The sequence below is a fragment of the Sphingopyxis sp. L1A2A genome, assembly GCF_005502465.1.
In the GTDB taxonomy this organism is placed as follows: Bacteria; Pseudomonadota; Alphaproteobacteria; order Sphingomonadales; family Sphingomonadaceae; genus Sphingopyxis.
On record NZ_SCOT01000024.1, the window covers coordinates 1 to 43,115 of the forward strand.

General features: G+C 65.1%; 38 protein-coding genes. 20 read left to right on the forward strand and 18 right to left on the reverse strand.

The window, feature by feature from the left end; all coding sequences use genetic code 11:
• The 10 genes from FFS68_RS12880 to FFS68_RS12925 all read right to left on the reverse strand — a co-directional run.
• Window positions 1-1,291: phosphotransferase family protein (locus FFS68_RS12880; protein WP_137753611.1), on the reverse strand; the 1,291-nt coding region annotated here is incomplete at its 3' end.
• Between the two features lie 96 nt (window positions 1,292-1,387).
• Window positions 1,388-2,035 carry a hypothetical protein gene (locus tag FFS68_RS12885; RefSeq protein ID WP_137753612.1) on the reverse strand — a complete coding sequence of 216 codons (648 nt, stop codon included), beginning with the start codon at window positions 2,033-2,035 and terminating at the stop codon, window positions 1,388-1,390.
• A gap of 62 nt (window positions 2,036-2,097) precedes the next feature.
• A complete protein-coding gene (locus tag FFS68_RS12890) occupies window positions 2,098-3,087 on the reverse strand; it encodes a TonB family protein (protein WP_137753613.1) in 990 nt (329 codons plus the stop codon).
• Window positions 3,053-4,045, reverse strand: a complete 993-nt coding sequence (locus FFS68_RS12895) for a cupin-like domain-containing protein (protein WP_137753614.1) — start codon at window positions 4,043-4,045, stop codon at window positions 3,053-3,055. Before FFS68_RS12895 ends, FFS68_RS12890 begins: the two co-directional genes overlap by 35 nt.
• Before the next feature lie 71 nt (window positions 4,046-4,116).
• Window positions 4,117-6,723, reverse strand: a complete 2,607-nt coding sequence (locus FFS68_RS12900) for a hypothetical protein (RefSeq protein WP_137753615.1) — start codon at window positions 6,721-6,723, stop codon at window positions 4,117-4,119.
• Between the two features lie 340 nt (window positions 6,724-7,063).
• Entirely contained in the window at window positions 7,064-7,543 is a 480-nt protein-coding gene (locus tag FFS68_RS12905) for a hypothetical protein (protein ID WP_137753616.1), read from the reverse strand.
• A 124-nt stretch (window positions 7,544-7,667) separates the two neighbouring features.
• The gene (locus FFS68_RS12910) at window positions 7,668-10,967 is read right to left on the reverse strand and encodes a TonB-dependent receptor (protein WP_137753617.1); all 3,300 of its coding nucleotides are present in this window, start codon (window positions 10,965-10,967) and stop codon (window positions 7,668-7,670) included.
• Between the two features lie 82 nt (window positions 10,968-11,049).
• Window positions 11,050-12,105 (reverse strand): FecR domain-containing protein, encoded by a 1,056-nt coding sequence (locus FFS68_RS12915; protein ID WP_137753618.1) that lies wholly within the window; start codon window positions 12,103-12,105, stop codon window positions 11,050-11,052.
• The gene (locus tag FFS68_RS12920) at window positions 12,102-12,611 is read right to left on the reverse strand and encodes a sigma-70 family RNA polymerase sigma factor (RefSeq protein WP_171003868.1); all 510 of its coding nucleotides are present in this window, start codon (window positions 12,609-12,611) and stop codon (window positions 12,102-12,104) included. The genes FFS68_RS12915 and FFS68_RS12920 overlap by 4 nt, the downstream gene beginning before the upstream one ends.
• Window positions 12,612-12,741: 130 nt before the next feature.
• On the reverse strand, window positions 12,742-12,939 hold the full coding sequence (locus tag FFS68_RS12925) for a DUF1192 domain-containing protein (RefSeq protein ID WP_137753620.1): 198 nt from the start codon (window positions 12,937-12,939) through the stop codon (window positions 12,742-12,744).
• A gap of 106 nt (window positions 12,940-13,045) precedes the next feature.
• On the opposite strand from FFS68_RS12925, the gene FFS68_RS12930 reads away from it, so the two are divergent.
• The 4 genes from FFS68_RS12930 to FFS68_RS12945 all read left to right on the forward strand — a co-directional run bounded on the left by FFS68_RS12930 (window position 13,046) and on the right by FFS68_RS12945 (window position 16,603).
• On the forward strand, window positions 13,046-14,047 hold the full coding sequence (locus FFS68_RS12930) for an NAD(P)H-quinone oxidoreductase (protein ID WP_137753621.1): 1,002 nt from the start codon (window positions 13,046-13,048) through the stop codon (window positions 14,045-14,047).
• 69 nt (window positions 14,048-14,116) lie between these two features.
• Window positions 14,117-14,683 carry a hypothetical protein gene (locus tag FFS68_RS12935; protein WP_137753622.1) on the forward strand — a complete coding sequence of 189 codons (567 nt, stop codon included), beginning with the start codon at window positions 14,117-14,119 and terminating at the stop codon, window positions 14,681-14,683.
• A 114-nt stretch (window positions 14,684-14,797) separates the two neighbouring features.
• Window positions 14,798-15,463, forward strand: a complete 666-nt coding sequence (locus FFS68_RS12940; RefSeq protein ID WP_249340149.1) for a DUF1013 domain-containing protein — start codon at window positions 14,798-14,800, stop codon at window positions 15,461-15,463.
• Between the two features lie 3 nt (window positions 15,464-15,466).
• Window positions 15,467-16,603 (forward strand): MBL fold metallo-hydrolase, encoded by a 1,137-nt coding sequence (locus FFS68_RS12945; protein WP_137753623.1) that lies wholly within the window; start codon window positions 15,467-15,469, stop codon window positions 16,601-16,603.
• A 172-nt stretch (window positions 16,604-16,775) separates the two neighbouring features.
• Here FFS68_RS12945 and FFS68_RS12950 read toward each other — a convergent pair whose 3' ends face one another.
• Window positions 16,776-17,051 carry a hypothetical protein gene (locus FFS68_RS12950; protein WP_137753624.1) on the reverse strand — a complete coding sequence of 92 codons (276 nt, stop codon included), beginning with the start codon at window positions 17,049-17,051 and terminating at the stop codon, window positions 16,776-16,778.
• Window positions 17,052-17,183: 132 nt separating this feature from the next.
• Between FFS68_RS12950 and FFS68_RS12955 the strand changes: the two genes are divergently transcribed.
• Window positions 17,184-18,365, forward strand: a complete 1,182-nt coding sequence (locus FFS68_RS12955; protein ID WP_249340150.1) for a DUF481 domain-containing protein — start codon at window positions 17,184-17,186, stop codon at window positions 18,363-18,365.
• Between the two features lie 3 nt (window positions 18,366-18,368).
• Here FFS68_RS12955 and FFS68_RS12960 read toward each other — a convergent pair whose 3' ends face one another.
• From FFS68_RS12960 to FFS68_RS12985, 6 genes are all read right to left on the reverse strand, one after another.
• Entirely contained in the window at window positions 18,369-19,904 is a 1,536-nt protein-coding gene (locus FFS68_RS12960) for a M20/M25/M40 family metallo-hydrolase (RefSeq protein WP_137753625.1), read from the reverse strand.
• Window positions 19,905-20,014: 110 nt separating this feature from the next.
• Window positions 20,015-21,538 carry a fumarate hydratase gene (locus FFS68_RS12965; RefSeq protein ID WP_137753626.1) on the reverse strand — a complete coding sequence of 508 codons (1,524 nt, stop codon included), beginning with the start codon at window positions 21,536-21,538 and terminating at the stop codon, window positions 20,015-20,017.
• 73 nt (window positions 21,539-21,611) lie between these two features.
• Window positions 21,612-22,451 carry a hypothetical protein gene (locus tag FFS68_RS12970; RefSeq protein WP_212742354.1) on the reverse strand — a complete coding sequence of 280 codons (840 nt, stop codon included), beginning with the start codon at window positions 22,449-22,451 and terminating at the stop codon, window positions 21,612-21,614.
• 31 nt (window positions 22,452-22,482) lie between these two features.
• On the reverse strand, window positions 22,483-22,947 hold the full coding sequence (locus FFS68_RS12975) for a transcriptional repressor (RefSeq protein WP_137753627.1): 465 nt from the start codon (window positions 22,945-22,947) through the stop codon (window positions 22,483-22,485).
• A gap of 135 nt (window positions 22,948-23,082) precedes the next feature.
• Entirely contained in the window at window positions 23,083-23,538 is a 456-nt protein-coding gene (locus FFS68_RS12980; RefSeq protein ID WP_137753628.1) for a MerC domain-containing protein, read from the reverse strand.
• Between the two features lie 127 nt (window positions 23,539-23,665).
• The gene (locus FFS68_RS12985; protein WP_137753629.1) at window positions 23,666-25,330 is read right to left on the reverse strand and encodes an AMP-binding protein; all 1,665 of its coding nucleotides are present in this window, start codon (window positions 25,328-25,330) and stop codon (window positions 23,666-23,668) included.
• A gap of 134 nt (window positions 25,331-25,464) precedes the next feature.
• Here FFS68_RS12985 and FFS68_RS12990 point away from each other — a divergent pair, with 134 nt between their 5' ends.
• The 10 genes from FFS68_RS12990 (at window position 25,465) to FFS68_RS13035 (ending at window position 36,397) form a co-directional block, all read left to right on the forward strand.
• Window positions 25,465-26,001, forward strand: coding sequence for a hypothetical protein (locus FFS68_RS12990; RefSeq protein ID WP_137753630.1), 537 nt, complete (start codon window positions 25,465-25,467; stop codon window positions 25,999-26,001).
• 28 nt (window positions 26,002-26,029) lie between these two features.
• Window positions 26,030-27,856, forward strand: a complete 1,827-nt coding sequence (gene pabB, locus FFS68_RS12995) for an aminodeoxychorismate synthase component I (RefSeq protein WP_171003869.1) — start codon at window positions 26,030-26,032, stop codon at window positions 27,854-27,856.
• Between the two features lie 161 nt (window positions 27,857-28,017).
• On the forward strand, window positions 28,018-29,229 hold the full coding sequence (locus FFS68_RS13000; RefSeq protein ID WP_137753631.1) for a pyridoxal phosphate-dependent aminotransferase: 1,212 nt from the start codon (window positions 28,018-28,020) through the stop codon (window positions 29,227-29,229).
• A 333-nt stretch (window positions 29,230-29,562) separates the two neighbouring features.
• Window positions 29,563-30,252: a peptide-methionine (S)-S-oxide reductase MsrA gene (gene msrA, locus FFS68_RS13005; protein WP_137753632.1), complete on the forward strand. Its 690-nt coding sequence runs from the start codon at window positions 29,563-29,565 to the stop codon at window positions 30,250-30,252.
• Window positions 30,253-30,378: 126 nt separating this feature from the next.
• Window positions 30,379-31,518 (forward strand): serine hydrolase, encoded by a 1,140-nt coding sequence (locus tag FFS68_RS13010; protein WP_137753633.1) that lies wholly within the window; start codon window positions 30,379-30,381, stop codon window positions 31,516-31,518.
• Window positions 31,519-31,524: 6 nt separating this feature from the next.
• Window positions 31,525-31,830, forward strand: coding sequence for a hypothetical protein (locus tag FFS68_RS13015; RefSeq protein WP_137753634.1), 306 nt, complete (start codon window positions 31,525-31,527; stop codon window positions 31,828-31,830).
• 102 nt (window positions 31,831-31,932) lie between these two features.
• Window positions 31,933-33,138, forward strand: coding sequence for an ADP-forming succinate--CoA ligase subunit beta (sucC, locus tag FFS68_RS13020; protein WP_137753635.1), 1,206 nt, complete (start codon window positions 31,933-31,935; stop codon window positions 33,136-33,138).
• Between the two features lie 221 nt (window positions 33,139-33,359).
• Entirely contained in the window at window positions 33,360-34,109 is a 750-nt protein-coding gene (locus FFS68_RS13025) for an electron transfer flavoprotein subunit beta/FixA family protein (RefSeq protein WP_137753636.1), read from the forward strand.
• A complete protein-coding gene (locus FFS68_RS13030; RefSeq protein WP_137753637.1) occupies window positions 34,106-35,035 on the forward strand; it encodes an electron transfer flavoprotein subunit alpha/FixB family protein in 930 nt (309 codons plus the stop codon). Before FFS68_RS13025 ends, FFS68_RS13030 begins: the two co-directional genes overlap by 4 nt.
• A 6-nt stretch (window positions 35,036-35,041) precedes the next feature.
• On the forward strand, window positions 35,042-36,397 hold the full coding sequence (locus tag FFS68_RS13035; protein ID WP_137753638.1) for a DUF389 domain-containing protein: 1,356 nt from the start codon (window positions 35,042-35,044) through the stop codon (window positions 36,395-36,397).
• Window positions 36,398-36,476: 79 nt separating this feature from the next.
• On the opposite strand, the gene FFS68_RS13040 is transcribed toward FFS68_RS13035, so the two are convergent.
• Window positions 36,477-37,949 carry an ATP-binding protein gene (locus FFS68_RS13040; RefSeq protein ID WP_137753639.1) on the reverse strand — a complete coding sequence of 491 codons (1,473 nt, stop codon included), beginning with the start codon at window positions 37,947-37,949 and terminating at the stop codon, window positions 36,477-36,479.
• A gap of 240 nt (window positions 37,950-38,189) precedes the next feature.
• On the opposite strand from FFS68_RS13040, the gene FFS68_RS13045 reads away from it, so the two are divergent.
• From FFS68_RS13045 to map, 5 genes are all read left to right on the forward strand, one after another.
• Window positions 38,190-38,450 carry a hypothetical protein gene (locus tag FFS68_RS13045; protein WP_137753640.1) on the forward strand — a complete coding sequence of 87 codons (261 nt, stop codon included), beginning with the start codon at window positions 38,190-38,192 and terminating at the stop codon, window positions 38,448-38,450.
• A 619-nt stretch (window positions 38,451-39,069) separates the two neighbouring features.
• Window positions 39,070-41,421, forward strand: a complete 2,352-nt coding sequence (gene clpA, locus FFS68_RS13050; RefSeq protein WP_137753641.1) for an ATP-dependent Clp protease ATP-binding subunit ClpA — start codon at window positions 39,070-39,072, stop codon at window positions 41,419-41,421.
• A gap of 43 nt (window positions 41,422-41,464) precedes the next feature.
• Entirely contained in the window at window positions 41,465-41,692 is a 228-nt protein-coding gene (locus FFS68_RS13055) for an AbrB/MazE/SpoVT family DNA-binding domain-containing protein (RefSeq protein ID WP_137753642.1), read from the forward strand.
• The gene (locus FFS68_RS13060) at window positions 41,689-42,084 is read left to right on the forward strand and encodes a type II toxin-antitoxin system death-on-curing family toxin (RefSeq protein WP_137753643.1); all 396 of its coding nucleotides are present in this window, start codon (window positions 41,689-41,691) and stop codon (window positions 42,082-42,084) included. The genes FFS68_RS13055 and FFS68_RS13060 overlap by 4 nt, the downstream gene beginning before the upstream one ends.
• Window positions 42,085-42,134: 50 nt before the next feature.
• Window positions 42,135-42,977, forward strand: coding sequence for a type I methionyl aminopeptidase (gene map, locus FFS68_RS13065; protein WP_137753644.1), 843 nt, complete (start codon window positions 42,135-42,137; stop codon window positions 42,975-42,977).
• Window positions 42,978-43,115 lie beyond the last annotated feature (138 nt).

Genomic DNA, 43,115 nt, shown 5'->3' on the forward strand with positions numbered 1-43,115 from the left:
CGACCGCGCATTTGTCCAGCACCGCGCGGCGCAGTTTCGCGAGCAAGCCGGGTTCGGCGAGGGTGGTCGCGCCGCCGAGCAAGGCATCGGCCAACGCCCGATCTTCGGCGCGCACCCCGGCATCAAGATCGCGCATCACGATCCCCAACGCGTTCATCGCCACCGCGACCTGAAACTTGCCATGCCCCTCGGCGCCGGGTTTGATGTCGTCGGCCAGCCAGTCGCGCACCGCCTGCACGATCTCGCGGTTCGTCGGCTCTCCGGTTGGCGCCGCAGAGGCGGCTGGCGAAGGCGGCAACGCCCTTCCCCGCTCGACCGCGGGCGCCTCCGCCTCCAGCAGCAACAGCAGGTCAAGCTCCTGTTCGGCAGTGCGCCGCCCCACGACCACCCGCTCGACGGTCGGGTCGGCGCCGCTGCGCCACGCCTGCCCCATCTGCAGACAGCCGAGCGCCCACCACAGGGTCCGGTAAACCAGCCAGAAACGGAAGCGATCGGGCTCGACCTGGCCCCCGCTAGCGGCTTCATAGGCGGCGAAATATTCGGCGAGGCTGCCGACCCCGAACGCCGTTCGATCAATCTGGCCGAACCGCCACACCGTCATGCAGCCGAACGCCAGATCCTCATGCGGGTCGCCGCGATGCGCCAGCTCCCAGTCGAGCACGACCGCCAGCCCCCCGCTCTCTTTGGCGACATCGACCATGATATTGCCCATCCGGTAATCGCCATGCACCAGCACGGGGTCGGCAGGCGGCGGCAGATGATCCTCGCACCATTTGATCGCCAGCGCGATCACCGGCCGGTCACCGCCATATTCCAGAAAGCGCGCCTTCAGCTCGGCCAGCGCCGCGGCGGTGTCCATCAGCGGGATCGCCGCCGGGATCGCATGCGCCGGGATGGCATGGATGCGCGCCAGCTCGCGTCCCAGGTCGGTCAGCAGCGATGGCGGCGGGTTGGCGAGTATCTTCGCCGGGTTCACTTCGGCGATCACCCGCCGCATCACATAGCCGGTGCCCATGCCGTCGCCGTCGGCCAGCACCCCGACGACCTCGGGCGCCTTCACGCCTGCCGAATGGGCGGCGATCACCAGCGCCGCCTCGTCGGCATGACCATAGGGCCGCCCCGCCATATAACCGGCTGACGGCGCGCGGCGCAGCACATAGGCGCCGCCCGCCCAATCAAACGCCCAGCTTTCCATATTGGCACCGCCCGACAGGCGCGCCAGACCGGTCAATTCACCGGGGCCGGCAAGGCGGGTCATCAAGCCGGACAGGGCGTGACTCATGCTGCTCATCGACCGATAGTGCTTGCAGTTTACGTAAACGGCAAGCGAACATTTGCGCTTCCCGTCAGCGGGCGTGGGACGCCGCCGAACGTCGCCGCAACGGGTTTAGCGACGCAGGCTCCTGATCCGCCGATCATAGCATTTGGCGGCAAAATGCAGCCCCCACGCCAGCGGGATCGCGGCAAAGACCCAGCGCCAGTCGATGCGATCGATCAACCCTTCGTCGAGGTGCGAGGCATAAGCGAGCAGGATGATCGGGACGACCAGCGCCAGGACGCCGGTCTGGAACCAATTATGCCCGCTGCCCAGCCGCGCCGGGTCGATCGGCAGCGGCGCCCGCGCCGCCACCGCCGCCTCGATGCCGTCGCGGCGCGCGCGCCAGCCCGCGACATAGTCCCAGATTTCGATGCCGATCATGCCGACCTCGACAATGAACACCCCCAGTCCGATCGCGGGGGCATGGAACCGCTGCGCGATCGCGAGCACGTCGAGCAGCCAGCCGCCGCCGAACACGATGGCCAGCAGCGCCCCGATCGCCCACGCGGCCTGCGCCGGGATCGCCGCGATCATCGCATCGACATGCGCCTCGACCTCGCCACGCCAGCGCGCGACCTCGTCGGCCTTCACCCCCCGCGCCCGCCCGTCGCGGCCGCGATAGGCCGGCCCCATGGCGGTATCGACGAACCAGCGGTCGAAACGCCGCAGTTCGGTGTCGCGCATCTGCCGTTGCTGATAATCGCTGATCAAGGCCATGACTGCGCCTTTACCGCAAAGGGTTTACCGACCGGATAATGCGGCGCCGCCGACACGGCCGCTTAAATATGGAATATGACGGTGTTCAGCCAATAGGAGGCGACCGGATTGCCCGCCGCATCGAGCGCGGGTTCAAATTTCGCGTTGCGCAAGATCGCCTTGCACACCGCATCGTCAAACGCCTGGGGGCGGGTCGATTTTTGGATATGGCAAGCGGTCGGCTTGCCCGCCGCATCGACATTCAACCGGAAGTGCACGATCGCCCGCTTGCCCTGCTGGATCATCGCCGGGGGATAGTCGTTGGGCCTTACCCATTTCCCGGGATTGCTGGCCGGGGTCACCTGGCGCGACAGCGTCGCATGTTTTGCCACATCGATGCCCCAATGGCCGAGCAATTCGTCGGTGCATTTGCGAAGCGCCGCCAACGGCGGGCCGAGCGACCCCGTTTCGAGAATGAAGGGTTGGCGGATCGACCGCTTCACCTCGATAAACGTCGCGGCGGCTTCCTGTTCGGGCGTGATCTCCGACCATAGGAAATCCTGCCGCTCGGCCTTGACCGCCGCGTCATAGGCCGCCAATTCCTCCGGCGCGTGGGGCGCGATCCGCACCCCTTCGCGCAGGATCACCGCTGGCATCTTGTTCGCCGAGGTGGCGGGATAGAAATCGACCTCCTGCACGGCTTCTTTGGGCCCGAACCGGACCTGCACCAGACCTTCGTTCAAATTGGTGGCGGCGGGCTTGCCGGTAAAGCTCAGCCGCAACAGATCGCCCGGCTCGTAGCGGTCGGCGACCAAAATCACCCTCTGGTCACCCTCGCCAAAGCTGCGCCCCATGCTGCAACTGTCGTCGGCATAATGGACGTTCCATTTGGAACTCGGCTTCAGACGCAGCGGCTCCTTTGCCCCCGCGTCGCCGGGCAAGACACACGCGGTCAAAAGAACCGCCATCGACCAACAATGCGTCCATGTTTTCATGGACATGATGATGCCGAGCAGCGCCGCGAAACGCAAGCGCGCGTTACAGTGCGCCATAGGATGCATAATCGTCGACATGCGCGTTCGCCCGGCGAAAGCTGGTGAAGCTCATGCTCGCCGACAGGTCGAGCGCTTCGACCTGATGCCACCAGCCGACGGGCAAGAACACCGCCTCGCCGGGACCAAGCACCGTTTCAAGCACCGGCGGCGTGTCGGCGGTGCCGGGTCCGGCGGGCAGCGCCGCATTGCCCCAGCCGGAAAAGCAATGGCGGCTGTTCTTCATGCGGTCGAACGCCCATGGCGGCGCCAGCCGCACCCGCTTGCGGCCGATCACCTGCACCAGCAGATTGTTGGTGAGGTCGTGATGCCAGGGGGTCAGCGTGCCCTTTGGCCCCAGCCAGAAAAAGCCGTCGCGGGTCCGCGCGCCGTCGAGCAGCGCGATCGGCGCCATGTCGTCCCACAGCGGCGCCAGCGCCGCCGCGTTGGTCCCACTGTTATAGGCGGTCAGGTAAATGTCGTTGCTCGCCTCGTCCTTACGCAACCAGTCGATCAGTTCGGCAAAGCGCACAAGGCGGCGGTGGTCGTCCTTGGCGAGCTCATAGTCGGGATCGCGCTCGCGCTCGACCTGCGCCTCGACGACGGCATCGCCGGCGACCGACGCGAAATGATCGAGCGACCAGCGGGTCAGCGCGGGCCAGTGATCGACGATGCGGGTCAGTTTCGCCGGCCGGTTCGCGTCGTAATAATGCCGATAGAAATGGTCGCCCGCGGGCGCATCGAGCGTGCCCAGCACAAAACCGCCGTCGGCCTCGAACGCCAGCCGCTGCTGATTGGCGAACAGCCAGCGCTGCTTGGCCATGCGCGCCGTCTGTCGCCGCAGTTCCGCGGCCATCGGATCCTTGGGCAGCCGCTCAACTTCATATTTCGCCGCCGCAGCCGACACGCCCGCCGCGGTCAGCCGCGCATGCAATGCGGCATCATCATCGCCCGCCGCCAGGCCTTGGGCCAGCAGCGCGCGTTTGTCGGGCTGAGTCATGGACGAACCTCCTCGGCGCGCTCAACGCCATGGCGATGACAAAAGGATGACAGCCGCATGCGCCCACCGTGTCAAAATCGCTTGCGCACGCTGACCCGGGCGGTGCGCCCCAGCGGGTCGATCTCGTCGCGGCTATAGCCCAAGGGGATGCTGCCGTCGTCGAGGGTGACCCGGCGATAGCCCTTGAAGAGATTCTGCACGTCGAACGAGATTTTGAGGTCGTCGGTCAGCGCGCCCTGTTTCGCTGTCCCGAGCAACCGCCCGGGTTCGACAAACAGGGACAGGTTGACCGTCAGCGGCGGTTGGAAACGAAATATCCGGTCGTCGTTGACGACCTGCGCCGGGCTCGCCCAATTGCCATTCACACTGGCGCCGATCCCCTGCTTGCCGACGCTAACTTGCAGCGACAGATTGTGGCGCGATTGGCCGCTGTCGGCGAGCTGGTCGATCGCCGCAACCCCGGGACGGGTCAGCAACGCGCTCGTCAGGCGCCAGCGATGGTTCAGCGACAGCGAAAATTGCAAGGGGTCGGCGCCGGGTTCCCCCCGCGCCGCCGCGCCGCGGCCCGGCAGACGCAGCGCTAGGCCCGAATTCAATCCGGTGTCGGTGTCGCGGGCAATGTTGATCGCGCGCGCATCGACCGCGACCAGCCGCCCCGCCGCGTCGCGCGTCGCCCGCTCGGGAAACGCCGCCTCGATAACCGGGGTCAATTCGGGGAAGGACGCGACCCCGCCCTTGGCAATCGTCTGGCGATAGCCGGCGGTCAGCGACAGCGTCTGGTCGCCGAACGGCCGCACCGTCGCGTTCAGCGCCAGGCTTTGCCGCCTGCTGCGCCCCAGATCGGGGTTGCCGCCGGTAATCCACACCGGTTCGGCGACCTCGCCGCGCGCATAGTCGAATATCCGGTTGACCGTCGTCACGATCGGGCCGTCGAGCTGGTCGAACGAGGGGGCGGTTTCGACAAGGTCGATCGATCCCCGAAACTGGACGATCGCCAGCGGCGACCAGTTGATACCGGCGCCGAACCGTGTCTGCACCGGGGCCTTCGACATCGTCTGGCTACCGATCGACAGGTCGGCGGTCAAATCGCCGAGCGGCCCGATTTCGCTGACCCCGCGGCGCAAAATGGCGGCGGTCAGCGACATTTGGCCATCGATTTGCTCACGCACCGCCCTGCTCACCACCGCCGACCCGCCATTTACGTCGCTCTGCCGGCTTTCGGAGCTGCCGCGGCTGAGGTTCGCGGCGAAGCTGGCCGTCAACGGTCCCGCCGGCAGGGCGGCGACGATCTTTTGTACCTGGAGCCGGGCGTTCAGATTATCGCTCTTTGTGCGGTTGCGACTGCCGAGCAGCAGGCTGGCGTCCCACGCGCCATAGGGGTTGAACGCCCGGTCGCCGGCATCGGTCAGCTGTTGGATGCGGACCAGATCGATGCCGGTTTCGAACAGATTCTCACCCCAACTGCGGTCATAGCTCAAGCCGAGGCTGGTCTGCCAGCCGCCGATCACGCCGTTCAGGGTCAATGACGCGCCCAGCGATTCCGACCTGTTGCCGTTGCGCAGCGGCCGCTCGCCCGCGAACGGCCGCGTCAGCAGAACATCCCCGGCAAAGGGTGACCAGGGGCTGTCCGCCGGGACGACCACCGACGCCATCGGCAGCCCCCACAACCCGTTGCTGCTGTTCCTGCCCGCGTTCAGGCTCAGCGAGGCGGTGAAGGCGCCCACCGGGCGGGTCACCCCAAGGCTCAGCGAGGCGCTGCGCCGCGCCGACAGCAGCGTTTCGAACGCGTCGGGATCGACCGCATCGGTCTGGTCCGCCGTCGCGGCGAAGTCCGTGAGCGCCGGCGCGCCGGACGCGGCGCCCGCCGGGATCGCCGCCATGGTCACCAGCCTGCCGGCGGCCGCGCTGAGCGCCGGATCGATTTCGCCGCCGCCGATCGCCGAAACATATCCGGTGCCGTCGAAAGGCATCGCCGGTCGCGGAATATTCCGCGCATCCTTGCGTAGCGCGCTGTCGCGGGTGACGCGCGCGTTGACATTCCAGCGGACCGGTCCGCTGATCGCGACGCGGCCGACCGACAGATTGCCGCCATATTGCCCGCCCGCGGTCGCCCCATTGACGCCGGCATCAACATTCAGGTCCGAATAGCTTTTTTTCAGCACCAGATTGACGACGCGCTTGCCCGGCGCATAGCCATATTGCGCCGCGGCTTCGGGTTTCAGCACCGCAAGCCGGTCGAGCGCCTCGGGAGGATAGAAGAGGATCGAACGGTCGAAACCCGCGGGCTTGCCGTTGATCAGGATGATCGGCGCCTCGCCGCTGGCGTCGATGAAGGGCGCGAGGCGCGCCAGCAGATCCTGAATGCTGTCGGTGCCCTGTCCGGCGATCTCGTCTTCGGAAAACTCGCTTTCGGCCGCGACCTTGGCCTCGCCATAGCGCTCCGCGGTGACGACGATCTCGTCTTCGGCGTCGGGGCCGGCGGCGCGCGAGGGGACGGAGGCGGCAGCGTCGCGCGGCGCGGCGATCGCTTCAGTGCCGTCGGCGCCGCTGGCCTGGCAAGGCATCGCGGCGAACAAGGCGGGGAGGGCGAACAGCGAGATATGCGTGCGGGACAGGCCGCGCCCGCCCGGATGGCTTCGCAGCGATGCGATGGCGTGGAGGGGAATTTGACAGGTCAAATTTATCTCGCAACCAGTCCAGAGAATATGCACGATCTATTTCGGCCGATGTCCACCGACAAGATGACTTAGTAGCTTCAGATCATAGTATTTTTTGGAATTTTTTCCTGGCATCGGAGGAAAAAAATGGCGCACGAAATCGTGCGCCAAGGTTAGGAGTATCGTGCCATTGGCCGCCCGGTAAACATCAGCGGCGCGTTGGGATTTCGTCGGGATGCCACGGTACCAACGCCCTTTTTACGGCTCCAGCCATGGTCCCGGAAACCATCACCGCCCGCGATAAGGCGAGCGCACGACCGCCGTGCGCTCGCCAAATGACTGCATCAGGCCATCACATCGCTCAATTGCTGATGATACCGTCAATTTTGCAATCGCCGGTGCTCGCGGTAACTTCGGGAAGGGTTGAAGTCGTCGTAAACCCGGTATCGACGGTCAGGGATTCCGTGCCTCCGCTGGTCGAAAAAGTCGCATCGAGAAAGCCGTTGCAATCACCGGGGGTAATGGTTGTGTCGACATCGATACCGCTGATGGTAACGGTCGTTCCGGAAACCGTCACGGGCCACGGCGTCGCCTGGAACACGACCGTATTACAGAATCCGCCGGACCCCGTCAGGACGGGATTGCCGGCCGTGATGCTGGTTCCGTCATTGGTGACATCGATGCTCAGGAAACACGACAGCAGAGGACCCGAGCCCTTTTGCACCAGAACGCCATTTCCACTGAATGTATAGGTGCCAGGCGTGGTGGTAAACGTCTGCGCCGATGCGGCATGGGGGGCGAGAAGCGCCAATGCTGCGGCGATGCCAAGAAGTTTTTTCATTTCACTCTCCTGCATGCATAGAGTTATATTGTAAGTAACGATATAAATCGTCCTATGCATTAAACCGATTCAATATCGCTATTCGATTTCATGTTGGATATTCACCATCTCCCATCGGAATTTTTCAGAATTTCTTGGAGACGTTGAACCCAACAATTCTTGGATCGAGCGTAAAGACGTTGGCGCTTAAGCCCGTGTCGTCGGCGTTGGTGAAAAAGTCGGTGATCGGGGCGTCGTTGAACACATTCTTGACGTAGAGCTGAAAGGTCAGATCGGAATCTGGCCGCGCCAGCGTCACCGCCAGGTTCGTATTGTCCCACGCCCGCAGCCGGTCATATTCGGTGTTGTAAACGCGCGCGAAGCTCTTTGCCTGACGGTAATAGTCGCCGCGGAAGGTCAGCTCCCAATTTCCGCCATCGAGGAAGAACGTATATTGCGCGCCGATGTTGAAGGTCATCCGGGGCGAGTTCGGCAATTCATTGCCCGACAGATCGGCGTCGAAGCCGCGGCCGGCATTGGGCGCGCCGCTGCCGCCCTGGTTGATGTTCAGGCCGATCGTATCGGGATTATAGGGCGCCGCCGGATTATAGGTGAACCCGTATAGTGCATGGTAGGGAACGCCGCCCGGAAAACTCGGGTCATAGCCGCCGATACGGTTCGATCCCGGACAGAAGGCCGCGAGCGCCAGATTGTGGAAAGCCGGATTGCCGCGCAAGACGCGCTCGACCAGCACCTTTGGTGCAATGCAGTTCGACGGCGCCTGGAGCCAGGGACGCAGCACAACCCAATCCGGATCGTTTTGGGTGCGGTTCATCACATCGATCGACTTCGAACCGTCCTTCAGGCGCGTTTTGAGAAGACCGAGATTGGCATCGACGCGGAAAGCCCGCGACGGACGCCATGCCGCCTCGAATTCCAGGCCCATGCTGGTCGCGTCGAAATTTTCGTTGAACGCGATCCGATCGACGATCTGCGAAATCTGATAATCGTCGTAATCGTAAAAAAATGCGGTGGCGTTCAGCGTGAAACGGCCGCCGTCGAAGCTGTTCTTCGTCCCGATTTCGAACGCGTTGAGATATTCGGGGCGAAAAGTTTGCGGCAACGGCAGATATTGCACGATCGCCGGGTTGATATCGACGCGCGGCGGGTTGGTGCCGCCGCCCTTATATCCCCGCGACGCAGAGGCATAGATCAGGGTGTCGTCGGTAAACGCCACCTGGGGCTGCCAATCCAGCACGACGCGGCCGGTGAATTCTTTCCATTCCTGCTTGATGTCGGGAAGCGCCGGATAGCCGCTGTTCACCCGCCCGCCCGTATTCTGGCCGGGAAGAGGTGTTCCCGTTCCGCCGGCCAACAACAATTGGCTGGGGACCTGGGTGGAGATTTTTTTGTCCTGCGTGTAGCGAACACCGGCGGTCAGTTTCAGACTGTCCGTCAAATTCCAGTATAGTTCACCAAACGCCGCCGCGGACTTGGTCCGAATCCCGTTCTGGCTTAGGAAATAATTATGTCCTTGATTATCCAAACCACCGATGGGGTTTCGATCAACATAGATACATTCGCGGCTCTCAAAGCCAAGAGGGCATGGCAGCTGTACCGTATTGCCTGCATTAGAGCTAGTTCCATAGAACCACTCTGAAATGAGGGTGAACATATTGTTGAATACATAATAATTGTCTTGCGATTTGAAATCGAGGTAGTTGACCCCGACATTGAAGTTTAGCGGACCGTCAAAGTCCGACTGCAGGCGAAACTCCTGCGTCCACTGGCGACTTCTCGATTGGCTGAGATCCGCGGACTCAAGCCGATCGGAACAGCCCAGCTGCGGATCGCAATATTGACCCCCCGGGGTTGGTCCCGGGAACAACGTCGTATTGATCAGCTGATTTCGCCCGTTCAGCAACGGTTGGGTGGAGCTGTTGAAAATCGGTGCCGAGACGAAGCGATTATAGTCCTGCGTGGAATAGAAGCGGTCGCGCGCATAGGCCGTCTGCGATACCAGTTTCAAACCGTCCGACGGTTCGAACTCGAGGTTGACCTGGACCACGTCATTCTTCGCGCGGAAGACGGGGTCATAGCTGGTCGCGATTTCGCGCAGGTTTCGCGATTGGACGACGCCGGCAAACGGATCGCCCGGCTTGACGGCATACACATCTTGCCGTGTGACGGGGTTTCTGCCTAGCGAAAGCAGCGTGTTCGGGACAAAAATATAGGACAGCGCTTGCCCATTGGGCGCGCCAAAGGCGGCATCGTCATACAGCGAACCCGGCAGGCAGCCTTGGCTCATCCTGCCGCGCGTGGCCAGATTGGTGACCGCCACGCTGCCGACCATCGTTGGCCCCGGATCGGGGGTGCACAGCTGCTTGCCGGTGCGCGAGCGGTTGTCATTCTCCTGGAAATGCTGCCAGATCATATTGGCGCGGAACCGGTCGCTCGGCTCCCACGCCAGCGACGCGCGGGTCGACCACAGGTCGCGGCCGTTGACCCGCTGCTGCGTGAAGCTGTTGTAGTCGAAGCCGTCGCGACGGGTCCACGCGCCGGCCAGGCGAACGCCCAACGTGTCGGTGATCGGCACGTTGAGCATCCCGCTCGCGCGCATGGTCTCGAAGTTGCCGACTTCGAGCTTCGCCTCGCCCGCCAGATCATTGTCGGGCAGCGCCGGAAGGATGTTGACCACCCCGGCGGTCGCGTTGCGGCCATAGAGCGTGCCCTGCGGTCCGCGCAGCACTTCGACGCGCTGCAGGTCGAAAAACTCCTGCTCGAACAGGCGGTTGCGCACCAGCGGGGTGTTGTTGAAACTGACCGCGACCGCCGGGTCGCTCGACGCCGAAATCGCCTTGGTCCCGATCCCCCGGATCGAGATATTATACATGCTGAAATTGCTTTTGGAAAAATTGACGTTGGGGATGGCGCGCAGCAATTCCGACCCGCCCTCGATCTTGCGGTCGTCCAGCGCATCGGCCGACAGCGCCGTCATGGCGATCGGCACATCGCTGATCTTTTCTTCTTTCTTCTGCGCGGTCACGATGATCTCGGCCTCGCCCCGCACTTCGGCCGCCGCCGGAGCCACCGACACCGGAACCGGGTTGGGCGCCGCGGCGGCAACGCGCGCCTTGGCGGGGGCAATCACGTAAATATTGCCGTCGCGCCGGTAGCTGAGCCCCGTGCCGCGCAACAATGTTTTCAGCGCCACTTCGGGAGCGCCGCGCTGGCGGTACCCGGCGCTGCGCTTGCCGGCGAGTGCCTTGCCGTCGTAAATTACCTGCAGACCCGACGTGCGGGCGAATGCACGCAAGGCGCTGCCAAGATCCTGAGCCGGAATGTCAAAACTATAGACCTGCTGCGCATAGGCTGGCGCCGGTGCGATACTGGCAGAAATCGCACAACCGGCAAGCCCCACAAGCAGATATGGCCGAAGCAACATAAACTCTCCCCATTTGATGAAGGGATCAATTTATTTGCCCCTTTTATAAACTGAGACGCGTGACCTCGATATTTGCGCCCAACTATTTTTCTGCGCGCGTGCTTTCGGTGCTGACCAGCATGATCTGTCCGTCCGCGCGCCGCGCCGCGAGCGGAAACAGCGAGGTCACCCCGGTCACAAAGCTGCCCGGATCGCCGGCGTCGAATACCCCGTTGACCAGATGCCGGCCCGCCGCCGCGTCACCGATGACGATCGGGGTGTCGGCGTAACGATTGATGCGCTCGACCGCGCTGGCCAGCGGTTCATCGACAAAGTCGAGCCGCCCGCCTTCCCACGCCAGCGACCGCCCGACCTCTGCCTGCACGACCTCGGTCGCGCCTGACGACAAATTGGCGACCAGTTCCTGCCCGGGAACCAGCTGTCGGCCCGGGTCGGTTCGCGGCGTCGCCCGGGACGTTGTGCGCGGCGATGGCTGCTCCACGACCGCAACCTGCCCTTCGTACAACAACACCCGCATCTGGTTGTGGAGAAGCTCGACGCTGAACGCGGTGCCCGTCGCGACCACCGCGCGCCGGCCCGCGCGCACCGTGAAGGGGCGCAGCGGATCCTTTGCCACTTCAAACTTGGCGCGGCCGCGCTCGAGCACCAGCGCGCGCCGATCGTCCGAATAGACGACCGACACCCGGGTCGAGGCGTCGAGCGAGAGGCGCGAGCCGTCGTCGAGGCGGACAACCCGGCGCTCGCCAATCCCGGTGCCATAGACATCGGGTCCGCCAGCCAGCGACCAGAAGCCGCCGATTGCCAGCAACAGCGCCGCCGCCATCGCCGCAATCCCGCGATACCAGCGCGCGCGCCGTGCGACCGGCGGCGCAGCGCCGGCATCGCGGGCCGTTTCCATCGCGGTCAGCGCCTTGGCGCGCAGCGACAGAAAGCCGGGCATCTCGGCGATGGCATCGGTGCCTTTCCACACCGTCACCATCTCGTCGAACAAGAGCGGGTGGTCCGGATCGGCCTGCATCCAGGCGTCGAATGCCTCCTGCTCGGTCGCCGTCAGCGCGCGATCCGCGATCCGCCAGCACCATTCGGCGGCCTGCTCTTCCGCTGCGGACGGAATCTGATCGTCGAAGTCGGGGCTCATGATCGGCCTTTCATTCGGCGGGTGAGGAAGGTCAGGGCACGCGAGATATGTTTTTCAACGGTACGCACATTATATCCGAAATTGTCCGCGATGGTCTGTTTCTGAATATTTTCAACGCGGTAGAGGATGAATATCTGCTGGGTCGGGTCGGGGAGAGCCTGAATCGCGGCCCACAGAATGCCGATGGTTTCGCGCGCCGCCGCGACGCGATGCGGGTCGAGGATATCGGCGTTCAGCCCGTCTTCCTGTTCGATCGACAAACGATAGGCGGTGCGCACCTGATCGCGGCGCGCCCGATCGCGCAGCAGGTTCGTCGCGATCCGAAAGATGAAGGCCTCGGTGGAATCGAGCGCGCCCACCTCCGATTGCGCAAGCCGGACGAACACTTCCTGCGTCAGATCCTCGGCCTCGGCGTGGCTCCGCACCCGGCGCGAAAAAAACGCCACCAGCGCCGGCCGGAATTTGCGCGTCACGCTTTCCAAATCAGGGGCGGCTTCAGCGGCCACGCGCACTCCCGTTCAAGCTGTTCCTGATAGCAAGACGCACAGCGCGCCAGGATGCGCCCAAAAATCTGCGCGGCGCATCGCGATCCCGGGTTCACGCCCGACGCTTTGGTGAAACCCTAGGGTCTGGACCCTAGCCCTTTTTGAACAGGGACTCGGCGATCGCCTTGTGGCTGGTCGCAGCGGCGCGGTGCGCCTTGACGCGCTCGATCTCGCCCGCGAGCGTCGCGATACGGTCATCGAGTTCGGCCAGCGACAGCGGATCGAGCGGTTGTTTGGCCAGCGCCGCGAGAATGTCGTCGCGGCGGCGGGGAAGGTCGTCATCGTCCATGGCGGCTCCTCTCTCTCGCTGGTCCCGCGGCAACTGTTGACCCGGTGCGCCACGCTGTCAATAAGGTGGCCGTGAGGGCGAATTGAAAAGTGGGGGAAATTTCAAAGTGACCAGCCTGCCAGCGAGCATGACCGCCGTCGCCATCAGCGCGCCCGGCGGGCCCGAGATGTTGGTGCCCGAGCAGCGCCCGGTACCGCAGCCCGCGGCGGACGAGGTGCTGATCCGCGTCGCCGCCGCCGGGGTCAACCGACCCGACGTGCTGCAACGCATGGGCTATTATCCGCCGCCGCCGGGCGCATCGGACCTGCCGGGGCTGGAAATTGCCGGGACGATCGTGGCGGTCGGACCGGGGGGCGATCCCGAGCTGTTGGGGCAGGCGGTGTGCGCGCTGGTCGCGGGCGGCGGCTATGCCGAATATTGCGTCGCGCCCGTCGGCAGCTGCCTGCCGGTGCCGCGCGGCTTTGCGATGGCGGAGGCCGCGGCGCTCCCCGAAACGGTGTTTACCGTCTGGCACAATCTGTTCGAGCGCGCGTGGGTAAAGGACGGCGACACCGTGCTGGTCCATGGCGGCACCAGCGGCATCGGGACGACCGCGATCGGCCTGTGCAAACTGTTCGACATCCGGGTCATCGTGACCTGTGGCAGCGCCGGCAAATGCGCCGCAGCGCTGGCGCTCGGCGCCGATCTGGCGGTCGATTATTCGGCCGCGGATTATGTCGAAGCGGTGCGGGCGTTCACCGATGGGCGCGGGGTCGACGCCGTGCTCGACATGGTCGGCGGCGATTATCTGCCGCGCAACCTCGCCTGCCTGGCCGAGGATGGGCGCCATGTCACCATCGCCTTTCAGCGCGGCATGAAGGTCGAAATCGACATCGCCGATGTGATGCGCCGCCGCCTGACCCTGACCGGGTCGACGCTGCGCGCGCGCAGCGCCGACTTCAAGGCCGCGCTGGCCGACGAGATTCATCGCATTTTGTGGCCGCGGCTGGCGCAAGGCGGATGGAAACCGGCGATGGATCAGATCTTCCCGCTGGCCGAAGCGAGCGCCGCGCACGCGCGGATGCAGGCGGGCGAGCATGTTGGCAAGATCGTGTTGATGGTGGAATAGGCGCGGAACATTGCCGGTTTTCGGCGGTTAGATGGGAGACAGGGGCCAAACCTCAGGAGCTTTCCCATAATGCAATTGCCTAATCATGTGCGTCTTCTCTTGCTTCCCGCGACCGCGATGACCCTGGCGCTCGGCGCCTGTTCGCAGCCCGCCCAAAATGACCAGGCCGCGTCTTCGGACGACGGTGTCGCGGCCGCCGGTAAAGCCGCCCCAGCCGCGCCGCCCGCGATCAAGCCGGTCGATATTCCCACCCGCGGCGGCGACGGATCGCCGATCGAACTGACCGCGCTGTCCGCCACCGACGGCGCCGGGCTGGCGGGCGAACTGGGATGCAGCTTTGCCGCCGACGCGGCCACGCCGCCGATCCTGATCGCCAAGGGCAATGTCGCGTCGCAGGATCCGTCGCGCGGGGTCGTCAATGTCGGCGACACGACCGAGGCGATCTCGGCCAACGGCGGTTTCGATGCCATGATCAACGGCGCGACATTCTTTGGCAAGGGATTGCAGCTTCGCGTCGCGCTGACCGGTCCCGCGCAGGGGGACGGCGAATCGCCGCCGCGCCCCGCGACGCTGACCGCCGATCGCGCCGACGGCGCCCAGCGCGTCTTCGCAGGGCTGTGGCAGTGCGGGCCGTGAGCGCCTGAGAATCGCCCTCTTGCCCTAGCGCGCGGCAGGGTTTACAGCCGCGGTCAATGTCCGGCCGCCCCGCGAGGGGCGGCCCTTATTATTTCCGCTTGGAGAAAACCCGCCATGGCCAATCCTGACGCCACCCCGCTGATGCCGCATGCGACCGCCGCCTGGCTGGTCGACAACACCGGCCTGACCTTTATCCAGATCGCCGAATATTGCGGCATCCACATTCTGGAAGTGCAGGCGATCGCCGACGAAACCGCCGCGACCAAATATACCGGCCGCGACCCGGTGCGCGCGCACGAACTGTCGATGGACGAAATCGAAAAGGGTCAGGACGACCCGAATTACAAGCTCAAGATGAGCAAGCAGGCGCAGGACACGATCCGCCGCACCCGCGGCCCGCGCTACACCCCGGTCAGCAAGCGCCAGGACAAGCCCGATGGTATCGCGTGGATCCTGAAGAACCATCCCGAGGTGTCGGACGGCGCGATCGGCAAGCTGATCGGCACCACCCGCAACACGATCGGCGCGATCCGCGAACGCAGCCACTGGAACAGCGCCAACATCGTCGCCAAGGATCCGGTGACGCTGGGCCTGTGTTCGCAGCGCGAACTCGACGCGCTGGTTGCCAAGGCCGCGAAAAAGGCAGGGATCGCCGCGCCGACCGACAACCGGTTGGAGGGCGACCGCGAAGCGTTGCTCGAAGAACTGCGCGCCGAACGCACCGCTGCGAACGAAGCGCGCGCCGCCGAGGAAGCTGCCGAAGCGGCCGGCGAAGCCTAATCCATGGCGGGCAGCGATGACGACAATATCCCGGCGGCCAGCGGCTCGCCGGACGCCTCGCTGACCCAGGACGACAGTTTCACCGCGACCAGCCACGCCGGGCTGACCTACCCCTGGGGCGACGCCGCGCCGGGCGCCGGCGAGACGATCCGGATTGCCCCGGGGATCAGCTGGGCGCGCATCCCGATGCCGGGGTCGCTTGGCCATATCAACAGCTGGCTGCTCGACGATGACGCCGATACCGACGACGGCGTCGCCATCGTCGACACCGGCATCTGCCTGACCATGTGTTCGGACGCGTGGAAGACGCTCTATGCCGGGGCGCTGAACGGCAAGCGGATCACCCGCGTCATCGGCACCCATCTGCACCCCGATCATATCGGGCTGGCCGGCTGGATCGCTAAGAAACAGGGCGTCAAGCTGTGGATGACGCGCGGCGAGATGCTGACCGCGCGGGCGATCGTCGCCGATTCGTCGGACACTGCCCCCGACGAGGTGCTGGCGCAATCGCGCGCTGCGGGCTGGGATGAGACGGCGATCGAGGCGCAGCGCACGCGCGGCTGGAACATGTTCCAGCGGATGATTTTCACCCTGCCGCGCAGCTATGTGCGGATCGAGGACGGCGACCGGATCAACCTGGGCGCCCACCAGTGGCGCGTCGTCACCGGGTCGGGGCACAGTCCCGAACATGCGTGCCTGTGGAACGAGCGCGAGGGCGTGCTGGTGTCGGGCGACCAAGTGCTGCCGCGGATCAGTTCGAACGTGTCGGTCAACATCACCGAACCCGACGCCGATCCGCTGGGCGAATGGCTGGCGTCGATCGACAAATTGCTGAGCGTCGTACCCGCCGACGTTACCGTTTGCCCCGCGCATGGCGAGCCGTTCAAGGGGCTGCACGTCCGGTTGATGGCGCTGCGCGACGAACACCGGATGCGGCTGTATAATCTGGCCGAGGCAGCGGCCAAGGCGCCGATGCGCGCGGTCGACAGCTTCCCCCTCCTATTCAACCGCCCGATCGGCGAGCATAATCAGGGGCTGGCCACCGGCGAGGCGCTGGCGCATCTCAAGCGGCTGGAAGTCGAAGGCCGCGTCCGGCGCGAGGACCGCGACGGGGTGTGGTGGTATCACGGAGTGGCGTGAGGCTGCGGTGCTGGCATCGACCTGGGGGTGGGGAGCGAGCTTACCCCAACCTCGTCATTCCCGCGAAAGCGGGAACCCAGTTGCACCGTCGGCCCGCTGGGTCCCCGCTTTCGCGGGGATGACGAAAAAGAAAGTGGGACGGCAACGTCCGGTCGTCACCAACCGCCCCCCCTCAATCCCGCCGCTGCATGATCCAGCTGAACGCCATCGCGTTGAACATCGTGTACAGCCCATAGAGGATCAGCGCGGTGAACCAGTTGCGGGTCGCGATCGCCATGGCGCCGACCAGCAACAAAAATTCAAAGACATAGGTGATGTGCGGCCCCGCCTTGTCGGCGAGCGGCCGGACCATCTGCTGGATCAGCGGGTCGTCGCTTTCCATGAAGGCGCGGTGCATCGCGAAATTGCCGATCCCGGCGCAGAAAATGGCGATAAGCGCGATTACCATAGGTTTGCAAATGGGGCCGCTGGGGTGGAAATGCCAGTCTCTTTCGGGTTATAGCGGATCATCGCACCGCTTTGGCCCTGCGCCAAGGATCGAACGAACCCGGCCCCGTGCCGCCAGCGAAGGACGTCTTCGGTGACATCTCTCCCCCGACTGGCGGCGCTGTGCCTGCCGCTCGCGCTTGCCGCGCCGCCCGTGCGCGCAGCGCAGGAACCCGCCAACCCGCCGCAGCCGAACCCCGCGCTCGCCGATCCGGTGCTGGCCAATCCGATCCCGACCCTGCTCGTGCCGCTCGATCCGGAATTGCCCGGTGCGGTGCGCGCGATGATCGACGCCGCCTTCGCGAGCGGCGAATATGCCGAAGTCGAAGCGGTGGCCAAAGTCGCGCGGATCACCAATCCCGGCAATGTCGGCGAGATCGACGCTTTGCTCGCTTATTATCGGAGCGGACATTCGCCAGTCGCGCCGCCCGACCCGGTGCGCGACATGCTCGCCGCCGCGATGGCGGGCGGCAAGGATGCCGATGTCGAGGCAGTGGCACTGCTTGCGAAGGCCGCGAAGCCCGACGACGCAGCCGACATCGACGTCCGGCTGGCCGCCTATCGCGCCGAACGGCAACGGCTCAAGGACGAGGCCGCGGCGGCCGAGCGGGCCAGACTGGCGGCGGCCAAATTCTGGCAGAACTGGAAGGGCGAAGGACAGATCGGCGCGTCGCAGAGCAGCGGCAACACCAAGTCGGCGGGGCTGAGCGCCGGGATCGCGCTGGCGCGGCAAGGGATCGACTGGACCCACAAGCTGCGCGCGCAGGCCGATTATCAGCGCACCAACGGCCGCACCTCGGTCGAACGCTATATCGGCGAAATCGAACCGCAATATCGCGTCAACGACCGCGCCTTCGCCTTTGGGCTGGCGCGGTGGGAGCATGACCGCATCCTGGGCTATGACACGCGCTGGAACCTGTCGGGCGGGCTGGGTTACAAACTGATCGACGGCAAGACGATGTCGCTGAGCCTGAAGGGCGGCCCGGCGTGGCGCCAGACCGCTTTTGTCAGCGGGCTGAACGACAGCGAGCTGACCGCGCTGGGCGGGATCGATTTCGGCTGGCAATTGTCGCCGACCCTGCGGCTGACGCAGGTCGCCTCGACGATCGTCGGCGAAGCCAACAGCTCGACCAGCTCGCTGACCGCGCTCAACGCCAAGCTGACCGGCGCCTTGTCGGCCCGCATCGCCTATTCGGCGCAGATCGACACCAGCCCGCCGCCGGGCATCGAAAGCGTCGATACTCAGACGCGGTTTACCTTGGTGTACGGGTTCTGACCGCTATTTGATCGCCGCCAGCGTGTAGAGGAACTCGGCAAAGCCCATCGTCGCATCGACCAGTCCGGCGACCTTGGGATTGGTCGAATCGATCAGGAAATATTCGTCGGGGGCGTGGGCGCCCGAGCCATGCCCGGTGCCGAAATGCCCCGCCGGGATCGACACCGGCGGCGCTGTGAAGGTCGCACCGGGCCAGCTGCCCGCCAGCCGCGCGTTGAGGTTGGTCGTGACGCCGAGCTTTTTGTAACTCGCGAGCGCGGTGCGGATCAATCGGCTGTCCTCGGCGACCTCGGTCGGGTCGTAGCCGCCCGAGACATTGACCTCGACATCCTTGAAACCATGCTTGTCGAGATGCGCGCGCAGCTTTTGCTCGGCCTCGGCGCGGGTCTGGTTGGGGACGAGGCGGAAGTCGAGCTTGGCGACCGCGCGGCCGGGGAGGATCGTCTTGCCGCCGGGGCCGGTGTAACCCGCGACGAGTCCTTCGATATTGACCGTCGGTTCCTGCGCGAGGCGGATCAGCGCATCGTCATAGGCAAGGTTGTCGATCCAGTGGGTCACGCCAAGCGCCGCCTTTTGCTGCGCCTCGTCGCCCGCCTTGGCGGCTTCGCGGATGAGCCCCTTTTCGCGGTCGGTCAACAGCCGGACATTTTCGAACCAGCCGTCGATCACCGGCTTGTTGCCGTCGGGGGTGACCAATGTCTGGAGCGCCTGCACCAGCCGCCAGGCGGGCGAATCGACCATCGCCTTCAGGCTGGAGTGGACATCGCCCTTCGGCCCGCGGCCCCATTTTTCGCCGCTGGCGACCAGTTCGAGTTCGATGATCCCCTTTGACCCCAGATTGACCGTGACATTGCCGTTGCGGCCCTGCGAGGCAAAGGGGATGAAGATGCCGTCGCATTTCTTCAGCGCGGCGAGGATGTTGGGCTTGGTCGCGATCTGGCGGAAATGCGGCGAGCCGATCTCCTCCTCCCCTTCGCAGATCAGGACGATGTTGACCGGCAGCTTGGCTTTCGCGGCGCGGATCGCGTGGAGCGCGGCGAGGAACGTCGCCTCCGGCCCCTTCTGGTTCACCGCGCCGCGGCCCATGATCGCCTGGCCGAAACCGGGGCGCTCGACCATCCGGCCCTCGAGCGGCGGCGACGACCATTCGGCGGGGTCGAACTGTTTCACGTCGTACATGAAATAAATGCCGAGCGTGCGCGGGGCGCCGACGTCGATCGTGCCGAACACGCCGGGATGGCCGTCGGTCGGGACGATCTCGACATTGCTGAACCCCGCGTCGCGCGCCAGTTCGGCCATATAGGCGGCGCCCTCGGCCATGCTGCGGTTTTCGGCGGCGATCGAGGGCAGCGCGATCCAGTCACGGATGCGCTTGATCGATGCCTCCTTGCCCGCCTCTGCCGCCTTGCGGATCGCGGCGCTCTGGCTGCCCGCGGCGAGGATGGGCAACGGACTCATCACCGCCGCACCCGCGCCCAGCATGGCGGCACCGCGAATCAGATCGCGGCGGTTCGGTCGATCGACGTTACGGAAATCCATGGCTCGTCCCCTGCGGTGATAATGCGCGGGGAGTGTTCTTTAATTTGAAGGCTGTGGCAAGAAGGGACGGATGCAATCCCGACCTTCGCCGGGGTGACGGAAAGACGGCCTCACGCCCCCTCCAGCAACCCTTCGTCCTTGATCCGCTTTTGCCACAGCATCGGCGCGTTGACGTGGACATTCTGGCCCTCGCTGTCGACCGCCACCGTCACCGGGAAGTCCTGGACCTCGAACTCGTAGATCGCTTCCATGCCGAGGTCGGCGAAGCCGACGACCTGGCTGCCCTTGATCGCGCGCGCGACGAGGTAAGCCGCGCCGCCGACCGCCATCAGATAGGCGCTCTTGTGCTTGGCGATCGCCTGCGTCGCGGCGGGGCCGCGCTCGGCCTTGCCGACGCAGGCGAGCAGCCCCTGATCGAGCATCATGTCCATGAACTTGTCCATGCGCGTCGCGGTCGTCGGACCCGCGGGGCCGACGATTTCCTCGCCGACCGGGTCGACCGGGCCGACATAATAGATGACGCGGCCCTGGAAGCTGACCGGCAGTTCCTCGCCCTTGGCCAGCATCTCGGCGATGCGTTTGTGCGCGGCATCGCGGCCGGTGAGCATCTTGCCATTGAGCAGCAGGCGGTCGCCCTGTTTCCAGCTCGCGACGACTTCGGGGGTCAGAGTGTCGAGATCGACCCGGATCGCCGCCGTATCAGGCCTCCAGTCGATCTGCGGATAGTCGGCAAGTTTCGGCGGTTCGAGGAACGCCGGGCCGCTGCCGTCGAGCGTCACATGCGCGTGGCGGGTCGCGGCGCAATTGGGGATCATCGCGACGGGCTTTGACGCGGCGTGGGTCGGCCAGTCGGCGATCTTGACGTCGAGTACGGTCGCAAGCCCGCCGAGCCCCTGCGCGCCGATGCCGAGCGCATTGACCTTTTCATACAGCTCGATGCGCAGTTCCTCGGTCGGATTGCTCGGACCGCGCGCGAGCAGCTCGGTCATGTCGATCGGGTCCATCAGCGACTGTTTGGCGAGCAGCATCGCCTTTTCGGCGGTGCCGCCGATGCCGATGCCCAGCATCCCCGGCGGGCACCAGCCGGCGCCCATCTGCGGCACCATTTCGAGCACCCAGTCGACGATGCTGTCGCTGGGGTTCATCATCTTGAACTTCGACTTATTTTCGCTGCCGCCGCCCTTCGCCGCGACGTCGATCACGACCTTGTTGCCGGGCACCATCTCGACGTTGAGCACCGAGGGCGTGTTGTCCTTGGTGTTCACGCGGCTGAACGCCGGGTCGGCGAGGATCGAGGCGCGGAGCTTGTTTTCGGGGTGCAGATACGCGCGGCGCACGCCCTCGTCGACGACCTGTTGCAGGCTGCGGGGGCTGTCGAGACGGCAGTCCATGCCCCATTTGATGAAGACGGTGACGATGCCGGTGTCCTGGCAGATCGGGCGGTGCCCCTCGGCGCACATGCGGCTGTTCGACAGGATCTGCGCCATTGCGTCCTTCGCGGCGGGCGACACTTCGCGTTCGTACGCGGCGCCGAGCGCGCGGATATAGTCCATCGGATGGAAATAGCTGATGTACTGGAGTGCGTCGGCGATGGTTTCGACCAGGTCTTCCTCGCGGATGATGATGTTGTTCATGGGTGCAGCCCCCTTTGCCCTGTTTTCCAGATTCGCGCCTCCCTAGACCCGGCGGCACAGGGTGGAAAGGGGGTCAGGTGCGGCGGCGGCCGAACCCCACCCGCGACGTCGCGGCGGTTTGCGGTGCGTCAACGGTGGGGGCGGTCGAGACGAAATCGACCAGCGGGCGTTTCTGAGCCAGCGCGCGCCAGCTGCCCGCCGCGGCAAGCGCAAGCAGCAGGATCCAGCCGCCCGCCGCTGAGGGGATCAGCGCCCAGGCAAAGGCGGCGGGGGTGATGATCGCCATCACGGTCGGGATCGCGGCGAGGATCGCGACGGTACCAAACAGCGCCCACCAGCGCCCCAGCTGCGTCGCCGCGGCACCGATCGCGACGTTGGTCGCCGCCAGAGCCAAGAATTTCGCTGCGACCGGATAGGGCAGACTGGCCATGGCGGGCGAATATTCGCCCGCGGTAAAGGCGGCCTGGATGTCGAACAGCAGCCAGTTTTCATAACCATCGCACAGCGCCGCCGCGACCGGGAGCGCCGCCGCGGCGAGCAGCGGCCGCGCCCGCAGCTCGCGCCACAGCGCCAGACAGCCGCTGGTCAGAAAGCCCGCATAGAGCAGCATGTAGAGATAATCCTGCTCGTTACCCGCGCGCATCGCGGCGAGGCGTTCGACCTGTTTCGGGTCGGTGAAAAATCCGAAAATGGCTTCGAGGTCGGCCTGCCCGCCGACGAATTCAAACGCCAGCACCGGGGCGCCATAGCCGGGGGCGATGTCATGCCCCGCTTGCGGGAACACCTGCGTCAAATGGAGGCCGAACAGGGCGACCGCGACGCCGAACGCCAGCGTCCAATACCACCAGCGCGTCGGCGCGGGCGGGCGCGCCCTCTGCGCTTCGATCCACTGCTGAAGCCCCCCGATCGGCATCTAGCCACCCGGTGGAGCGCGCTCGCTCACCCTATTGGCACTCGGCGCATTTGCCGCGCACTTCGATCACCGGGCGTTCGGCGGCGAACCCCGTCGCATTGGCGGCGGCGCGGACGCCGGTCGACAATTTGTCGTCATCGACATGCACCGCGCTGCCGCAGCTGTCGCAGATCAGGAAGATGCAGTCGTGCAGGCAGCCGGGATGGCTGTTGGCGACAAAGGCGTTGGCGCTTTCGACGCGGCGGACCAGGTTGTTGGCGACGAACAGATCGAGGATGCGATAGACGCTGTTCGGGGCGACGCGCTTGCCGCGGTTCTTCGACACGATGTCGGCGATTTCATAGGCGCTGGCGGGTTTGCCGATGGCGGCGACCGCGTCGAAAATCTGCGCGCGCATGTCGGTCCAGGCTTCGCCCGCGCCCTCGAGCGCGGTCTGCGCCGCCTTGGCGAGCGAGGCGCCGCTGGCCTCGACGTGCGGATGATCATGCTTGCCCATCGGCGGTTCCTCTGCGCGGGTCAATCCCGCGCCAACTGATAGCGCCCGTGGGAAATCCCGCGCCGACTATCGCCCCAATGTAGGCTGTTTACCCGCCCCCCGCAAGCGGCGGACCAGTCCGTTTCGGCTAAGCCGTCAGTGCCGCGCGCGGCGGTTGAGGTCGTGACCCAAGGCCACCACCGCGACGCCGATCATCGTCGCCAGCACTTCGCTGCCGTCATGCGGCCGCGACAGCGCCCCCGCCATCATCCCGAGCCCGAAGCTGCCAACCGCGAACGGCATCATATAACCGTGGCTGAGGACGCCCGAGATGAGGGTGATCAGCGCAAAGCCGATCGCGATGATCAACCCAATCTCGTGGAACAGGTGATTGTCGAGAAACACCCCGCCGACCGAGGCGATCGACGCGAAAAAGACCGTCGTCGCGAGGCAATGGACGAGGCACAGCCCCGACAGGCCCATCGCCAGCTGGTCGCCCGACAGCGACGTCAGCGGCCGCGATTCCCGCGCAGCCCGAACCACCGCGCCCCACCGTCCCAGAAAAGAGACAGCGCGCGTCAGAACAGGGGCAGGGCTGGCGACTTGGGTCACCCGATTCTCCGTTGGGGCAATTGCGATGCCGGATATGGCATAACATGACAAAGGTTACAATGTCTCATCGTAGATATTGTGCTTCTCCGCATCCGTCACCCCCGCGAAGGCGGGGTGACGGTCGGGATTATGCCTCCTCCGCCCGCAGCGCCTTGCGATCCAGCTTGCCGATCATCGTCTTGGGCAGGTTCAGGCGTATTTCGACTGCTTTCACCCGCTCGTGCTTGCCCAGCCGCGAGTTGAGCCAGGCGGCGAGCGCCTCGCCCGAAATCTCATAGCCCTCTTCCAGCGTCACAAAGGCTTTTGGCGTTTCGCCGCGATAGGCGTCGGGGACGCCCAGCACGATCGCTTCCTTGACCGCCGGATGCTCGTAAAGCTGCGCCTCGATCACACTCGGATAGACTTTGAAGCCGCCGACCGCGATCATGTCCTTCAGCCGATCGACGATACGGATATAGCCGCCGTCCTCGACCACCGCGACGTCGCCGGTGCGCAGCCACCCGTCGGCGGTGAAGCTGTCGAGATCGGCGTCGGGCCGGTTCCAATAGCCCTGCATGACCTGCGGCCCCTTGACCGCCAGCTCGCCCGGCTCGCCGACCGGGGCATCGCGCGACGGGTCTTCCTTGTCGAGCAGCCGGATGTGCGTGGCGGGCAGCGGCTGGCCGATCGTCCCGGGTTTGACGGGGCCTTCATAGGGATTGGTCGCGACCACCCCCGAGCTTTCGGTAAGACCATAGCCCTCGACCAGCGAGGCGCCGGTCGCGGCGGTGAACTTCTCGCGCAGCTCGGCAGGCATCGGCGCGCCGCCCGAAATGCAGATGCGTAAGCTGGAGAAATCGGTCTTCGCCAGATCGGGATGGTCGAGCAGCGCCTGATACATCGTCGGCACCCCGGGGAGCGCGGTCGTTTTTGTCCGCGTGATCGCGGCGAGCGCCTGCTTTGCGTCGAAGCGCGGCAGCATCGTGATCGACCCGCCGTTGAGGATGGTGCGGTTGAGGACGCAGGTGTTGGCAAAGACGTGGAAGAAGGGAAGCACGCCCAGGATGCGGTCCTCGGCATCATGATCGGGGTCGATGCTGTTCACTTGCCGCGCGTTGGCGGTCAGATTCTGATGAGTCAGCTTCGCGCCCTTGGGCGTGCCGGTGGTGCCGCCGGTATATTGGATCAGCGCGATGTCGGCTTCCGCATCGATTGCCACCGGATCGGGCCGCCCGTCATTGGCGATCAGCGCCGAAAAGCGGATCACGCGCGGATCGGCGGGCAGCGCCGCGATCTCGGTTCGCTTGAACAACCGGTAGAGCGCCGACTTGGCGGCGGGCAGCCCCCCGGCGACCGAGCCGACGACCAGCCGCTGGAGGCTCGATCCGTCGAGCACCTGCAATGCGGTGGGGAGGAGCGCCGCGGCGCTGACCGTGAACAGCGTGTCGGTGCCCGAATCCTCGACCTGCTCCTCCAGCTCGCGGGCGGTGTAGAGCGGCGAGAAATTGACCACCGTCGCCCCGGCGGCGAGCGCACCATAATAGGCGGCGACATAATGCGGGACGTTGGGCAGGAACAGGCCGACCCGGCTGCCCTTGCCCAGCCCGCGTTTTTGCAGCCCGCGCGCGACGCGCGCGGCGCCGCGCGCCACCTCGGCATAGCTGAACTGTCGGCCCATGAAATCGAGCATCGCCGCGTCGCGGCGCCGCGCCGCGCTGGCGGCGAGCATGTCGGGCAGCGACAGCGGCGCAAAGCACTGGTCCCAGTCGGTGGGGTGGTGATAATCGGTCGACCAGGAAAAGCGGCTGTCCATCGCGGGTTATGATCCTCTGGAAAAGCGGGTTCCTTACACTAGGGTCAGTAAGCATGGATTTGCAACCGGGCTCGCTTGCAGCACGTCATCGGGGCGGCTAGGCAGCGCATATCGTTCTCGCCAGGGGTTTTGCCATGTTGCAGCTGTCATCGCGCTTTGCCGCGCCGCTTATTCTCCTCGCCTGTGCCCTCGCGGTGCCGGCCGCCGCTAAGGATAAGGCGCCGCCGGCCCGCCCGGTGCAGATCCAGGAACTTTATGCGTGCCGCGACATCGCCGACCCCGCCGCGCGCCTTGCCTGTTTCGACCGCGAGGTCGGTGAGCTGTCGACCGCCGACACAGCGCGCGAGATTACCTTTACCGACCGCGAAACCGCCAAAAAGGCGCGGCGCGGCCTGTTTGGTTTCTCCTTTCCCAAGCTCGGCGGAATCTTTGGCGGCGATGAGGACGAGGTCAAGGAAATCGAAACGACGATCCGTTCGGTCAGCATGGACCGCTCGGGCAAATATACGCTGGCGATGGAAGACGACGCCGTGTGGGTGCAGATCGACACGACCAAATTGCCGCGTCAGCCCAAGCCGGGGCAAAAGGTGAAGATCAAGGTCGCGACGATGGGCAGCTATTTCGCTGCCATCGACGGCGGCCGCACGATCCGCATGAAGCGCGACCGCTGATCGGCGCGCGCGACCGCGCGAGCGCGTGATGGCGGGTGAGGTCGCGATACCGATAGCGGCACCGGGCGCCCCGCCCTTTGTCCTGCTCGACGACGCGCGCGTCCAGGGCGCAGCGGCGGCGCGGCTGTTCGTCGATCCGGTCGAGATATTGACCGCCCGTTCGGCAGCGGACGTCCCCGGCTTGCTGACCGCGATCGAGGCGGCGCAGGCGCGCGGGCTGCATGCCGCCGGCTATCTGACCTATGAAGCGGGCAAGGGGCTGGCGCCGGCGTGGCGCGGCGGCGGCGAGGCGGCGGCGGCCGAAGCGATGCCGATCGGCTGGTTCGCGCTGTTCGAGCAGGTCCAGCGGATCGACGCCGATGCGGTGGCGGCGCACTTGCCCGATCCGGCGGGCGCGTGGGTCGGCGCGGTGACGCCGCGGGTGACGCGCGCCGACTATATGGCCGGGGTCGAAGCGGTGCTGGAGTTGATCCGGGCCGGCGACATTTATCAGGCGAATTTGACCTTTCGCGCCGAGGTGCCGGTGATCGGCAACGCGCTGGCGATCCATGCGCGGCTGCGGCAGACCGCGCGGGCGGGTTATGGCGGGGTGATCTGGACGGGTGACCAGGCGATCGTGTCGCACTCGCCCGAGCTGTTTTTCGCGCTGCGCGACGGCCAGGTGATGGCGCGGCCGATGAAGGGCACCGCGGCGCGGCTGGCCGATGCCGAGGCCGACGCGGCGGCGGCGCGCGAGCTTGCCGATGATCCCAAGCAGCGGGCCGAAAATCTGATGATCGTCGACCTGATCCGCAACGACCTGTCGCGCGTCGCGGTGCCGGGAACGGTCGCGGTGCCCGACCTGTTCCGCGTCGAGAGCTTTCCAACGATCCACCAGCTCGTCTCTGACGTCAGCGCGCGGCTGCCCGGCGGCGTCGGCGCGGTCGACGTGCTGCGCGCCGCTTTTCCCTGCGGATCGATCACCGGCACGCCCAAGGTGCGCGCCATGGAAATTATCGATGCACTGGAAGGCGACGCGCGCGGGCTCTATACCGGCTCGATCGGTTTTATCGAGCCGGGGGGCGATGCGGCGTTCAACGTCGCGATCCGCACCCTGGTCTTTCCCGATTCCAGCGACTTGCGCGGCGGCGCAAATCGCGCCACGCTGGGATTGGGTTCGGGAATCGTCGCCGACAGCCAGCCGGCTGAAGAATGGCGCGAATGTCTGGCAAAGGGGGAATTTGTGGCGGCAGCGGGGGCGCGTTTCGACCTGATCGAGACCATGTTCTTCGATCCGATCGAGGGCGTCCAGCGGCTGGAGGGTCATCTGGCGCGGATGAAGGCAAGCGCCGCGGCGCTCGGCTTTACCTTTGACCGGCATGGCGCGCGCAACAGTTTGCAATCGGCGACCTTTCGCCTGCGCCACGCGGCGCGGGTGCGGATGCGGCTGGCGCCGTCGGGGGCGCTGGCGGTCGAGGTGTCGCCGCTGCCGCGGCTGGCCGAACTGCCGGTGCCGGTTGCGGTTCGTCCCGTGCCGATCGCCGCCGATGATTTTCGCCTGGCGCACAAGACCAGCCAGCGCGCCGATTATGATATGGCGCGGCACGAAAGCGGCGCCGCCGAGGTCGTGTTTGTCGACGAGCCGGGCTTCGTCACCGAGGGCAGCTGGAGCAATATCTTTGTCGAGCGCGACGGCCAGCTGCTCACCCCGCCGCTGGCCCTGGGGCTGCTCCCCGGGGTGCTGCGCGCCGAGCTGATCGACAAGGGCCGCGCGGTTGAATCGCATCTGCGGCTCGCCGATCTGGCGGACGGCTTTTTTATCGGCAATTCGCTGCGCGGGCTGATTCCGGCCCGGCTCATGGACGCGAGCGTGTAGCAACTCCCTCCTCCCCTTCAGGGGAGGGGCTTTATTGGCGCCGCATAGGTAAATTATCCCACGCTGCGCTTGCGAATTCGGGACAGAGGCTTTACGCGCGGCCCCGCGCAATTTCCTGTCAAAATCGCTGCCTGTCCGCGCAAGCCACGGAAAGAAATCTGATGTCGCTGAAGCCGCATATCTCCGCCGCCTTGAAACGGATCCAGCCGTCGGCCACGCTCGCGATGACCGCGCGCGTATCGGCGCTGAAAGCGGCGGGCGTCGATGTCATCGGGCTGAGCGCGGGCGAGCCCGATTTCGACACCCCCGATTTCGTCAAGGAAGCGGCGATCGAAGCGATCCGGGCTGGCCAGACCAAATATACGCTGGTCGACGGCACGGTGGCGCTGAAGGAAGCGATCCGCGGCAAGTTCCGCCGCGACAACGACCTCGATTTCGGGCTCGACCAGATTTCGGTCAACGTCGGCGGCAAGCATACTTTGTTCAACGCGCTGGTCGCGACGGTCGACAAGGGCGACGAGGTGATCATTCCGGCGCCCTATTGGGTCAGCTATCCCGACATCGTCGCCTTTGCGGGCGGCACCCCGGTGATCATCGAGGGCGGCGCCGCGCAGAATTACAAGATCACCCCGGCGCAGCTCGACGCCGCGATCACGCCCAAGACGCGCTGGGTGATGTTCAACTCGCCGTCGAACCCGTCGGGCGCCGCCTATTCGGGCGAAGAGCTCGACGCATTGGGCGAGGTCATCCGCCGCCACCCGCATGTGATGGTGATGACCGACGATATGTACGAACATGTCTGGTACGCCGATTTCGCCTTTTCGACCTTTGCCCAGCGTTGCCCCGACCTCGCCGACCGCATCCTGACGGTCAACGGCTGTTCAAAGGCCTATGCGATGACCGGCTGGCGCATCGGTTACGCCGGCGGCCCGGCGTGGCTGATCAAGGCGATGGCCAAGCTCCAGTCGCAATCGACGTCGAACCCCTGTTCGATCGCGCAGGCGGCCGCGGCCGCGGCGCTCGGCGGGCCGCAACAGTTCCTCGACGATCGCAACGCCGCGTTCAAGAAGCGCCGCGACATGGTCGTCGCGATGCTCAACGACGCCCCCGGGCTCAGCTGTCCGACCCCCGATGGCGCCTTTTACGTCTATCCCGACGCGAGCGGCTGCATGGGCAAAAAGACCCCCGACGGCGGACTCATCGACAGCGACGAGGCGCTGATCGATTATTTCCTCGACACCGCGAAGGTCGCGGCGGTCCATGGCGGTGCCTTTGGCCTCTCGCCGGCATTTCGCGTGTCCTATGCGACGTCGGAAGCGGTGCTGAAAGACGCCTGTGTGCGGATCCAGCAGGCGTGCGCGGCGCTGCGCTAAAGCGCCACTCGTCCATCGCATAGGAATTCTGTACCGACCGGTCTTGTAATGTCGGCGGCTTATCCTATCTGAACCTGAACGGCGGTTAAGCGCCCGGTTCACCGGATAGTAAGCCATCCTGTTTAGGGTGACGGACATCACTGCACGGTTGGTCGGGGCGCGCCATATCGTCGTTGTAACCAAAGCGGTTTCAGCCGCGAATGACCATAGATGAAAAAAGAGGCTCCCCATGCTCAATCTCTTCCGCTCCGACTGGTTTTTGTCGATGCTCGCTGGCTTCGCAATTGGCGCGACCTATATCGTGCTCAATCAGCCGGCGCTGCCGATCCCGGCGTGACGCAAGTCCGCCGCACGCCTTTCGGTCGCATCGTTGCGACGCTGGTCGCCGGTGCGATCGTCGCGCAATGCGCGCCGGCGCAGGCCGAAAGCGTCGTCAAGTTGCCTGCCGCGGCGGTCGATCCGGCGGTCAAGGCCAAGCGCGCGACCGCGGTGCTGGCGGGCGGCTGTTTCTGGGGCGTCGAGGGCGTCTTTGCCAATGTGAAGGGCGTGATCTCGGTTGAATCGGGCTATCATGGCGGCAGCGCCGCGACCGCGAAATATGAACTGACCCACGACGGCAAGTCGGGCCATGCCGAGGCGGTGCGCATCGTCTATGATCCTACCCAGGTCAGCTATGGCACCCTGCTCCGCGTCCTGTTTTCGGTGGTCGCCGATCCGACGCTGAAGAACCGTCAGGGCCCGGATTCGGGCATCCAATATCGGGCCGCGATCGTGCCCATGGATGCCACCCAGCGCCAGGTCGCCACTGCCTATCTGGCGCAGATCGGCAAGGGCAAATATTTCGCCAAGCCGATCATTGTCCCGGTCGAAAGCTACAAGCGCTTTTACCGCGCCGAACCCAGTCACCAGGATTTCATGCGCCGCAACCCGTCGAACGGCTATATCGTCCGCTGGGACGCGCCGAAGCTGGCGGCGCTGAAGCGGCTGTTCCCGGCCATGGTCCGCGCGACCCCCGCACCCTGAACCCCGCGCGTTTCCCCCACTCGTCGCGCCAGAGGAATCATTCGTCGCAAACTGCTGGTCCCCCTTGCGCGCCTGCGAGAGCAGAAGGCCGGGGATTTTATACAAGTGGCAGGTTGCGGGGTTAGCATGAAGTTTCAGTTATCGGGCCGGCCGCTCCTCGCCATGACGATGAGCGCGGCGGTGCTCGCGGGCTGTGTCAGCAGCGCGGCGATCGTGCCGCCACCGCGCTCGCAGGCGGCGGTGCCGCGCCCGGCCGGGTCGGTGACCGTGCCGATCGGCCAACCGGTGCGATCGACCATGCCGCGCCCGATCGGCCCGCTCGACCCCGGTTTTCGTCGTGCCCCCGCGGGCCTGACCGAACGCATCCATTTCCTGTGGCGCGCCTTTCCGGGCAAGACCGGGATCGCGGTGCAGCGGATCGATGGCGAATGGGCGATTGCCGAGCGCGGCGGTGACCTCTTCCCGCAACAAAGCGTGTCGAAGCTGTGGGTCAGCCTGACGGCGCTCGACGCGGTCGATCAGGGGCGCGTCCGACTCGACCAGCCGGTGCGCATCGGTCCCGAGGATCTGACCCTGTTCTACCAGCCGCTCGCGGCGCGGGTCCGCGCCCAGGGTTCGGTCACGATGACCGTGCGCCAACTGATCGAAACCGCGATCACCCAGAGCGACAATACCGCCAACGACAGCCTGCTGCGCACCATCGGCGGGCCGGGCGCCGTGCGCGCCTTCATGGCGAAAAAGGATCTGGGTGCGATCCGGTTCGGCCCCGGCGAACGCTTGCTGCAAAGCGGCATCGCCGGAATGGCGTGGCAGCAAAGCTATTCAGTCGCGCGCAATTTCGAAGCCGCCCGCGCCGCCCTCGCCCCGGCGACGCGCCGCGCCGCGATGGACAATTATCTGGCCAACCCGATCGACGGCGCGAGCCCGACGGCGATCGCCAGCGCGCTGGCCCGGCTGGCGCGCGGCACATTGCTTTCGCCCGAATCGACCGACTATCTGCTCGGGGTAATGAGCCGGACGAAAAGCGGCCCGAAGCGCCTGAAAGCCGGTCTGCCGCCGGGCTGGAAATTCCTCCACAAGACGGGGACGGGGCAGAATCTGGGCGGCATGACCGCGGGCTATAACGACATCGGCATCGCCACCGCGCCCGATGGCACCCGCTATGCGATCGTCGTCATGATGGGCACCACGACCTCGCCAATCCCCGCGCGCATGGCGCTGATGCAGGCGGTGTCGAGCGCGGTCGCCGAATTTCATGGAAGATAACCGCTGATGCGCCTTGCCGTCTTGTCGCTGTCCCTGCTCGCGCTGGCGGCCTGCGCCACCCCCGAAACACGGCTGCGGACCGGCCTGGTCAACGCCGGGCTGTCGCAGTCGATCGCGTCGTGCATGGCCGATCGGATGGTCAACCGGCTGTCGCTGCTCCAGCTGCGCCGCCTCGGTTCGCTGTCGAGCCTGAAGGACAAGCGGATGAGCGAGCTGTCGCTGAACCAGTTCCTCCACAAGGTCCGCGCGCTCAAAGACCCCGAGATTTTGACGGTCACGACCAGCTCGGCGGCGCTCTGCGCTTTTCGCTAGGCAAGAATATCTGGGAGCGCTGCGGGCTAGCCTTGCCCGCCAACTTGTGCTTAGGCGGCGCCAATTCTCCCCGCCCCAGACTCGAAAGGCCCGGCAGACCTCATGAACATCCACGAATATCAGGCGAAAGAACTGCTCGCGAAATTTGGCGTCGCGGTGCCCAAGGGCATTGCCGCGATGAGCGTCGAAGAAGCCGTCGCGGCGGCAAAGCAGCTGCCCGGGCCGCTCTATGTCGTGAAGTCGCAGATTCATGCGGGCGGCCGCGGCAAGGGCAAGTTCAAGGAACTCGGCCCCGACGCCAAGGGAGGCGTCCGCCTCGCCAAGACGATCGAGGAAGTCGAAGCGCACGCCAAGGACATGCTCGGCAACACGCTGGTGACGATCCAGACCGGCGATGCCGGCAAGCAGGTCAACCGCCTGTACATCACCGACGGCGCCGACATTAAGCAGGAATTCTACCTCGCTTTGCTCGTCGATCGCGGATCGAGCCGCGTCGCGGTCGTCGCCTCGACCGAGGGCGGCATGGATATCGAAACCGTCGCGCACGACACGCCGGAAAAGATCCACACGATCACCATCGACCCCGCCACTGGACTCCAGCCGCACCACGGCCGCGCCGTTGCTGCGGCGCTCGGCCTGTCGGGCGACCTTGCCAAGCAGGCCGCCAAGGTCCTCGCTGGCCTTTACGCCGCGTTCCTCGGCACCGATGCCGAACAGATCGAAATCAACCCGCTCGCGGTGTGTGAAGGCGCCAATGGCGACGAACTGCTCGTGCTCGACGCCAAGGTCGCGTTCGACGGCAATGCGATGTTCCGCCACCAGGATCTGGCCGAGCTGCGCGACCTGACCGAAGAAGACCCGGCCGAGGTCGAGGCGTCGGAATATGACCTCGCCTACATCAAGCTCGACGGCAACATCGGCTGCATGGTCAATGGCGCGGGCCTCGCGATGGCGACGATGGACATCATCAAGCTGAACGGCGAATTCCCCGCCAACTTCCTCGACGTCGGCGGCGGCGCGAGCAAGGAAAAGGTCACCGCGGCGTTCAAGATCATCCTGAAAGACCCCGCGGTAAAGGGCATCCTCGTCAACATCTTTGGCGGCATCATGAAGTGCGACATCATCGCCGACGGCATCGTCGCCGCGGCGAAGGAAGTGAATCTGTCGGTGCCGCTCGTCGTCCGCCTCGAGGGCACGAACGTCCAGCAGGGCAAGGACATCCTCGCCAATTCGGGGCTGCCGATCGTGGCGGCGAACGACCTGGGCGACGCGGCGAAAAAGATCGTCGCCGAGGTTCGCGCGGCGTGATGTACTTGCCTCTCCCCTTGGGGAGAGGCAGCGAGACTTGGCAGCTTGCTGCCTAGTCGCAGCGGTGAGGGCGGCAACGTCCAGACCCTCACCAAGTCCGACTAGGTCCTTCGGACCAAGTCTCCCTATCCTCTCCCCCAAGGGGAGAGGAGTCAGGTTGACGTTTACGTAAACGCCAATTATGGCGCAGTGCACAATTTGCTGAGAGGAGCCAAGAGCCCATGAAAATCCTCGTCCCCGTCAAGCGGGTGCTCGATTACAACGTCAAGCCGCGGGTCAAATCCGACGGCACCGGCGTCGACCTGGCCAATGTCAAAATGTCGATGAACCCGTTCGACGAGATCGGGGTCGAAGAAGCGATCCGCCTGCGCGAAAAGGGCGTTGCGACCGAGATCATCGCCGTCAGCGTCGGCCCCGCAAAGGCGCAGGAAACACTGCGCACCGCGCTCGCGATGGGCGCTGACCGCGCGATCCTGGTGCAGACCGACGATGCGGTCGAGCCGCTCGCACTCGCGAAAATCTTCAAGGCGATCGCCGACGCCGAACAGCCGGGTCTCGTGATCCTTGGCAAGCAGGCGATCGACGACGACAACAACCAGACCGGCCAGATGCTCGCCGCGCTCACCGGCTGGGCGCAGGGCACCTTCGCCAGCGCCGTCAATGTCGATGGCGACAGCGTCAACGTGACCCGCGAAGTCGACGGTGGCCTCGAAACGGTGAAACTCAAACTCCCCGCGATCGTCACCACCGACCTGCGTCTGAACGAACCGCGCTATGCTTCGCTGCCGAACATCATGAAGGCAAAGTCGAAGCCGCTCGATACCAAGACCCCCGCCGATTACGGCGTCGACACCGCGCCGCGCGTCAAGGTCGTCAAGGTCTCGGAACCGCCGGTTCGCTCGGCCGGGGTCAAGGTCGCCGATGTCGATGAACTGGTTGCCAAGTTGAAAGCCATGGGAGTGCACTCATGAAAACGCTCGTCTGGGTCGAACATGACGGCAAGGCCGTCAAGGACGCCACGCTCGCGGTGGTCACCGCCGCGTCGAAGCTCGGCGAAGTCCATCTGCTCGTCGCTGGTAGCGGCGTCGATGCGGTCGCCAAGGACGCCGCGCAGATCGCCGGGGTGGGCAAGGTTCACGTCGCCGACAACGCCGCCTTCGCGCACAATCTGCCCGAAAATATCGCGCCGCTGGTTGCCGAGCTGATGGGCAGCCACGACGCCTTCCTCGCGCCCGCGACGACGACCGGCAAGAATATCGCGCCGCGCGTCGCCGCCCTGCTCGACGTGATGCAGATTTCGGAAATCCTGTCGGTCGAGGGTCCGAAGACCTTCACCCGCCCGATCTATGCCGGCAACGCGATCGCGACCGTCGAAAGCTCGGACGCCAAGCTCGTCCTGACCGTTCGCGGCACCGCGTTCGACAAGGCCGCCACGAGCGGCGGTTCGGGTACCGTTGAAGCTGTGGGCGCGGGCAGCGATGCCGGCATCTCGAGCTTCGTCGGCGCCGAAATCGCCAAGTCGGAGCGTCCCGAACTGACCTCGGCCAAGATCATCGTGTCGGGTGGCCGCGCGCTGGGTTCGAGCGAGAAATATCAGGAAGTGATCGTGCCGCTCGCCGACAAGCTGAACGCCGCGCTCGGTGCTTCGCGTGCCGCGGTCGATGCGGGCTATGTCCCCAATGATTATCAGGTCGGCCAGACCGGCAAGATCGTCGCGCCGCAGGTCTATTTCGCGATCGGTATCTCGGGCGCGATCCAGCATCTGGCGGGCATGAAGGACAGCAAGACGATCGTCGCGATCAACAAGGACGAAGACGCCCCGATCTTCCAGGTCGCCGACTTCGGTCTCGTCGCCGATCTGTTCAACGCCGTGCCCGAGCTGACCGGCAAGATCTGATCCGCCGTGACCGGCGATCATCCCGACGTGCCCGGTATCGGCGACGCGCCGTTCAACGCCGGCGGTCGCCGGGCAACCCGGAACAGGGACCATCACGATGCGGTCGAGGGCGACGAGGCCCCCGACCGCTCGTTGATTCTGGCCGGCGTCGCGCGTGACGCACGGCTGGACCAGAAATTCCTGCTGCTCATCATTCTATCGTCGGCGATTGCGACGCTCGGGCTGCTGCAAAGCTCGGCGGCGGTGGTGATCGGGGCGATGCTCGTGTCGCCGCTGATGGGACCCATCATGGGAGTCGGCTTCGGCCTCGCGACGCTTGAGAGCAATTTGATCAAGCGATCGCTGGTGACCATCGCGGCCGGCATGGCGGTGGCGATTCTCGTTGCGATGACCGTCATCTGGCTGTCACCGATCCAGGACGTCACCGCCGAACTGCGCGCGCGAACCCAGCCGACCCTGCTCGACCTGGGCGTTGCAGTGGTCGGCGGGATCGCCGGCGTTTATGCCATCATGCGCAAGCTGTCCGGGGTGATGGTGGGCGTCGCCATCGCCACCGCCCTGGTGCCGCCGCTATCGACCGTCGGCTTTGGGCTGGTCACCGGGCGGTTCGATTTCGCGATGGGCGCGGCCCTTTTGTTCCTGACCAACACGCTGGCGATTGCGTTCGCCGCGACGATCGTTGCGCGGGTCAACCGGTTCGGGCCGTCGCTGACCCCCCAGCACACGGCGTTGCAGGTCGTCGGGATCATCGCCACGCTTGGTATCCTGTCGATCCCGCTGGCGTTGTCGCTCAACAACATCGCGCGCGAGTTGCTGGCGCGGACGACGGTGCAGGCGCAGCTCGATCGATTGATCGATAAGGATGACCGGATCGACAGTCTGAATGTGCGGATCGAAGATGGCGCGGTCGCCGTCGACGGCGTTGTGCTGGTCGATCAATATGCCGCGCGGCTGAACGCCACCCTGGCGAGCAAGGTTCGCGACCGGCTGGATCGCGACGTGCGCGTGCAGATCGTCCAGCTGCGGCAACAGACCAACGCCGCTGCGGAGTATGAAGAGCAGTTAAGCCGCCGCCTGGCGGCGCTGGAGCAGCGCGAACAGGACAGCCAGACGATCCTGGCGGGGTTGACCGTCGGCCAACTGGTGCGCCGCGACCGCGTGCTGGTCGATGCCCAGGCAAGGCGCGTCGTCGTCGCGCGCGAGCGCGATGCCGAGGGAGAGGCGGTGGCGGACGCCATCGACCGAATCATGGCGTCGGTGCAGGCCGATCATCCGCAATGGCTGATCCAGAACGGGGCGCTGAGCGCCGCGGAACCGCGCGCGAACGCCCCAATCGCCGCGGAAGCCGCTGCCACCCGTTGAGCGGTCATTGTCGGCCCACACGGCGCCGTCCCGCAACCCACCGGTAAATCAAGAGCGCCTGCCCGGCACCGCCCCCGCCCTACTCGGCCTCGGTGCTCAGCCCCAATTCGGGAATACCGATCGAACGCCGCCCGCCGAAATCCGAGCGCACGACGATCGCGCCCTGTTTTTCCATATAGTCGACCAGCCGCCGGATGCGCCCCGGCGAGCGGCTGCCATAGGCGCGGCCCAACACATCGTCGTCGGGACAGATGTCGCCATCCATCGCGGCGCGCGCGATTTGCAGAAACGGGGCGAGCATGTCGTCGGGAAGCCGTTCGGCGACACGCAGCGCCGCCGCCCAGCGTGGCTCCGATGGATCGAAGACACCGCCTTTGGCCAGCGCAAAGCGGCGCCGGAACGCGGCCAGATCGAGCGGCACCTTCTTCAGCTTCGCCATCCGGCACCGCACCGAAAAATCCTGATACAGAAAAGCCTCGGGCTGAAAGACGCTGTCGGGGTCGGTCAGCATCTCTTCGAGCATCGCGATCACCACCGCGTCGCTCTGCTCGGCCTCTTCGACCGCGGCGACAATGTCGAGCACCACAGGGGCGTCGCGGTCTTCGTGCAGCCCCTCGACCGCCGCGATGCGTTCGAGCAGTTCGCTGGCGGCAACCGGTTCGGGTTCGGGCGCAAAGACGCGCGGCGCCACCGGCGCTTCCATCTCGGTGAACAGCATCGATCGCATGTCGGCGCCGCCGGCCACCGGCAGCGGCATCAGGCTGTGCGTCCCCATCCGCGTCGCGGTCTGCGTCGCGCCGATGCGGATCGACAGCGGACGCCGCGAGATCGCGGGACCCAGCCCCAGAAAATGCCCGCGCTCCAGATCGCGGATCGCCTCCGCCTGCCGCCGCTCCATCCCGAGCAGGTCGGCGGCGCGCGCCATGTCGATGTCCAGAAAGGTCCGCCCCATCAGGAAGTTGCTCGCCTCAGCCGCGACATTTTTCGCCAATTTGGCCAGCCGCTGCGTCGCAATCGCGCCCGCCAAACCACGTTTACGCCCGCGGCACATCAGGTTCGTCATCGCCGACAGGCTGGCGCGGCGGACGGTGTCGGGCACGTCGCCCGCAACGCTCGGCGCAAACATCTGCGCCTCGTCGACCACCACCAGCGCGGGAAACCAATGCTCGCGCGGCGCATCGAACAATGCGTTCAGGAACGCCGCGGCGCAGGTCATCTGCGCCTCGATGTCGAGCGACTCCAGGCTGAGGATGATCGAGGCGCGATGTTCGCGGATACGCGCCCCCATCGCCGCGATCTCGCGCTCATTATAGTCGCCGCCGTTGATCACGACATGGCTGTACGCATCGGCAAGCGTGACGAAATCGCCCTCGGGATCGATCACGATCTGCTGCACCAGCGCGGCGCTTTCCTCGAGGATACGGCGCAGCAGGTGCGACTTGCCCGACCCCGAATTGCCCTGGACGAGCAACCGCGTCGCCAGCAGTTCCTGGACGTTGATGTGCACGCCCTGCCCGGTGCTGTCGGTTCCGATCTCGATGCTGGTCTTCACGGACGCCGCCCTATCGGGCGCCCGTGGGAATGACAACCGAGGGGACTTTCGAATGAGCCGATTTTTCCTGCGGCACCAAACAAACCTCAAAACCGTTCGCCCTGAGCTTGTCGAAGGGCCGTTTTTTCCTTGGGCTTCAAAGGAAGAACGGTGCTTCGACAAGCTCAGCACAAACGGGGTTGGGGAGCGCGGTCAGCGGGCTGACTTGCGAATCGAACGAAACGAGCCAAAAGAACCCCCATGGATTTCGACGACCAACTCCGCCGCTATTTCGGCACCGCCGACCTGGCGGCGATCCAACCCGAGGCGCACGCCGCAGGCACCGAACGCATGCGCGTCGACTTCGGCCTCGAAACCAACCCCGGCCGCCGCTTCGCCCTCTGGGCGCTGATGTACATGCTCGGCGTCGCCCCCGATCTTGACGTGGCGTTCAAGGATGAGGGCGAGCGCAACACCGCGCGCGATTTCATGGATATGGTGGATCGGGAGGGTGAGGGCTGATCCGGAGTGTCGGAAAACGACCGATAGCGGCCTTAAGCAATCCTCCCCATCGACTTGCGATGGGGAGGTGGCAGCCCGTAGGGCTGACGGAGGGGCTGCGATGTTGCTGCCCCTCCACCACCACCGCTTCGCGGCGGTCCCCTTCCCCATCGCAAGTCGATGGGGAGGATATGCAATGTCCACTTTCGACCCCAAAGCAGACATCCCCTTCAAAAGGGCCTTTCCTACATTATCCGACTGTGTCAGCCTTCATCCGGCTCTTTCATTTGGTGGATAATGCGGTCGCGGCCTGGCCTGCGGCGCGACCACGGCAGAGCGTGCCGGGCGCGCCCAACACGCCGCAATGTCCATATCGGGCGATGCACAAGGCTGAACTTTCCTGAACTTTGGAATATTACCCCGTCCTGGGGCCGACCCTATCTCGGACCAAGTCCGGGGCGACGAGGCGGATTGAAGTGCCCCCCAAATTCTCAACGCGCCGTTAACCATACCGCAACCCCCGTCATCGTAATTTCACAAAGCCATCCGCTTTTCCCTTGCGGCGCGGCGGCGGCATCGCCACGTTGTGTTCCTAGGGGCCGCCTCTCTCCCCCGGCGGGCCTCGCAAGGAGAAAAGTCCATGCCGTCCTTTTCGGAGAGCCTCGAAAAGACCCTGCACAATGCGCTGAAAGCCGCATCGGAGCGTCACCACGAATATGCGACGCTGGAGCATCTGCTCTACGCGCTGATCGACGACGACCATGCCGCCGAAGTGATGCGCGCCTGCGGCGTTGCGCTCGACGACCTGCAATCGGCGGTCGTCCATTATCTCGACACCGAACTCGACAGTTTGAAGGTCGAGGGGCACAGCGACCCGTCGCCGACAAGCGGCTTCCAGCGTGTCGTCCAGCGCGCGATCCTGCACGTCCAGTCGTCGGGCAAGGATGAAGTGACGGGCGCCAACGTCCTCGTCGCGCTCTTCTCCGAACGCGAGTCCTACGCGGTCTATTTCCTCCAGCAGCAGGATCTGACCCGCCTCGACGCGGTCTCCTATTTGAGCCACGGCGTCGGCAAGGGCGGCAAGCCCTCGCCGCAAGCCGAGCCCGAGGAGAAGGAAGAAACGAAGGACAAGGACAGCGGCGGCAAGAACAAGAAGGAAACCGCGCTCGACCAGTTCACCGTCAACCTCAACGAGAAAGCGAAAATCGGCAAGGTTGACCCGCTGATCGGCCGTAATGCCGAGGTCGACCGCACGATCCAGATCCTGTGCCGCCGCAGCAAGAACAACCCGCTTTATGTGGGTGACCCCGGCGTCGGCAAGACCGCGATCGCCGAGGGGCTCGCGCGCAAGATCATCGAGGGTGACGTGCCCGAGGTGCTGCTGCCCGCGGTGATCTATTCGCTCGACATGGGCGCGCTGCTCGCGGGTACGCGCTATCGCGGCGATTTCGAGGAGCGGCTGAAACAGGTCGTGACCGAACTCGAAGGCCTGCCGCACGCGATCCTGTTCATCGACGAAATCCATACCGTGATCGGAGCGGGCGCCACATCGGGCGGCGCGATGGATGCGTCGAACCTGCTCAAACCCGCGCTGTCGGGCGGCGTCATTCGCTGCATCGGCTCGACGACGTACAAGGAGTTCCGCAACCATTTCGAAAAGGACCGCGCACTACTGCGCCGGTTCCAAAAGATCGACGTGGTCGAACCGACGCTGGAAGACACCAAGAAGATCCTCGCGGGTCTGCGTAGTGCGTTCGAGGCGCATCATCAGGTGCGCTACACCCCCGACGCGATCAACGCGGCGGTCGAACTCAGCGCGCGTTACATCAACGACCGCAAATTGCCCGACAAGGCGATCGACGTGATCGACGAAGTCGGCGCGATGCAGATGCTGGTCGCCCCGTCGAAGCGCAAGAAGACGATCACCGCCAAGGAGATCGAGCAGGTCATCGCGACGATGGCGCGCATCCCGCCCAAATCGGTGTCGAGCGACGACAAGGCGACGCTCGCCAGCCTCGAGACCGACCTCAAGCGCGTCGTGTTCGGGCAGAATGTCGCGATCGAGGTGCTGTCGTCGGCGATCAAGCTCAGCCGTGCGGGCCTCCGCGATCCCGAAAAGCCGATCGGCAACTATCTGTTCAGCGGCCCGACCGGGGTCGGCAAGACCGAGGTCGCCAAGCAGCTCGCGTCGATCATGGGCATCCCGCTCCAGCGGTTCGACATGTCCGAATATATGGAGCGCCATTCGGTCAGTCGCCTGATCGGCGCGCCCCCGGGCTATGTCGGTTACGATCAGGGCGGGCTGCTCACCGATGCGATCGACCAGAATCCGCACTGCGTGCTGCTGCTCGACGAGATCGAAAAGGCGCATCCCGACCTGTTCAACATCCTGTTGCAGGTCATGGACCATGGCCGCCTGACCGATCATCACGGCAAGACGGTCGACTTCCGCAATGTCATTCTGATCATGACGACCAATGCGGGCGCCAGCGACATGGCGCGCGAGGGCATCGGGTTCGGCGCCTTCACGCGTGAGGATGTGCAGGAAGAAGCGGTGAAGAACCTCTTCACCCCCGAATTCCGCAACCGGCTCGATGCGATCGTGCCGTTCGGCTATCTGCCGCCCGAAGTGGTCGCGCGCGTCGTCGACAAGTTCATCCTCGAACTCGAACTCCAGCTCGCCGACCGCAACGTCCATATCCAGCTCGACGATGCGGCACGCGAATGGCTGACCGGCAAGGGTTATGACAAGCTCTACGGCGCGCGTCCGATGGGCCGCCTGATCCAGGAAAAGATCAAGCAGCCGCTCGCCGAGGAACTGCTATTCGGCAAGCTCGTCCATGGCGGCGAGGTCAAGGTGAAGATGAAGACCGGCGACGACGCCCATGTCGGCAACCCGTTGGCCTTTGAAATCGTCTCGGCGCCGCCGAAAGCGGGCAAGGGCAAAGCGAAGCTGCCCAAGGCCGACAAGGCGAAGAAGGCGGCGGAGTAGCCAGCCATCTTGATTTTTCGGAGCGGCGTGTTATAACGAACGTATGAACACGCCGCTCAAAATCACCAAAGTCGGCAATAGCGCCGCCGTCATCCTGCCAAAAGAGCTGCTCGCGCGGTTGCGCGTCGCATTGGGCGATACGCTCTATGCTACGGAAGCCCCCGATGGTTTGCGTCTGACAGCCTCCAATCCTGATTTCGCAGCCAAGATGGCGGTAGCCGAGGAAATCATGCGTGAGGATCGCGATATACTGCGCGTCCTAGCAAAATGACCGATCGCATCGAGCCGGTCTGGCTCGATGCCGATGTGGCATTGGCGATCCATGACCGACAATTGGCCGAACATGGTGGCATATCGGGCGTGCGCGATTCGGGCATGCTGGAATCGGTCTTGGCGAGACCAAGGAATCAATGGGCATATGGCGAAGACGACCATATCGCGCTCGCCGCCGCCTATGCGTTTGGCTTAGCGCGGAATCATCCTTTTGGTGACGGCAACAAAAGGACCGTGTGGGTGCTGGCGCGATTGTTTTTGCGGCTCAATGGACATCGGATAGCGTTTAGTCCCGACGCCGCCATTGCAGCGGCTCTCGCGCTGGCGGCAGGGGACCTCAGCGAAGCAGAATTGGCACAATGGTTTCGTGAACGCCTGATACCAAGTTGACGGCGCCCGCCCCCTCGCTTTTTCACCCTCCAGCCGCTATATCCCCTCTCATGTACGACTATGTCTCCGTAACCACCGCCGACGCCGGCGCGCCGACCCCGGTGCGCGACGGCACGATCAAGCTGCACGACGATGCGGGCTTTGCCGGGATGCGCAAGGCGGGGCGGCTGTCGGCCGAAATCCTCGATGCGCTGGTTCCCTTCGTCCAGCCGGGCGTGACCACCGCGGCGATCGACGACCTCGTCCGCACGATGATGCTCGATGGCGGCGGTATCCCCGCGACGCTCGGTTATCGCGGCTTCACCCACAGCTGCTGCACCAGCATCAACCATGTCGTGTGCCACGGCATCCCCGACGACAAGCCGGTGCGCGAGGGCGACATCGTCAACATCGACGTGACGACGATCATCGATGGCTGGCACGGAGACACCAGCCGCATGTATCTGGTCGGTGACGTGCCGATCAAGGCGAAGCGCCTCGTCGAAGTGACCTATGAATGCCTGATGCTGGGCATCGAGCAGGCGAAGCCCGGCAACCGCATGGGCGACGTCGCGCATGCGATCCAGAGCCACGCCGAGCGCCACCGCTATTCGGTCGTCCGCGACTTCTGCGGCCATGGGCTGGGCCAGATGTTCCACGACGCCCCCGAAGTCGTCCACGCCGGGCGCCCCGGCACCGGCCCCGAACTCCGCCCCGGCATGTTCTTTACCATCGAGCCGATGATAAACACCGGCAAATATGCGGTGAAGATGCTGAACGACGGCTGGACCGCGGTCACCCGCGACCGTTCGCTGTCGGCGCAGTTTGAGCACAGCATCGGGATCACCGAAACCGGCTGCGAGATTTTTACGGCGAGCCCGACGGGATTGAACGCGCCGCCGTGGCAAAGCTGATCAGGGCGATGATTATTTCGTCATCCCGGACTTGATCCGGGATCCCTGACGTCCACCCAGCGCTGGCCTTCGTGGACCCCGGATCAAGTCCGGGGTGACGATGGTGGGAGTCCGCCACCCTCCCGCACCCCCCACTTT

Coding starts and splice junctions, on each gene's coding strand:
- FFS68_RS12895 (WP_137753614.1), bottom strand. CDS start 4,045: ATGACTCAGCCCGACAAACGCGCGCTGCTGGCCCAAGGCCTGGCGGCG.
- FFS68_RS12965 (WP_137753626.1), bottom strand. CDS start 21,538: ATGAACAACATCATCATCCGCGAGGAAGACCTGGTCGAAACCATCGCC.
- FFS68_RS13015 (WP_137753634.1), top strand. CDS start 31,525: ATGCGCCTTGCCGTCTTGTCGCTGTCCCTGCTCGCGCTGGCGGCCTGC.
- FFS68_RS12945 (WP_137753623.1), top strand. CDS start 15,467: ATGGCGGGCAGCGATGACGACAATATCCCGGCGGCCAGCGGCTCGCCG.
- FFS68_RS12905 (WP_137753616.1), bottom strand. CDS start 7,543: ATGAAAAAACTTCTTGGCATCGCCGCAGCATTGGCGCTTCTCGCCCCC.
- FFS68_RS12990 (WP_137753630.1), top strand. CDS start 25,465: ATGTTGCAGCTGTCATCGCGCTTTGCCGCGCCGCTTATTCTCCTCGCC.
- FFS68_RS13010 (WP_137753633.1), top strand. CDS start 30,379: ATGAAGTTTCAGTTATCGGGCCGGCCGCTCCTCGCCATGACGATGAGC.
- FFS68_RS13055 (WP_137753642.1), top strand. CDS start 41,465: ATGAACACGCCGCTCAAAATCACCAAAGTCGGCAATAGCGCCGCCGTC.
- FFS68_RS12925 (WP_137753620.1), bottom strand. CDS start 12,939: ATGGACGATGACGACCTTCCCCGCCGCCGCGACGACATTCTCGCGGCG.
- FFS68_RS13045 (WP_137753640.1), top strand. CDS start 38,190: ATGGATTTCGACGACCAACTCCGCCGCTATTTCGGCACCGCCGACCTG.
- FFS68_RS12975 (WP_137753627.1), bottom strand. CDS start 22,947: ATGGGCAAGCATGATCATCCGCACGTCGAGGCCAGCGGCGCCTCGCTC.
- FFS68_RS12985 (WP_137753629.1), bottom strand. CDS start 25,330: ATGGACAGCCGCTTTTCCTGGTCGACCGATTATCACCACCCCACCGAC.
- FFS68_RS13000 (WP_137753631.1), top strand. CDS start 28,018: ATGTCGCTGAAGCCGCATATCTCCGCCGCCTTGAAACGGATCCAGCCG.
- FFS68_RS12910 (WP_137753617.1), bottom strand. CDS start 10,967: ATGTTGCTTCGGCCATATCTGCTTGTGGGGCTTGCCGGTTGTGCGATT.
- FFS68_RS12960 (WP_137753625.1), bottom strand. CDS start 19,904: ATGGATTTCCGTAACGTCGATCGACCGAACCGCCGCGATCTGATTCGC.
- clpA (WP_137753641.1), top strand. CDS start 39,070: ATGCCGTCCTTTTCGGAGAGCCTCGAAAAGACCCTGCACAATGCGCTG.
- FFS68_RS12885 (WP_137753612.1), bottom strand. CDS start 2,035: ATGGCCTTGATCAGCGATTATCAGCAACGGCAGATGCGCGACACCGAA.
- FFS68_RS13060 (WP_137753643.1), top strand. CDS start 41,689: ATGACCGATCGCATCGAGCCGGTCTGGCTCGATGCCGATGTGGCATTG.
- FFS68_RS13030 (WP_137753637.1), top strand. CDS start 34,106: ATGAAAACGCTCGTCTGGGTCGAACATGACGGCAAGGCCGTCAAGGAC.
- FFS68_RS12940 (WP_249340149.1), top strand. CDS start 14,798: ATGGCCAATCCTGACGCCACCCCGCTGATGCCGCATGCGACCGCCGCC.
- FFS68_RS12935 (WP_137753622.1), top strand. CDS start 14,117: ATGCAATTGCCTAATCATGTGCGTCTTCTCTTGCTTCCCGCGACCGCG.
- sucC (WP_137753635.1), top strand. CDS start 31,933: ATGAACATCCACGAATATCAGGCGAAAGAACTGCTCGCGAAATTTGGC.
- FFS68_RS12915 (WP_137753618.1), bottom strand. CDS start 12,105: ATGAGCCCCGACTTCGACGATCAGATTCCGTCCGCAGCGGAAGAGCAG.
- FFS68_RS12950 (WP_137753624.1), bottom strand. CDS start 17,051: ATGGTAATCGCGCTTATCGCCATTTTCTGCGCCGGGATCGGCAATTTC.
- map (WP_137753644.1), top strand. CDS start 42,135: ATGTACGACTATGTCTCCGTAACCACCGCCGACGCCGGCGCGCCGACC.
- FFS68_RS12890 (WP_137753613.1), bottom strand. CDS start 3,087: ATGTCGACGATTATGCATCCTATGGCGCACTGTAACGCGCGCTTGCGT.
- FFS68_RS12970 (WP_212742354.1), bottom strand. CDS start 22,451: ATGCCGATCGGGGGGCTTCAGCAGTGGATCGAAGCGCAGAGGGCGCGC.
- FFS68_RS13025 (WP_137753636.1), top strand. CDS start 33,360: ATGAAAATCCTCGTCCCCGTCAAGCGGGTGCTCGATTACAACGTCAAG.
- pabB (WP_171003869.1), top strand. CDS start 26,030: ATGGCGGGTGAGGTCGCGATACCGATAGCGGCACCGGGCGCCCCGCCC.